The sequence below is a fragment of the Arthrobacter sp. 05N428_2 genome (assembly GCF_056397065.1).
Genome location: NZ_JBFTMR010000004.1, coordinates 344,600 through 400,773, shown reverse-complemented (window position 1 = coordinate 400,773; position 56,174 = coordinate 344,600). Strand labels below are relative to the sequence as shown.

Sequence of the window (56,174 nt, the reverse complement as noted above, 5' to 3'; positions counted from 1 at the left end):
CCGGGCAGGACGTCCCTGCCGCCGACCTCCAGCCGGTACAGCCAGCCGAGATGGTTGAGCCCGTAGTAGCCCACGCCGTCGAGTCGGCCTTCCGGGAGCACGACGCCGGCGGCCCGGGCGGCGCGCTGCACCAGCCCCCCGGCGGAATCGCAAATACCCACCACCTTGGGGCCGAGCACCGGGACCAGCGCCTCGGTCACCATGCCGGCCGGATTCGTGAAGTTGACCAGCCAGGCGGCGGGGCACAGGCGCCGCATGGCGTGCGCGAGCTCCAGCATCGGCGGGACGGTGCGCAGCGCGTAGGAGATGCCGCCGGCGCCGGTGGTTTCCTGGCCCAGCAGCCCCAACTCCTGCGCCACGTGCTCGTCGGCCATCCGCCCGGCCGTGCCGCCCGGACGGATGGCGGCGAACACGAGGTCCGCTCCGGCCAAGGCGTCGGGGAGCGACGTGGTGGTACGGACCCGGGGGCCGGGCGGTGAGTGCCCGGGCTGCGGCGAAGTCCGTGGCATGGCTTTCAGTACGGCGTCGACGGCGGCGAGCCGGCCGGCGTCGACGTCGTAAAGCACCAGGTCGCTGACCAGCCCCGCGAAGGTGCCGGCCAAAAGTGCCCGGTAGATCAGAGGCACCCGGAATCCGCCGCCGCCGGCGATCATGAGCCGCATGCCAGCAGTCTATGCGGGGCCCACGCGACGGCGCCGGTGCCGCCCCCAGCCTTTCCGGGGCCTGAGCGACGGCGTAGGGTGCCGGTATGGACGCCACCCCAGCCCAGCGTTTCGACCCGCTCGCCGCCGTCCGGCCCGCATCGGCGGAGGGTTTCGACTTGCTCCTGACCGGGACCGTGTTCCAGGACATCATTTTCACCGGGTTGCCGCACGCGCCGCGGCCCGGGACGGAAGTCTGGAGCGAGGGGATGGGCAGTTGCCCTGGCGGGGTGGCGAACCAGGCCATCGCCGCAGCCCGGCTGGGGCTGCGGACCGGGCTGGCTGCAGCGTTCGGCGATGACGGCTACGGCGACTACAACTGGAAGATCCTGGAGCGGCAGGAGCACGTGGACCTCTCGCTTTCCCGGCGCTTCCCGGGCTGGCACTCACCGGTCACCGTGTCGCTGAGCGTCGAAACGGACCGTTCCATGGTGACCCACGGGCACCCGGCACCGGCCACCTCGACGGAACTGATTGGATCCCCGCCACCCACGCTCGCAGCCGTCGCCGAACTCCACGAAGAGCTGGAACCCTGGGCCATCGACGCGCACCGGGCAGGCGTCCCGCTTTTTGGCGACGTCGGCTGGGACCCGACCGGCACGTGGGCGCCGACGCGGCTGGACAGCCTGCAGTATTTCCATGCCTTCATGCCCAACCAGCAAGAAGCGATGGCCTTCACCGGCAAGGACAACCCCTGGGCTGCGCTCTATGCGCTCGCGGACAAGGTTCCGGTGGCCGTGGTGACCTTGGGACCGCAGGGGTCGATGGCGGTGGATTCCCAGACCGGCGAAGAGGAGTGGGTCCCGTCGCTGCCGGTCGCCGCTCTCGATGCCACCGGCGCCGGAGACTGCTTCGGGGCAGCCTTCATTGTCGGCTGCCTGGCTGGCTGGCCGCTGGGGGACCGGCTCCGTTTCGCCAATCTCTGCGCCGCCCTGGCAGTGCAACAGGTCGGCGGCTCCCTCGCCGCGCCCGGCTGGGGAGACCTGGCTGACTGGTGGCAGCGGGCCAACGCCCGAAAGGAACGCCAAGGCAGTCAATGGCTGCGCCGCTACCACTTCCTCGAAGAGATCCTGTGCGACGTACCCCCGTCGGCGCAACGGCGCGCGACGGCGACCATCGCGCACCTCTCCGACGCGTAGGGTGGCCGCCGTCGGCCCGGCACCGCCGCCGCCGGGGGACATGCCCTCCGTCCGCGCTCGGGAGTGGACATAGTCCCTATAGGCCCACTCGTGGCCGCGAAGAATGGGCATCTCCGGCGGGGTTGCCTTGGGCCAGGGGTGTTACGGATGGGCATGCTCTGAGCCGGGGCTGGGGAGTGGACATAGTCCCYWTAKGCCCACTCGTGGCCGCGAAGAATGGGCATGTCCCAAAGGCGCGGGCGCGGGCGGAATTCAGCAGCGTCTGCCGTCACCCGTAGAATCGTAAAGTGATGTACCCAGCAGCTACAGGTGATTTCAGGCCCTCGGTGGAAGCAGGTCCGGTCCATGTCGAGGAGCGCTCGGCCGTCATCGACCTTGACGCCATCCGGCACAACGTCCGGCACTTGGCCGCGGTGGCGTCGCCGGCCAGGGTGATGGCCGTTGTCAAGGCAGACGCCTACGGCCACGGCGCCATCCCTGTTGCCCGCGCGGCGCTCAGCGCCGGAGCCAGCTGGCTGGGCGTGGCCCACATCTCCGAAGCACTGGCCCTGCGCGCTGCCGGGATCGAAGCGCCCGTGCTGGCCTGGCTGCACACGCCGGAGAGCAACTTCGCGGCCGCCGTCGCTGCCGGAATCGACATTGGCTGCTCCGGCTGGGAGCTCGGCCGGATCGTCGCCGCCGCGCGTGAGCAGGAACGCCCGGCCCGGATCCATCTGAAGGTCGACACCGGGCTGGGCCGCAACGGGGTCACCCTGGATTCCTGGGACACGCTGCTCGGCGAGGCCATGGAATACCAGGATCAGGGGTTGTTGCGCGTGGTGGGGATTTTCTCCCACCTTGCCGTCGCCGACGAACCCGACCGCCCCGAAACGGACCAGCAACTGGAAGCCTTCCGCGAGGTCCTGGCGATAGCCCAGGACGCCGGCGTCGATCCCGAAGTCCGCCACCTCGCCAATACCCCCGCCACGCTCTCCCGCCCGGACACGCACTTCGACCTGGTCCGGGTGGGCCTGGGCATCTACGGGCTCTCACCGTTCGAAGGACAGAGTTCCGCGGAAGTTGGGCTGCGCCCGGCCATGAGCGTGCGCGCCGTCATCGCGCACTGCAAGGACGTGCCCGCCGGCCAGGGCGTCTCCTACGGGCTGCACTACCGCACACAAGGGCCCAGCACCCTGGGGCTCGTCCCGCTGGGCTACGCCGACGGCGTGCCGCGGATCGCCACCGGCGGTCCCGTCCGGGTGGGCGGGGTGAATTACCCCGTGGTGGGCCGCATTGCCATGGACCAGATGGTGATCGACCTCGGCCCGCTCCAGGTCTCCGCCGGCGGCCGCAGCCTGCTGGGCGCCGAAGCCGTGCTGTTCGGCGACGGCGCCGACGGCGGCCCCACCGCCGAGGACTGGGCGACGGCGGCCGGCACCAACAACTACGAAATTGTCACCCGCATCAGCCCGCGGGTACCGCGCCGCTATATCAACGAAGAGTCGTCATCCGACGGCGTGGCCGGGCAGTGAGCGAACCGGCCTGGCAGCGGACCCTCGACGTCGGGACCGCGGAGCAAACGCACGCCCTCGCGGCCGACCTTGGGGCCGGCCTTCAGGCGGGCGACCTGCTGGTGCTCAGCGGCGAATTGGGCGCCGGCAAAACCACCTTCACCCAGGGGCTTGGCGAAGGCCTCGGCGTCCGCGCCGGCATCATCTCGCCCACCTTCGTGCTGGTCCGGATTCACCCCAACCTGCCGGACGGACCCCGTCCGGGCGGTCCGGATCTGGTCCACGTCGACGCCTACCGGCTGGGGTCCACCTCCGAGATCGATGACATCGACCTGGAAAACACCATGGATACTGCGGTGACCGTGGTGGAGTGGGGCCGCGGCCGCGTGGAGCACCTCAGCGAAAGCCGGCTCGAAATCGAGCTGCACCGCCGGCTGGGCGGCGCCCAGCCGCTGCCCGGCACCCAGCCCGAGCCCGAGGGCGCCAGCCTGGATTTCGACACCGACGACGTCGATGAGCCCAGGACCGTGGTGTTCCGCGGCTTCGGTCCGCGCTGGGCCGAGCCCCCGACTGCTCTTGTGGGTATCCCCAACCTGCCCGCGACACCAGGAAAGGACTGACCGTGCTGATCCTTGCCATCGACACCTCGGCGGTCGCCAGCGCAGCGCTCGTTTCCGATGACTCGCTCGAATCCGTCGTCGGCAGCTTCGCCACCGAGGACACCCGCAGCCACGCCGAAGTGCTGGCCCCTGGCATCGCAAAGCTACTCACCGGCGCGGGCCTCAGCGGCGCCGACGTCGACGTCATTGTCGTCGGAGTGGGACCGGGCCCCTTCACCGGCCTCCGCTCCGGCATCGTCACCGCCCGCAGCCTGGCCTTTGTCTGGCAAAAGCCCCTCTACGGGCTGATGAGCCTGGACGCGATTGCCCTGGAAGTGGCCGAGTCCACGGAGGCTGCGGCCGAGTTCGTCGTGGCCACCGACGCGCGGCGCAAGGAGGTCTACTGGGCCCGCTACGCCCTGGCCGGCGGCCAGCTGCCTCAGCTGCTGGACGGGCCGCACGTGGGATTCGCCGCCGGGCTGCCGGACCTTCCCGTCTACGGCGCAGGCGCCGGCCTGTACCCGGAGGTCCTGCAGGCGGTGCCCGAATTCGCGGCCCGCCAGCCGGAAGCGCTCTCGCTGGGCCAGTTCGCGCTCGCTCGCCTTACCGCGGGAGAGCAACTCCTGGACACCACCCCGCTGTACCTGCGCGAATCCGACGCCCAAGTCCCCGGCCCGCGGAAGCGCGCCTTGTGACCGCTCCGGAAACACCACAGGTAACACCCCCTGAACCGTCCCCGTCGGGGGTGGTGCTGAGGCCTATGGTTGCGGCGGACATCCCTGCCGTGCACGCGCTGGAGTGCAGGCTGTTCCCCGTGGACGCCTGGCCGCTGCAGATGTTTGTCGACGAACTGGCGCAGGCCGGGACGCGGCACTACCTCGTCGCGGAGGCGTCCGGTGCCATAGTCGGGTACGCCGGGCTGATGTGCATCGAACCCATCGCGGACGTCCAAACCATCGCCGTCGTGCCTGCGCAGGAGGGCCGCGGGATCGGTTCGGCCCTGCTTACCGAGCTCATCCGGGAGAGCCGGCGACGCGGTGCCGCCGACGTGCTGTTGGAGGTGCGGGCCGACAACCCCCGCGCCCAGCAGCTCTACCGCCGCTTCGGCTTCGAGCAGATCCATGTCCGCCGCCGCTATTACCGCGACGGTGTCGACGCGCTGATCATGCGGCTCCAGCTCCACGCGGCGGACGGCGCAGCAGCAGCGGCCGACAAGCCGACGGAGAACCACCCGGCGGACAAACATCCCGCGACCACACAGCATCCACCACTGCCGAGGGAAACAGGCCAAGCATGAACCATCACCCGCAGAGCTTCCAGCCCCTGGTGCTGGGGATCGAGTCCTCCTGCGACGAGACCGGCGTTGGCATTGTCCGCGGCACCCGGTTGCTGGCCAACACCGTCTCCTCGTCCATGGAGGAGCACGTCCGCTTCGGCGGCGTCATCCCCGAGATCGCCTCGCGCGCGCACCTCGACGCCTTTGTTCCCACCCTCCGCGAAGCCCTGGCTGCCGCGGACGTGGCACTGGACGACGTCGATGCCATCGCCGTAACCTCAGGCCCGGGCCTCGCCGGGGCGCTCATGGTGGGGGTTTGCGCGGCCAAGGCGCTCGCCGTCGCTACCGGCAAGCCGCTGTACGCGATCAACCATCTGGTGGCGCACGTCGGCGTCGGCCTGCTCGAGCCGGACTCAGGCGCCGCGGGCGCCTTCGCCGAGAACATCCCCTCGGGAGACGCTGCCCCGGCGAACGCCTTGCCCGAGAACCTGGGCGCGCTCCTGGTCTCCGGCGGCCACACGGAAATCCTTCGGATCCGCAGCATCACGGACGACGTCGAGCTGCTCGGCTCGACCATCGACGACGCCGCCGGCGAGGCGTACGACAAGGTGGCGCGGCTGCTGGGGCTCGGCTACCCGGGCGGCCCGGCGATCGACAAGCTCGCGCGCACCGGCAACGCGAAGGCGATCCGCTTCCCGCGCGGGCTCACCCAGCCGAAGTACATGGGTACGGCCGAGGAACCCGGCCCGCACCGTTACGACTGGTCCTTCAGCGGGCTCAAGACCGCCGTCGCCCGGTGCGTGGAACAGTTCGAGGCCCGCGGCGAACCGGTGCCGGTGGCGGACATTGCGGCGGCCTTCCAGGAGGCCGTGGTGGACGTGATCACCGCCAAAGCGGTGCTCGCCTGCCGCGAAAACGGCATCACCGAGCTGATGCTGGGCGGGGGAGTGGCTGCGAACTCGCGGCTGCGCCAGCTGACAGAGCAGCGCTGCAGCGCTGCGGGCATCCGGCTGAGCGTGCCGCCGCTGGCGCTGTGCACGGACAACGGTGCCATGGTGGCTGCCCTCGGTGCGCAGCTGGTGATGGCCGGAATCTCGCCCAGCGGAATCGGTTTCGCGCCGGACTCCTCGATGCCGGTCACCTCCGTAACCGCATAGCCGGAAGGGGCAGGAACTAGGCTTCGGGCCCCTGGCGCATCTGGTCGACCAGGTCCAGGACGACGGCGCGCAGGTCACCGCCGTGCTGTGCCGCCACGCGCCGCTGCCGCTGGTACCCGGCACCGCGCTCGACGATCTTCAGGACGTCGGCCAGCTCGGCGCTGCAGCCCAGTTTCGCCGCAACAGGTTCCAGCCGCGCGACCGTCTCACGGATGTGATCCGTGACGAGCTGCTCGTTGCCCTCGGCATCGAGGATGATGATGGCGTCCAGGCCGTAGCGGGCGGCACGCCACTTGTTTTCCTGGACGTGCCAGGGCGGCATGGTGGGGATGGTGCCGCCGTTGTCCAGGGTGCTGGAGAACTCGTCCACGAGGCACTGCGTCAGGGCTGCGATGGCTCCGACCTCCTCGAGCGTGGCCAGCCCGTCGCAGATGCGCATCTCGATGGTGCCGAAATGCGGGACGGGCCGGATGTCCCACCGGATTTCGGAGAGCGAATCGATCACCCCGGTGGTGAACATGTCCTGGGTGTACGACTCGAAGTCTTCCCAACTGGAGAACTGGAAGGGCAGGCCCGCCGTCGGCAGTTGTTGGAACATCAGCGCGCGCTGGGAGGCGTAGCCGGTGTCCTCGCCGCCCCAGAAGGGGCTGGAAGCAGACAGCGCCTGGAAGTGCGGGAAGTAGTTGACCAGGCCATCCAGGACGGGGAGGACCTTGTCCCGGCTGTCCAGGCCGACATGGACGTGGACCCCATAGATGACCATCTGGCGGCCCCACCACTGGGTGCGGTCGATCAGCTTGGCGTAACGGGCCTTGTCGGTGACGGGCTGCAGCTGCGGGGGGCTGAAGGGGTGGCTGCCGGCGCAGAAGACCTCGACGCCCATCGGGTCGGTGACCTCGCGCAGCGCGGCAAGGGAGCTGCTCAAGTCCGCCTTGGCTTCCGCCACCGTGGTGCAGATGCCGGTGACAAGTTCCACCGTGTTGAGCAACAGCTCCTGTTTGATGTGCGGGTGTTCGTCGTCCTCGTTTAGCTCGGGGTGCCGACGGGCCACGCCGCGGAGTACCTCGCCGGCCACCGAGGCCAGCTCGCCGGTTTCGGCATCGACGAGCGCGAGTTCCCATTCCACACCAAGAGTTGATTGCCTGGATGAAGCGAAATCAATCTTCATGTGGTCCCTTCGCTGCGTTGGTGTCGGCTATAGCTGCCGCCACTCCTGGCCAGCAATTTTGACTGCCGGGCCGGCCTGCTGTGGCACGCCGGCGGCGTTTCCAAGTGTAGTGCAGGGGTAGCATCGAGCTGGTGGCCAAGTTACAGCTGATGCGTGAGAGTTTTCACAGAAGAAGCCTGTTGCCGGCAGCGCTGGCGGTCCTGACCGCGCTGGCGGTGGGAATCGCGGGCTGCTCCGCCCCGGGGGCTCCGGGGGCTCCGGGGCCCGGCCCGGACCCGGAACGCAGCTCCGCGGCTGGACCGCAAGCGGACGACGCCCGGGCCGGCAGGCCGCTGGGCTGGGGTCCGGACCAGCGCGACTCCGATGCTGCCGCCAAGGCGGTAGCCGGGATGAGCCTCGAGCAGAAGGCCGGCCAGGTGTTGTTGCCGTTCTTTACCGGGCTCGACGCCGAGGCCCACGCCGGGACGGTTGAACGCCTGCACCTGGCGGGTTCCATCGTGATGGGCGACAACGTCCCTGCCACCCCGGACGGGCAGGTGGACACCGCCGCCATGCGCACCGCGGTCGAGCGCCTGCAGCGTGCCGCCCAAGCCGACGGCCGCAGCTGGCCCGGGCTGGTCGGCGTGGACCAGGAGGGCGGGGTGGTTTCCCGGCTGCGCGCCCCGCTGACCGAATGGCCGGCCCCGATGAGCTACGGTGCCGCCGGCAGTGAGCCGCTGGCGGCCGCCGCCGGCCGAGCCATGTCCGCGGAGCTGGCCGCTCTCGGCTTCAACGTCGACTTTGCTCCCACCGCGGACGTCACGATGGGCCCCGCCGACCCCACCATCGGCTCGCGCTCCATCTCCGGCAACGCGGACACCGCGGCGGGGGTCGGCACCGCTTACTCCGAAGGCATGCTTGCCTCGGGCGTCCTCCCGGCCGCCAAGCACTTTCCCGGCCACGGCTCCGTGACCGTCAATTCGCACGAGGGGCTGCCGGTCCAGGACGCCAGCCTGGAAGAGCTGCGGGCGAAGGACCTGAAACCCTTCCAGGCGGCCATCGACGCTGGCCTGCCGATGGTGATGACGGGGCACATTGCCGTGCCCGCCCTGCAGCCCGGCGTCCCGGCCTCCGTCGCCAAGCCGGCCTATGCGGAGTTGCGGCGGATGGGCTTCAAGGGGGTCGCCGTGACCGATGCGATGAACATGGGCGCGATCGAGCAGCAGTTCCCAAACGACTCCGCCGTGCCGCTGGCACTTGCCGCCGGCGCGGACCTCGTGCTCATGCCCGCGTCGGTGGAAACGGCGCACGCGGCGATCGTGAGCGCGGTCCGCGGCGGCACGCTGCCCGCCGCGCGGCTGGAGGAGGCGGCACAGCGGGTGGCCACGATGCAGCTCTGGCGGGCCCGTAGCCACCCGCCGCAGGGCCGGCCGCCCGGCAGCGGTGCGGCGTTGTCCCAAAAAGTCTCCCAGGAAGCCATCACCGTGCTGGCGGGCCCCTGCCGCGGGCCGATAGTTCCGGCCAGCGTCAGGGTGAGCGGTGGAACCGAGCAGGACCGCGCGCGCTTCGCCTCCGCGGCGAAGGAGGCCGGAGTCGGCATCGGCGCCGGGCCGCTCGTGACCCTGATCGGTTATGGCGGATCCCCGGCGACGGCGGACGTGGCGGTCGCGCTCGACGCGCCATGGCCGCTGGCAAAGTCCGCGGCGCCCGCCAAGATCGCGCTCTACGGCCGGAGCCAGGAGGCGTTTGACGCGTTGCTGGCGGTGCTGGCCGGAAAGGCCGCCGCCACCGGCAAGCTGCCGGTCGCCGTCGGGCCGCAGCAGGCGGGCTCCGGCTGCGGCTGAGCTGCCCGCGGCGTCTTAGCCGCGGTGTCGTTTAATGGTGCTGTGCCGTTTGCCGCGGTGTCGTTTGTCGCGGTGCCGTTTAATGGTGCTGTGCCCATCCTGAATAAAGACATGACCCTGTGCATCTCGCTCTCGGCCCGGCCGAGCAACAACGGGACCCGCTTCCACAACCATCTCTACGAGCAGCTGGGCCTGAACTGGATCTACAAGGCCTTCGCACCCACCGATCTGGCCCAGGCGATTGCCGGGGTTCGGGGTCTGGGCATCCGCGGTTGTGCGGTCTCGATGCCGTACAAGGAGGAGGTCATCGGCTTGGTGGACGTTCTGGACCCCTCCGCGAAAGCCATCGATTCGGTCAACACCATCGTCAACGACGGCGGCACGCTCACGGCCTACAACACCGACTACACGGCGATCGAGCAGTTGCTCCAGCGCAACGCCGTCCCCACGGACTATTCGGTCTGGCTGCTGGGCGCCGGGGGGATGGCGAAAGCCACCGCGGCCGCGCTGCGTGACGCTGGCTTCCGGGACGTGACCATCATCGCGCGCAACGCGGAGGCCGGGCCGGCGCTCGCGGGGCTTTACGGTTTCGCGTGGTGCGCCGGGATTCCGGCGGTGGAGGCCGGCGAGGGGTCGGCCGACATGCTGATCAACGTGACGCCGATTGGCATGGCCGGCGGACCGGAGGCCGACACGCTGGCCTTCCCGCACGAAGCCGTGGCGGCCGCGAAGGTGGTCTTCGACGTCGTGGCTCTGCCCGCCGAGACGCCACTGATCCAGGCCGCCCGGGCGGCCGGCAAGCAAGTGATCACCGGCGCCGAGGTCGCCACCATCCAAGCCCTTGAGCAGTTCGTGCTGTACACCGGCGTCCGGCCCTCCGACGAACGGGTCCGGGCAGCCGAGGAGTTCATGCGGGCCCAATAGGGCCGCCCGGTCCTAGACCGGCTGCACCGAGATGGCGACCCGTTCTTCGCCGATCCGGGTGAGGACCAGGGTAGCCGTGTCTTTGGCCGCGTTCCTGGCGCTCCTGCCGCCGGGGAGCAACTGCTTGCGCAGTTCCTCCGGCGTGACCGAGATGCCCCGCTTCTTGATGTCCAGGACGCCGATGCCGTTGTCCTTGACCCAGGCCTTGAGTGCCTTGACGTTGAACGGCATGACCTCGAGGACCTTGTACGCCCGGGCAAAGGGAGTATTGCGGAGCTCCGGCGCGCAGATGTAGGCGATGTGCTCGTCCAGCAGATGCCCACCCAGCTGGAGCGCTACGTCGGCGACCAGGCCCGCGCGGATCACGGCGCCGTCGGGCTCGTAGAGGTAGCCTTCCGCCGGGCCCACTGGGGCTGCCGGTCCGGCGTCGAAGTCCTCCGCGCTGGTGAGCTCCGCGGCGCCCTGCGGGCCCAGGATCAGCGCCGCGCGGCGGATTCCGGGCCGGCGGACGGCGTTGAACCAGAGCGCCACCTCGGTGACGTCGCCGCCCACCGAGACCCACTGCGCCTCGCAGCCGGCCGGCACCGAGGAATGCGGGATGCCGGGGCCCAGCTTCACGCCGACGGCGCGACCGGCGGCGGCCAGGGATTCCACGAAGGACAGCGGAGGGGAGAAGTCTTCCGGATCCCACAGGCGTTTGGTTCCGGAGCTGGAGGTGGTGCGGCGCGCCGGGTCGAGCCAAATGCCGTCGATCCCGTCCAGCGGGACGGCGGCGGCATCGGCATGAACCACCGCCGCGTTCCGGAACGGGATCAGGTTCATGGTGGCGCAGGCGGCCGTCGTTTCGTCCAGTTCCACGGCCGTGACTTTGATGTCAAGGGAGGCCAGTGCCATCGCGTCAGCCCCCAGCCCGCAGCCCAGATCCGCAACGTGCGCAATCCCCGCCGCGGCGAACCGCTGCGCGTGCCGCGCGGCGACGTTGAGCCGGGTGGCCTGTTCCAAGCCGGCCCGGGTGAAGATCATCTGCCGGGCGAATTCGCCGAACTTGGCCTCTGCCTTGGTCCGCAGCCGGGATTGTGTGAGGACCGCTGATACCAGCTCGGCGGAATGTCCGGCCTTGCGCAGCGAGGCATTGAGCCGGAAGGCCTCCTCCTCGCGGTATGGCCCCAGTGACGCCAGCAGCTCCCAGCCCTCCGGATTGAGCAGTGGGGCGATCTGGTCCTGCGTAGTCTCAGCCATGCCATCAAGCGTAGTTCAGGCGCGGGACGCCCTGCGTGCCCGTTAGGCTGGACGGCATGGATGACAGGGACACCGATGACATCGGCGCGGCAGGGACCCGGGAACAGCCGGACGAAGATTTTCCGGTCCGCCGGGGACTGACCCGCTTCGCCCGACCGGCGCTGATCGCGGGCACAGTGGTCGCGGTTGTCTGCGTGGCGTTGCTCGTCATCATCTTCTTCCTCGATTCCTTCAACGCGACCGTCTATTCGGTGGGCGGCAAGGACGTAAAAGACGCCACCGACGAGGCGCGGGCCATCCGTGATACCTACGCCGGAGCCCGGGTGGGCGGCATCATCTTCCTGATCCTCGGAGCGGTGGCCGCGCTGGCCGGGGGATTCCTGCTGTACCGCGACCGGAATAAGTCGCCCCAGATCGACGAAGACGACGACGGCCAGGACTGGGACTACGAGGACCTCGCCGGGCAGTAGGCGCTTTCGCTGTGCCTGCTGGTGTACGGCGTGGTGCGGCGTGACGTGGCACTGAATCGGTCCGCCCACTCCGGACATGCCCGTCCTTCGCGGGCAGCACTGGACATATTGCGTATATGTCCATCTCTGGCCACCAGCAATGGGCAGGTCCATCGCTCCCGGACGGCACGTCCATTGCGCCGGACCGGCAAGGAGCATGCCCATCGCTCAACTCCAAAACTGGGGCACAAGCTCCGCGCCTGGGCAACAAGTCCTTCGTTCCAAGCCGCCCGATGGGCATGTCCGTCCTGCAAGCCGCCCGATGGGCATATCCGTCCTGCAGGCTGCCTTATGAGCATGTCCGGAGCCCCGGGCAGCCCGCTGCGCACAACCGGAACGTAACAAACCTGAGTCCACCGGCTGCCTCGCAGAATGAGCATGTCCCGGGCCGCGCCGTCCCGGGCCGGGCCGCGCCGCGCCGCGCCGTGTCCGGTCCCGCCGTCGGACGTTCACGGGCGTTCACCCCGGGATGAACTTCTGGCACTCACCTTGACCGAGTGCTAACTACTTACATAGAGTCGTCATTAGCACTCGCCCTAGGCGGGTGCTAACACCTGAAGCTTTACCGGCCTGGCTACTGCCGGCACCGCGACGACGGTCTGTACGCCACGGCACCACAGCTTTAAAGTCCACGAATTTGCTGACGAAAAGGAGAGGTCCTTGTCGGTCTCTATTAAGCCTCTTGAGGATCGTATTGTTGTCCGCCCGCTCGAAGCCGAGCAGACCACGGCTTCCGGCCTGGTTATCCCGGACTCCGCACAGGAGAAGCCGCAGGAAGGCGAAGTTGTTGCAGTAGGCCCCGGCCGCTTCGAAGACGGCAACCGCGTTCCCGTTGACGTAGCCGTTGGCGACGTCGTCATCTACTCCAAGTACGGCGGAACCGAAGTCAAAACCGGCGGCACTGAGTACCTCGTACTGTCCGCCCGCGACGTTCTGGCGATCGTCGTAAAGTAACTCCCTTGGACCCCCGCGCCGCCGCTCCTTCGCTTTGAACGGACGGCTGCGCGGGGTTCTGTCTTGAAAGGACAAAACCATGGCAAAGCAGCTCGCGTTTAACGACGCTGCCCGCCGGTCGCTCGAAGCCGGCATCGATAAGCTCGCCAACACGGTCAAGGTGACGCTCGGCCCGCGCGGCCGCAACGTCGTGCTGGACAAGAAGTGGGGCGCCCCCACAATCACCAACGACGGTGTCACGATTGCCCGCGAAGTCGAGCTGGACGACCCGTACGAAAACCTTGGAGCGCAGCTTGCCAAGGAGGTCGCCACCAAGACCAACGACGTCGCCGGCGACGGCACCACCACCGCCACCGTGCTCGCCCAGGCCCTGGTCAAGGAAGGCCTGCGCAACGTTGCGGCCGGCGCGGCCCCGGGCCAGATCAAGCGCGGCATCGAGGTCTCGGTTGAGGCCATCGCCGCCCGCCTGCTCGAAAATGCCCGCCCGGTCGAAGGCGACCAGGTCGCCAACGTGGCCGCTATCTCGGCGCAGAGCGACGAGATCGGCGAGCTCCTGGCCGAGGCATTCGGCAAGGTCGGCAAGGATGGTGTGATCACCATCGAGGAATCCTCCACCACGCAGACCGAACTGGTCCTCACCGAGGGCATGCAGTTCGACAAGGGCTACCTGTCCCCGTACTTCGTCACCGACGCGGAACGCCAGGAGGCAGTCCTCGAGGACGCCTTGATCCTGATCAACCAGGGCAAGATCTCCTCGGTCCAGGAATTCCTGCCGCTGCTGGAGAAGGCGCTGCAGAGCTCCAAGCCGCTCTTCATCATCGCTGAAGACGTCGACGGCGAGGCTCTCTCCACGCTGATCGTCAACCGCATCCGCGGCACCCTGAACGTCGTCGCCGTCAAGGCCCCGGGCTTCGGTGACCGCCGCAAGGCCATGCTCCAGGACATCGCGACCCTCACAGGCGCGCAGGTTGTCTCAGCGGAACTGGGCCTCAGCCTGGACACCGTGGGCCTGGAGGTCCTCGGCACCGCCCGCCGGATCACCGTGACGAAGGACAACACCACCATCGTCGACGGCGCCGGTTCGGCCGAGGACGTCGCGGCCCGGGTTGCCCAGCTGCGCGCCGAGCTGACCCGCACCGACTCCGACTGGGACAAGGAAAAGCTGCAGGAACGCCTGGCCAAGCTGGCCGGCGGCATCGGCGTGATCAAGGTCGGCGCCGCCACCGAGGTCGAGCTGAAGGAAAAGAAGCACCGCATCGAGGACGCCGTGTCCTCCACCCGCGCCGCCCTCGAAGAGGGCATCGTGGCCGGCGGCGGCTCCGCCCTCATCCACGCCCTCAAGGCTCTCGATGAGGATCCCGCGGTTGAGGCGCTCGACGGCGACGCGGCAGCTGCCGTGGGCATCGTCCGCCGGGCATTGACCCAGCCGCTGCGCTGGATCGCCCAGAACGCGGGCTTCGACGGCTACGTCGTCGTTGCCAAGGTGGCCGAATCGGCCAACAACCAAGGCTTCAACGCCAAGACCGGCGAGTACGAAGACCTCATCGCTGCCGGGGTCATTGACCCCGTCAAGGTGACGCGTGCGGCCCTCCGCAACGCGGCCTCCATCGCCGCGCTGGTTCTCACCACCGAGACCCTCGTAGTGGAGAAGCCGGCCGACGAGGACGAGCACGCCGGACACCAGCACTAGTCCTCCGCGCGACAAAGGACCGGATCAGCGTCAGCTGGTCCGGTCCTTTTTGTTGTCCTCAGCTTGCCTCGCATCTCCTCGTCCTGTCGGGAAACTCCGCCGGGACACACGGGAAAATCACAACTTGGAATGCGTAAATGGAACGAGACGGCGGCCGGACGAGTAGCCGCGGAAATCAAGTTTGGTTAGTATTGACGTTTTGGTTGACCGTATTAGGGGATTTTTTATGACCCAGCAAAAATCCCTGCCCCGTCCTGCCGCCGCAGGGGGTGCGGCCCGAGCGGGCCGAAAAACCACCTTTAGGCCCGAGATCCAGGGGCTCCGGTCCTTGGCCGTGCTCATGGTGATGACCTACCACATCTGGTTGGACCGGGTCTCCGGCGGGGTGGACGTGTTCCTCCTCGTCTCGGCATTCCTGATGACCCTCCAGTTCGTCGGCCGTTATGAGCAGGGCCGGCCGTCGGGGCTGCTCAAACACTGGTTGCACCTGTTTCGCCGTCTCCTCCCTGCCGCCGTCGTCGTCGTGGTTGCGGTGATTGCCGCCAGTGTCCTCTTTCTGCCACGGACCCGCTGGCTGGAGGTCATTCACCAGGGCTGGGCGTCCCTGTTCTATGCCGAGAACTGGCTTCTGCAGTCGCAAGCCACCGACTACTACGCGTCAAACCGTGGCCTGGCGAGCCCGTTCCAGCACTTCTGGTCGCTGTCGATTCAGGGGCAGGTCTTCATCCTGTGGCCTCTTATCTTCGCGGGGGCGGCGCTGCTCGCGAGACGTTTCGGCCTGCGCTACCGCGCACTGTTGTGCTATGTCTTCGCCCTGGTGTTTATTAGTTCGCTGATTTACTCGATAGTTGTGACCGCCGCCAACCAGACTGAGGCGTATTTCGACATGCCTGCGCGGCTCTGGGAGTTTGCCCTGGGCACTCTGGTGGCCCTGGCACTTCCCTCGCTCCGGTTGCCCCGGTACTGGCGTGTAGCGCTTGGCTGGCTGGGCGTCGTGGCGATGCTTAGTTGCGGCATCTTGCTCAACGTGCAGGCGTCGTTTCCGGGAAGCATCGCACTCTGGCCCACCCTGGCCGCTGCCTGCGTGATCGTGGCGGGCCAGACCGGCAGCAAGCTGGGGGTCGATCGCTTCTTGAGCTCGGGGCCGTTGGTCCGGCTGGGAGACATGTCCTATGCGTTGTACCTGTGGCACTGGCCGCTCCTGGTCATAGCGCTGGACGTCACGGATAAGGACCGTGCGGGGCCGATCACGGGGGCCGTGATTGTGGCCGTTTCGATGATGCTCGCCTACCTGACCACGCGCTTCATCGAGAAGCCGTGGCGGGGATGGCTATGGCCGGAGCTGCGGCGCCGTCGCGCCTTCACTGCAATAGTGGCCGCTCTCGCGGTCGCGACAGTGCCCCTAGCAGGCCTCCAAATCACCCTTTACTTCCAGAACCAGGCGGAGCTGGCGAAGGCGGTTCGGAACAATCCCGGTGCCAAGGCGCTCCTGCCGGACTTCGTCAATCAGGCAGACGCTGACGCCGTGCTGCTGCCGGCCCCGGAAAGGCTGGGGCTGGACTGGGCGAGCTTACCGCAGTCATGCAGCGGGAAGCTGCAGCCGCAAGATCCGCTGCTCCAGAGCGACTGCAACCAAAACGGCCAAACCGATGCCGGGGCAAAGACCGTTCTGGTGCTGGGGGACTCCCACGCCGAGCAGTGGCTGCCCTCAATCACTCCAGTCAGCGACACCAAAGGCTGGCGGCTGTATGCGATGCTCAAGGGCGGCTGCAAGCCGAGCACCAGCGACCAGCACGAGTCGGCAGACTGCGACCACTTCAATGCGGCGGTAACCGCCGAAGTGAAGCGAAACCCGCCGGACGCGATTATCGTGGTGGGCACGGCGGCATCGCCATCCTCGCCGCGGGAGACGCTTATCCCGGGACTGGAATCCTCACTCAAGACCTGGACAGACCAGGGGATCGGGGTGGTGCTCCTGCGGGACAACCCGCGGTTCGGCTTCAACATCGCTAACTGCGTCGCCACCAAGGGGGCGAACGCGCAGGAATGCAGGCCCGCCCGCGACAGCCTCTTCGCAGCCACCAGCCCCTTGGATTCGCTGCAGGCGCCGGGCGTAGCCGCAGTCGACATGACCGACCTGATCTGTACCGCCACCGAATGTCCAGGTGTGGTCGGCAACACCTTCGTGTACATGGACGACAACCATCTGAGCCGCACCTACAGCGCCAGCATGGCGCCGATGTTCCAGGAGAGACTTCTCTCCGCCACCGGATGGGATTAGGCGGATTGGACGTCTTCCACCCCTCCTGCGCGCCCAGCCAGCCCGGCGGCGGTTTCGCTCAGCGCCGCTTCGGCTGCACCTTCCGGCGAAGCCGAAGCGCAGCGTCCCGCGGTAGGCGCTTGGTGATCACGCGGTAGTACAACAACACCCCCACCGCCGAAACCACAATCCCGATCAGGTTCAGAAAGAGCTGGAGCGCGGAGCCTGCGGCCTTTTGATACTCGCCCAGCACCAAGGCCACCGCCACATAGCCCGCCGCGGGGACCGTGGTCACCGAAATGAAGACGCCGATCAGGGCGGCCGACCGCCGGCTGATCACTGACAACATGCCGGCTGTACCGGCCAGCAAGGCGACGATCAGGGAGTACGGCCCCGGATGGTAGATGAACTCCACCGCCGAGCCGCGGTCCAGGGCATCGGGGGGAAAGAGGCCGAGCGGGACGGAAAGCCACGCCGTGAGGGCAGCCGCCAGCATGGCGACCGGAAACCCCACGCCGAGGGCGACGGCGGCGCCGCGTCCCAGCCGCCACTGGCGCCGCACCAAGGCCACGGCGAGGGCGGCGAGCGGCCCGAATTCCGGGCCCACTGCCATGGCCCCGACGATCGCGATGGGGGAGTCGGTGACAATCCCGATCGCGGCGAGCTGAGTGGCCAGGACCAGAAACACCACGTAGCTCCACGTGAGCTTTGAATCTTCCCCGGTCTGGCGCGATACCTCATCCCAGATCATGGCGTCCGCGCCCTCGCCGGGGGCCGCAGCGACCGCCCGGTCCGCCCGGTCGGAGAGCAGCAGCTCCGGGGTCGTGACCGCGATGGATCCGGCTTCCTGGACGTTCAGGGCGTGCAGTTTCTCGATCAGCGTGTCGACGGACTCCCGTGCCATGAACACCAGGATGACGTCGCCCGGCGGGACGACCGAGGCACCGGGGTGCAACGCGACCTCGGCCACACCGGACTCGCCGGAACAGCATTCCAAGACCGCGCGCGAGAGCTCGGCCGGAACACTTATTCGCAACTGCACGATCACTCGCGGCCTCCTACGACTCGTAAACAGACTAGCGGCGCGCGCGGGGCTGGGGCCCCTTGCGAGGCCGGTCCATACCAGCGCTCGACTGGCACGAAAAATTACGACTCGGTAACATGGATGCTTTGGAAGCCGGCCTGAGGGGTCCGAAGTGTCGAACCAGCGAACCGCAGCAAGTCCCGGCCAGGCGGCGGCGGGCCCTGCCGCGAGCCGCGAACCAGGCTACCGTCCCGAGGTGCAGGGCCTGCGCGCGCTGGCCGTCCTCATGGTCGTGACGTATCACGTGTGGCTTGGCCGGGTCTCTGGCGGCGTGGATATCTTCCTGCTCATCTCGGCTTTCCTGATGACCCTAAGTTTTGCCCGGAAGGTGGAAAGTGGGAAGCCGCTCCGCCTCCTGAACCACTGGCTGCACCTGCTCAAACGGTTGCTGCCCGCTGTCGTGGTGGTGGTCCTGGGCGTGCTGGCCGGCACCTGGGCCATCCTGCCGCAGAGCCGGTGGTCGGACATCCTTGACCAGGTCTGGGCTTCGTTGCTGTACCGGCAGAACTGGCTGCTCGCGGATACCGCCGTCGACTATTACGCGCAGGACCATTCGGGTGCCAGCCCGCTTCAGCACTTCTGGTCTCTATCCATCCAAGGGCAGGTCTTCGTGCTCTGGCCGCTGGTTTTCGCGGGCAGCGCCGTGCTGCGCAACGCGCTGCGACGCTGGACCGCCCTGGACCGGCGGCTGCTCGACTACCGGCTGTTCCTGGCCCTGGCGTTCGGCGCGATTTTCGCCGCGTCGCTGGCGTACTCGATTGACCTGACCGCCAGTAACCAGGCCTACGCCTACTTTGACACCCGGGCGCGGCTCTGGGAATTTGCCTTGGGCTCGCTCCTGGCGCTGGCGTTGCCCTACCTCAAGCCGGGCAAGGTGCTGCGCGTGGTACTGGGCTGGGCTGGCCTGGCCGGGATGCTCTCCTGCGGGCTGCTGCTGAGCGTGGACCGTTCCTTTCCCGGCTTCATTGCACTGTGGCCAACCCTGGCTGCGGCGGCCATCATTGTGGCCGGGCGGAGCGGAAGCCGCTTCGGCGTGGACAGCTTCCTGACGTGGCGGCCGCTGGTGGCGCTCGGTGACAACTCCTACGCCCTGTACCTTTGGCACTGGCCGCTGCTGGTGCTGGCCCTCGCCGCGATGGGATTGAGTTCGCCGAACCTGTGGCAGGGCCTCGCCATTGTCGCTGTGTCGGTGCTGCTGGCCGTGCTCACCACACGCTTCGTTGAAAGGCCGCTGCGCGAATGGCACTGGCCGCAGCGCCGGGCCTGGCGCACCGCCGTCGTGATCGCCGCCTGCGGTGCCGTGCTGGCCGGGCCGGTCACGCTCTGGCAAAGCCATATGGTGGCGGACGAGGCCGCTGCCGCGTCCCAGCCCAGGGAGCTGACGCCCGGTGCCGCCGCCCTGGCCCCGGAGAACGCCGGCAAAACGACGCCGGACGCGAAGATCATCCCGGCGCCGGGCGCCATGAAGAACGAATGGGCTGACATCGACGGGCTGTGCACGGACAAAAACATTCCCAGCGACCCGCTGCTGGCGGGCTGCCTGCAGAACAGCCGCCCGGACCCGGTCGTCAAGAGAATCGTTGTGCTCGGTGACTCGCACGCCCAGCAGTACATGGCCGCGCTGGGTCCGATCGCCAAGAGCCACGGCTGGGAAGTCGTCACCCTGCTCAAGGGCAACTGCCGCTTCGGCGGAGAATCCACCGAGCGCGACGCGGACTGCAACGCCTTCAACAAGGCCAGCTCCGACTACGTCCTGGAGCACAAGCCGGACGCCGTCTTCACGGTCGCTTCGCTCACCCTCAAGGACGCCCCGTACGAAACCGAGGTGCCGCAGTACCTCGAAGGCATCAAGCCGTTCACCGACGCCGGGATCGAAGTGGTCGGCATCCGCGACAACCCGCGCTTCAACATGAACATGCCCGAATGCGTCCAGAAGAAGGGCCCCCACGCGGCCGACTGCAACGTCCCGCTGCAGGAGTCCCTGGCCGCGTCCTCGCCGCTGGACGACTATCGCGGCAAGGTCCCCCGGCTCCATCTCATGGACATGAGCGACTTTATCTGCGCAGACCGGACCTGCCCCGCGGTCGTTGGGAATGTCTACGTCTATAAGGACGACAACCACTTGACCAAGACCTACGTGCAAAGCATGATCCCGATGTTCGAGGGGCGGCTGCTCGCCGCCACCGGCTGGAAGTGACGCCCGCGGCGCCTCGGTCGGATGGCGTTGCTCACATCCGTTGCCCGGAATATGGGGATGGCCGCCAAGGTTCTACTATTTACTCAATACTTCTGCACAGGCCATGCCCGTAATGACGGGCTGGTCATCTGCTGCAATCCCTACCCGTGAACCCGGAAACCCAAGGTAAGAGGCGCACTCATGACCCAGCCCGAACACGACCCCTTTGGCTTCGTCGGCCTGACCTACGACGACGTCCTGCTCCTGCCGGGACACACCAACGTGATCCCTTCCGAGGCGGACACTTCGTCCCGGATCTCCAAGCGCATCACCGTCAACACGCCGCTGCTTTCCGCCGCGATGGACACCGTGACCGAATCGCGGATGGCCATCGCGATGGCCCGCCAGGGCGGCCTCGGCGTCGTGCACCGGAACCTCTCGATCGCCGACCAGGCCGACCAGGTGGACCGGGTCAAGCGCAGCGAATCCGGCATGATCACCAACCCGCTCACGATCGGCCCCGAGGCGACGCTCGCCGAACTGGACGAGATCTGCTCGCACTACCGGGTATCCGGCCTGCCGGTCGTGGACGAGGGCATGCGCCTGCTGGGTATCGTTACGAACCGCGACACCCGGTTCGTGCCGGAGGCGGACTTCCCGATCCGGCTGGTCAGCGACGTCATGACCAAGATGCCGCTGGTCACCGGGCACGTGGGCATCAGCCGCGAGGAGGCCTCCCACAAGCTGGCCACCAACAAGATCGAGAAGCTTCCGCTGGTCGACGAGCAGGGCCGACTCAAGGGCCTCATCACCACCAAGGACTTCACCAAGGCCGAGCAGTACCCGCTGGCCACCAAGGACGACGAGGGACGGCTGCGCGTCGGTGCCGCCATCGGGTTCTTCGGCGATGGCTGGGAACGCGCCATGACCCTGGTCGACGCCGGCGTCGACGCCCTCTTCGTGGACACCGCAAACGGCCACTCACAGGGTGTCCTGGACATGATCCGCCGGTTGAAGTCCGATCCGGCCGCCGCGCACGTGGACATCATCGGCGGTCAGGCTGCCACCCGCGAAGGCGCGCAGGCATTGATCGACGCCGGTGCCGACGGCATCAAGGTCGGCGTGGGCCCGGGGTCCATCTGCACCACCCGCGTGGTGGCCGGCGTCGGTGTCCCGCAGATCACTGCTATCTACGAGTCCGCCAAGGCCGCCATCCCCGCCGGTGTGCCGCTGATCGCCGACGGCGGCCTACAGTACTCGGGCGACATCGGCAAGGCCCTGGTGGCCGGCGCCGACACCGTCATGCTCGGCTCCCTGCTGGCTGGCTGCGATGAGTCCCCGGGCGACCTGATCTTCGTCAATGGCAAGCAATTCAAGCTCTACCGCGGGATGGGCTCCCTCGGCGCCATGCAGACCCGAGGGAAGAACACTTCCTACTCCAAGGACCGCTACTTCCAGGCCGACGTCTCCGGCGACGACAAGCTGATCCCCGAAGGCATCGAAGGCCGCGTCGCCTACCGCGGCCCGCTGGCCTCCGTGGCGCACCAACTGGTCGGCGGCCTCCGCCAGACCATGTTCTACACCGGAGCCCCGACAATCCCCGAGCTGAAGGCCCGCGGCAAGTTCGTCCGGATCACCGCCGCGGGCCTGAAGGAATCCCACCCGCACGACATCCAGATGACGGTGGAGGCGCCGAACTACGGCTCGCGCTGAGCGAAAATGTCTGAATTGCGACCGGCCCGGGCGCCCAGCCGAAAGCTCACGCTGAGGCCGTACGCCCGGGCCGTCGCGCAGGTGCTGCGGGTCAGCTTCCGTGCCTCGCCCGCCGCCGTCGTGATGAAAGTATTGGGCTCGCTGATCTCCGCGGTGCTGCCGCTGGTCACCACCTACTTCGCCGCGCTGACCACCACGGCGCTGGCGGCCGCCTATGCGGGCAACGCGGCGGCGGGACCGCAGGCGATCATATATGTGGTCATCACAGCGGCGCTCGGCCTCTTCTGGGGAGCGTTCAGCAGCGTGGACCGTTACATCCAGCAACTCATGAGTTTCCGGGTCGGCGCGGTCGTGGGGGACCAGATGTACGAGCGGTTCCTCGCTCTCGACTTCTGGCGCTATGACGACAAGGAGACGGTGGACCTGTACGACCGGGCCAAGCGTTTCTCCGACTCCTACGCGCGGGTCCTGGACCGAATCGCCGCCATCTTCACCCAGCTGGTCTCCGTGATCTTGGCCATCGGCGCCCTGCTGCTGGTCAGCTGGTGGATCGCCGTGATTGTCCTGATCGCGATCGTGCCCAGCGTCTACCTGCAGTTCAGGCTCTCCCGGGAACAGATCGCGCACTGGAACACCCAGGTCGATTCGCGCCGGCAGCGCCGGATGATCGAAACGAACCTGCTGCGGCCGCAACACATCGCGGAGATGCGGCTCTACGGGATCGTCGGCTACCTGATGGGGCTCCGTTCCCGGCTCCGGGACGCGGATGAGAAACGCCGGCTGGACTTCCAGAAGCGCTACATCCCCAAGCAACTCGCCGCCGACGCGCTGCAGTACGGCGCCGAGGTGGTCTCGTTGATCTGGGTGGTGGGACAGGTCATCGCCCGGGCCGCGCCGGTGGGGCAGTTCCTCTACGTCCAGCAGATTGTCAGCCGTGCCCTGTCCACCGCCAACAACTTGGTCTCCTCGCTCAGTTCCATCGACGAGGACCTCTCGAACCTGACGGACTACGAGTTGTTCATGGCGCTGCCGGCGCACTCCGAGCACGCCCCTGCCCTACTGCCGGCGCCCCGGACGGTGGAACTGCGGGACATCCGCTTTACCTACACCGGCAGCGAGCTGGAAGTCATCAGGGGCATCTCGCTGACCATCCGGCAGGGCCAGCACATCGCCATCGTGGGGGAGAACGGCGCCGGCAAGTCCACCCTGATCCGGATTCTTGCCGGGCTCTACCGGCCGGATTCCGGGCAGGTACTGCTCGACGGCGTCGACCTCGCCGCCGTCGACGTGAACTCCTGGCACCGCCACCTTGCCGTGCTCAGCCAGGAGTTCCTCAAGTACGAGTTCGCCACCGCGGCGGAGAACATCTTCTTCGGCGACGTCGACGCACCCCGGGATGACGCACGGGTCCGCCGGGCCGCGGCCGACGCGGAGGCCCTCGAGTTCATCAACAAACTGCCCAACGGGCTGGACAACCACGTCAGTAACTGGATGGAGGATCCCCGCGGCCGGAAAGGCAGCGGGCTCTCCGGCGGCCAGTGGCAGCGACTGGCGATGGCCAGGAACTTCTACCGCGACGCGTCCTTTATGGTGATGGACGAGCCGACGTCGGCGATCGACGCCCTGGCCGAGCACCGGATCTTCACCCGGCTCTTCGCGGACCGCAGCAGCACGATGATCGCCATCAGCCACCGCCTCGCGACAATCGAGAAGGCGGACATCGTCTACATGCTCGAGGACGGTCGGATCGTCGAGCAGGGCACCCACAAGGAACTCGTGGCCTTGCGCGGCCGCTACTTCCGGATGTTCGAATCACAACTGACGGTGGAGGAACCCGAAGAGGTCTGAGCCGCGTCGGCCGTCCGGCGCCGGGCCCTCGACCGTGGTCCGGACTCGTGCCAGGCTCGGTTGCGCTGGGACGCTGCTGAAGCCGAACGTCACCGGGGGCCGCACGGCTGTCAAAGCGCCCGCACTCCGGCCCTCCCAGGTGACGTCGGCATGGCGGATGCGATGGACGTCGGTGACACCGTAGGACTCGCGTTTTCCATTGCCCGCGGTTCCCGAGGTCCTGGCGCCCGGGCTGAGGAGGCTGGCCAGCGGGCTGACCGCGCGCAGCCACCTGGGATGTACTGCGAGGGGCCGCGGGACGGCGCGGAGGGCGAACCCGAGGGGAGTCCTGCCGCCGGTCCCGGCGGTGACCGTCAAAGGCCCGGCATCCACCACGAGCGTCCCCCACCCCAGCGAAACGTCCACACCGATCACGCGCACCTCGTCGAAGGTGTAGGTCGCGGCGACGAATTCGGCCACTTCCCGCGTGGGTGCGAGCAGGATCCGGTGGCCGGAGGGCAGCTGCACCATGACATCGGCGAACGGACCGAACGGGGAGGCCTGCCAGAACCCGATCACGGCCCTGAGTCCGGACAGCGTTCCGATGCCTGCGATGTGGCCGTCAAAGATCCATCGTTTGCCCATCGAACCACGGTAGCCACGCCAGCACGCGTGTTCCACCTGCCGGTGGCACTGCCGCCCGGGCCGGGGCCCGACTGGGATAACCTAGAGCAGTGACTTACGAGATTGAGATTGGCCGTGGCAAGCGTGGGCGTCGTGCCTACTCCCTGGACGACATTGCGATCGTCCCCAACCGGCGTACGCGCGACCCCAAGGACGTATCCGTCTCGTGGCAGATTGATGCCTACAAGTTCGACATGCCCGTCATCGCCGCGCCGATGGATTCCGCGATGTCGCCGGAAACGGTCATCGCGCTGGGCCGGCTCGGCGGCCTCGGCGTCCTCGACCTGGAAGGCCTGTGGACCCGCTACGAGGACCCGCAGCCTGTGCTGGACCAGATTGCCGCCCTCGAAAACGAAACCAACAGCCCGGCCGTCACCCGGCGGATGCAGGAGCTCTACCAGGCCCCGATCCAGCCCGAACTGATCACCTCCCGGCTGGCGGAGATCCGCGCTGCCGGAGTCACGGTGGCCGGCTCCCTGACACCGCAGCGCACGCAGGAGCACTACAAGACCGTGGTTGCCGCCGGCGTCGACATCTTCGTCATCCGGGGGACCACTGTCTCGGCGGAACATGTCTCCAAGGACCACGAGCCCCTGAACCTCAAGCAGTTCATTTACGAACTCGACGTCCCCGTGATCGTCGGCGGAGCGGCCGGCTACACCCCGGCCCTGCACCTGATGCGCACCGGCGCCGCGGGTGTGCTCGTCGGGTTCGGCGGGGGAGCCACCACCACCACCCGCCGCGCCCTCGGCATCCATTCGCCGATGGCGTCCGCCATCTCCGACGTCGCCGCCGCCCGCCGGGACTACATGGATGAATCCGGCGGACGCTACGCGCACGTGATCGCCGACGGCGGAATGGGCAGCTCCGGTGACATCGTCAAGGCCATCGCCATGGGCGCCGACGCCGTGATGCTGGGCAGTGCCCTCGCGCGCGCCGAGGAAGCACCCGGCAAGGGCTGGCACTGGGGCCAGGAAGCCCACCACCTCGAACTGCCCCGCGGCGACAGGGTCAACGTGGGAACGGTCGGTCCGCTCGAGGAAGTCCTGTTCGGGCCGGGCCACCACACCAACGGCACCTCCAACCTGATCGGTGCGCTGCGCCGTTCGATGGCAACCACCGGCTACTCGGACCTGAAAGAGTTCCAGCGCGTCGACGTCGTCGTCTCGCCGTACGCCGGCAACTGAACCCCGCGCCAGCGCAGCCTGGGGCCCTGCCCATCCGGAGAACTTGGAAGTAGTGTGGTGCACTACGAGGTTTGATCCGGATGGAGGCGTGAGATGAACAGTTTTCCTGGTGGGGCTCCCTTGGCAGGCGGGGCACTGGGGCCAGCGGAGCGTGAAGCGTCCCTCGCTGCCCTCAAAGCCAGCACGGAACCCGGCAAGGAGCTCGACATCCTGATCGTCGGCGGCGGCATCGTCGGCGCCGGAGCCGCCTTGGATGCCGTGACGCGCGGCCTGAGCGTGGGCATTGTCGAGGCAAACGACTGGGCCGCAGGCACATCGTCGCGGTCCTCGAAGCTCATCCATGGCGGCTTGCGCTACCTGGAGATGCTGGACTTTGCGCTGGTCAAGGAAGCGCTGCACGAGCGCGGACTGATTCTCTCCGTCCTGGCCCCGCACCTTGCCAGGCCGGTGCCGTTCCTGTACCCGCTCACCAAGCGCTTCGTGGAGCGGCCCTACGTCGGCTCCGGGATCGCCCTCTATGACGCCATGTCCATTACCGGCGGTCACAGCCGCGGCGTCCCGTTCCACAAGCACCTGTCGCGGCGCGGCACCCTGCGGGCGGCGCCGAGCCTCAAGGACGATGCCTTCGTCGGGTCCATCCGGTACTACGACGGGCAGGTCGACGACGCGAAATACGTCGCCAACCTGGTGCGCACGGCGGCGTACTACGGCGCGCATGCCGTGAACCAGACGGCAGTGGTCGACTTTACCCGGGAGGGCGAACGCGTGGTCGGCGCCAAGGTCGTCAACCACGAGGACGGCTCCAGCTTCAATATCCGGGCCAAGCAGGTCATCAATGCCACGGGCGTCTGGACCGACGAGACCCAGGCCATGGTCACCGACCGGGGCCAACTGAAAGTGCGGGCCTCCAAGGGCATCCATCTGGTGGTGCCGCGGGACCGCTTCCAATCCACGGTGGGCCTGATCTTGCGGACCGAAAAATCCGTGCTTTTCGTCATTCCCTGGGGCCGGCACTGGATCATCGGCACCACCGACACCGACTGGCACCTGGACAAGGCACACCCGGCGGCGTCCAGCAAGGACATCGACTACCTCCTCGAACACGTCAACAAGGTCCTGAAACGGCCGCTGACCCGCGAAGACGTCGAAGGCGTCTACGCCGGCCTGCGCCCGCTGCTGGCGGGGGAGAACGATTCGACCGCCAAGCTGTCACGCGAGCACGTGGTGGCCCATCCGGTTCCGGGCCTCGTCGTCGTGGCCGGCGGCAAATGGACCACCTACCGGGTCATGGCGAAAGACGCCGTCGACGAGGCGACACGCAGCATGGACGAGCGCGTCCCGCCGTCGTGCACCGAGTCCATTCCGCTGCTGGGTGCGAGCGGCTTCAAGGCCGCGTGGAACAGGCGCAACCGGATGGCGGAGGAAACCGGGGTGCACGTGGCGCGGATCGAACACCTGCTCAACCGCTACGGCTCCATGGCGCCGGAGGTGCTGGCGCTCATCAAGGAGAACCCCGATCTCGGTGAGCCGCTGCCCGGCGCCGACGACTACCTCGCCGCCGAAGCGGTGTACGCGGCCAAATTCGAGGGCGCCCGGCATGTCCAGGACGTGCTGACCCGCCGGACCCGGATTTCGATCGAGGCGTGGGACCGCGGCGTGTCAGCCGCGCCGGTGGTCGCTAAACTGATCGGAGAAGTTCTCGGCTGGAGCGACACGCAGCGCGAGAGCGAGATCAAGCACTATCTGGCCCGGGTCGACGCCGAACGGCTGAGCCAGCAGCAGCCGGATGACGAATCCGCAGACGCCGCACGCCTGGGCGTCGAGGACATCGTTCCGCTGCGCTGACCGGGGTGCCGTACGGCGCACCGGCGCCCTGCACCGACGCCACTTCGAAGGGACACCTCTTGGCGGAACCACTGGACCGGTACGATGCCGACCTCACCACGCCGCAGATGGTGATCCTTGAGTTGGATGCGGAGGATAAATTCGACGCCTCCGCGCAGCTGGCCCAGCGGATGTACGAGGCCGGCCGGATCTCCGACCTGGAGGGGTTCCTCGGCCACGTCAACGCCCGCGAACACCAACTGGCGACCGGACTCCCCGGCGGGATCGGCCTGCCCCACGCCCGCAGCGAGTTTGTCTCCCGCACCTCAATCGCGGTGGGCATCACGAAGTACGGCAGGGCCCTGGACTTCGGTGCCGCCGACGGGCCGGCCACCGTCATCCTGCTGATCGCGACGCCGGCGAGCTCGTTCTCAGACCACCTCGAAGTGCTGGCCACCCTGGCGCGCTCGCTGTCCAAGGAGTCGTTCCGGGAGTCGCTCCGGCGCGCCTACGACCCTGAGGTGATCTCGGAACTGATCAATTCCAGCCTGGTGTTCTTCGACCACTGAACACCGGGCGGCCGCTCCTGCGCCGCCGGCCCGTTTCGCTGTTCTACACGCGGACGAAGTACGGTTAAGGGGTGCTGAAAACCGCCCTCCAACCCCGCTGGATCGCAGGCCTCGTGCTTGCGCTCGTGATTTCGGGCGTCTTTGTGCTGCTGAGCCAGTGGCAGTTCGGCCGTTCCACACGGTCCGAGGCGCCGGTCTCCGCCGGTACCGAGGAGCCCCGGCCGCTCACCGCCGTGCTGAAGCCGGGGGTGTTCTTCCCCGGCTCCGCGGCCGATCAGGTTGTCACCGCGTCCGGCCACTATGACCCGCAGAAGCAGGTGCTGGTGCCCGGACGGATCAAGGACGGCGCGAAGGGTTTTTGGATCGTCTCCGCCTTCGCAGTCCAGGGCGCTCCGGCGCTGACCGGCGCCGGAGCCTCGCCGCAAACCTGGATTCCAGTGGCCCGCGGCTGGGTGGCCGACGCCGCAGACGCCCCGGCGCCGCCGCGAGGCACGGTGGAACTCACCGGGCGGCTGATTCCCTCCGAGGCGCCGCTGCCGAACACCGACGACGGCCCCGGGCGCGCCAGCGCCGTCTCCGTCGCGGAACTCATCAACGTCTGGGACGTAAGCAGTTTCCCAGGCTTCGTCGCGGCCAGCGCGGAGCGCTCCGCCGGCACGGACGTGGCCGTCTCCGGCCCGGTCCGGCCGTTGAACATCGGGCCGCAGCCGCCCGCGCAGACGGTCAACTGGCTCAACTTGTTCTACGCCGCGGAGTGGGTCGTTTTTGCCGGCTTCGCGCTGTTCATCTGGTGGCGCCTGGTCAAGGACGACTACCGACGCGGCCTTGAAGACGCCGAAGACGAAGCGGCGGCCCTCCGCGCCGCCGGCGGACCCCAGGACGCCGATTCCACCGAAACCGACCCGTATTCAACCAATCCGAGAGTGCAATCATGATCGAGCCCAAGCCGGCCGTCCAGCCGCAGCAGCCCAACGGAACGGGAAGCCCCAGCGGCAAGAAGCGCCGCTTCGGCGGAACTGAGGCGCAGATCCGCTCCGCACTGAAGTTCTACAAGGTCCTCGCCTACCTCACGGGCTCCATGCTGCTCCTCCTTTGCGCCGAACTGATCGCCCGCTACGGCTTCGGCCACTACTTGTTTGCCGGCGGCACCAACGCTGTCACCGGCAAACCGTTCGGTTTCGGTTTCACCGACGCCGAGCCGCCGGGAGTCATCGGGGGAGTGAACGTATCTGTCGCGGTGCTGATCGTCCACGGCTGGATGTACGTCGTTTACCTGATCTCCAACTTCCGCCTCTGGTCGCTGATGCGGTGGCCGTTCGCCAAGCTCATCATCCTGGCCCTGGGCGGCGTCGTGCCGTTTCTGTCCTTCTTCGTGGAGAAGAAGTTCCACGCCCAGGTGGAGGCGGAACTGGCCGCCAATCCGCAGGCATCGCAGCGCTACTGACCGGCCCTTCTGAACAGCCCGCGCCGGCTTGTGAGTTCGCTTACCCGAGGCTTCTCAAGGTGCGGGCGACCGGCGCCGCAAAGTAGGCTGGGAGCGTGACCACTCCCACTGCATCCCAGACGTCCCACAGGCCCGTGCTGGTTGTTGACTACGGTGCCCAGTACGCGCAGCTGATTGCCCGCCGCGTCCGGGAAGCGAATGTGTATTCGGAAGTCGTTCCGCATACCTACAGCACCGAGCAACTGCTGGCCAAGAACCCGGCCGCCATCATCCTCTCCGGCGGCCCGGCGAGTGTATACGCGGAAGGCGCCCCGAGCGTCAGCGCGGACCTGTTCGAAGCCGGCGTCCCGGTCTTCGGCATCTGCTACGGCTTCCAGGCCATGGCCAACGCCCTCGGCGGGAAGGTGGCCCGGACCGGGCTCCGCGAATACGGAGCCACCGAGACCACTACCCTCGGCGAAGGCCGCTCCATCCTTGAGGGGATGCCCCAGCACCAGAGCACCTGGATGAGTCATGGCGACTCCGTTCATGAGGCCCCGGAGGGCTTCGAGGTCCTCGCCACGACGGCGGGCGCCGACGTTGCCGCGTTCGCCAACGAGGAGAGGGGCCTCTACGGCGTGCAGTGGCACCCCGAAGTGAAGCACTCTGCCTACGGCCAGCAGGTGCTGGAGAACTTCCTGTTCAAGGGCGCCAAGCTGGAACCGAACTGGACCGCGGGCAACATCCTCGACGAACAGATCGAACGGATCCGCGAGCAGATTGGCGGCGCACGGGTGATCTGTGGGCTATCCGGCGGCGTCGACTCCGCCGTGGCGGCCGCCCTTGTCCAGCGCGCTGTCGGCGACCAGCTGACCTGTGTCTTCGTGGACCACGGCCTGCTGCGTGAAGGCGAAGCAGAACAGGTCGAGCGCGACTTCGTGGCCGCCACCGGTGTGAAGCTCTACATCGCCAACGAGCAGGAACGCTTTCAGGCGGCTTTGGCCGGGGTCAGTGATCCCGAAACCAAGCGCAAGATCATCGGCCGGGAGTTCATCCGGGCCTTTGAGGAAGCCGAACACGCCATCATCGCCGAGGCCGCGGCGCACGGCGAAAAGATCAAGTTCCTGGTCCAAGGCACCCTGTACCCCGACGTCGTCGAATCCGGCGGCGGCGAAGGCGCGGCGAACATCAAGAGCCACCACAACGTGGGCGGCCTGCCGGAAGACCTGCAGTTCGAACTCGTGGAACCGCTGCGGGCATTGTTCAAGGACGAGGTCCGTGCCGTCGGCGCCCAGCTGGGCCTGCCGCAGGAGATCGTCGGCCGGCAGCCCTTCCCGGGCCCGGGCCTCGGCATCCGGATCGTCGGCGAGGTCACCAAGGAGCGGCTGGACCTGCTGCGCAAGGCCGACGCGATCGCGCGTGCCGAACTGACGGCGGCCGGCCTTGACAACGAGGTCTGGCAGATGCCCGTGGTGCTGCTGGCGGACGTCCGCAGCGTCGGGGTGCAGGGCGACGGCCGCACCTATGGCCACCCGATTGTGCTGCGGCCGGTGTCCTCCGAGGACGCCATGACGGCCGACTGGTCGCGGCTGCCGTACGACCTGCTGGCCCGGATCTCAAACCGGATCACCAACGAGGTGGACGGCGTCAACCGCGTCGTGCTGGATGTCACCAGCAAGCCGCCGGGAACCATCGAGTGGGAATAGCGTTGTGAATGGCCGGCCTCCTCCGAGGCCGGCCATTCTCTATTTCCTGTGCCGGGCGGCCTGGCGGCAATTCGCCGGACCAATTTGGCGTGCGTCAGTGTTGCGGCCGCTCTCCGACGCCGGATTCGGGCTACCCTCGAAAGCATGCCGGTATGGTCCAGAGCGTCCCGCGCGAGCGCAGAAACCGCGAGAGTAGAAAAGAAGGCAGCAGTGTCAGTTGGTCAAGGCCACCCCGAGGGCTCCGAGGAGTTCAGGAAATGGCTGTCGGGCCTCAAGCCCGTCACCGGAGCAGACACCATGCTGCGCTTCACGAAAACTCCCGAGGGCTCCATTGACCTGACCCACGCCCATCCCTCCGGCCTGGCCCAACTGATGGCCGGCCGCCGCACCCGTCTGTCGACCCTGATCCGGGACCGTCAGCAGTACGTCGTCGCCGCCCGGGCCTCACGCAACCTTCGATCCAAGATCTTCGAACTCGCCAACGACCGCGGCATCGACGCCGGCTATTTCTCCGCCGGCACCGTCGTCTGGACTTCCGCCGTCGGGGGCAAGCCGCAACGCGTGTCCGCGCCGGTCATGCTCACCGCCATTTCCCTGACCATTCGCCCCGGCGAGGACGATTACGAACTGCAGCTCACCGAGCAGGCCCGGATCAACCCGGCCCTGGTCCGGCACCTGAAGTCCATTCACGGCATCGTCTTCGACGTGAACGCTGTGACCCGGATGGCCTACAGCACGGCCCGGTACGATCCGCAGCCTGTCCTGGACCGTCTCGGCACGCTGATCCAGCCGATCCACGGCGCCGAAATCGAGCACAACCTGCTGGTCTCGACCTTCGCAGACCTTTCCGGGAACCTGGATGATCCGTGGATTAACCAGAGCAACCCGCTCGTGGCGGCGCTGGAACGCGCCGCCACCGGTGCGCCGGTGGACGTGCCCGTGCTCCAGGACGGAAGGTTTCCGAGCACGGATCAACGGAGCCCGGCCGAGGAGCTCCTCCTCCTCGACGCCGACACGGACCAGCAATACGTCGTCGACGCCGTCCGCGCGGGCGATTCGCTCGTGGTCAGCAGCCCGCCGGGCACCGGCCAGACCCAGACCGCGATCAACACCATCGGCGCCCTGATCGACGAGGGCAAGAGCGTCCTGGTCGTCGGCGACCGGCGGGCCAGCCTCGGTGAACTCACGGCGCAGTTGGAGACGCTGGGGCTCGAGTCGGTGCTCGTCCAGCTCGCCGGCAACTCCACGCCGCTGCAGCTCAAGGGCCAGCTGGTCCGGGCGATCGTCCGCAACGAAAAGTCGCTCGAACCGCAGCTGAGGAACCTTCACTCCACCCTAACTGCGCACCGGCACGCGCTGATGGACCACGTCGCTTCGCTGCACAACGTACGCCAGCGCTGGGGGTGCTCGCCCTACGAGGCGATGCAGTCCCTCGCGGCACTGACCGCGATACACCCGGCGCCGGCCACCACCGTCCGACTCAAGCGCAGCGTCCTGGACAGCATCCGCGACCGCGAGGAACTCGCGGGACGGCTGCGCCGGGCGGCGGAACTGGGCAGCTTCAGCCGCGCGTCGACCATGAGCCCGTGGCACGGCGCCCGGCTCCTGACGCGTAAGGAAACCGAGGAGGCACAACAGGTAGCCTGCTCGGTCGCCGAAAAACTCCCTCAGTTGCGCGAGCGGATGAACGGCGTCGCCGAGCACGCGGAGATCCGGCTCGGCGAAACCTTTGCCGAGTGGGGCGACCAGATCGACCTGCTGGTCGCGGTCCGCGAAAGCCTGGACAAGTTCACCCCCGACATTTTCGACCGGCCCGTGCATGACCTCATCTCGGCCACGGCCCCGTCGGCGTGGCGCCGGGAACGGAACATCGACATGCCCTCCATGCAACGCTCCCGATTGCGCAGGGTTGCCAAGGAGTACGTGCGCCCCGGCGTGCACATCGCCGACCTCCACAGTTCGCTGCTGCTGGTCCAGGACCAGCGCGCCACGTGGGCGGAGTACGCCACCACCCAGCGGCACCCGGCCGTGCCGTCCGGACTGGCCGAAATCACCGCACTGTTCCGGGAACTGGAAGCCGAGCTGGCTGAGCTGGGCGTCGCCGTCCAGCACACCCGCGCCGGTGGAGGCCTCCACGACACCCCCTACGGCGAGCTGACGGAACGGCTGGACCGCCTCGTCGCGGACACCGGTACGCTTGAAACCCTGCCCGAGCGGACGCTGCTGGTGGAGAACATGCGCGAGCACGGCCTCGGCGAGCTGCTCGCCGATCTGGCCGAGCGGGAGGTGCCGGCCGAATCGGTGGCCGCGGAGCTTGAGCTGGCCTGGTGGCAGTCGGCCCTGGAAGCCATGATCAGCGGCGACGACTATCTCGCCATGTCCGACGGCGACGCCCTCCGCCAGCTCGAAGCAGAATACCGACTCGCGGACAACGCCCACATCGCCAGCGGTGCTGCCCGACTGCGCTGGAAACTGGCCGAACGCTGGCGCGCTGCCCTTACCGAACACCCCCGGCAGTCCGAGCTACTGCGCAGCCTGCTCAAGGACGGCCGGGTAACGCCTGCGGCGTTGACCGCGCAGTCACCCGAGCTCATCCCCATGCTGGTGCCGGTCTGGTCCGTCAGCCCCTATCTTCTGACCAGCCTCTTGCCGGCCGAACAGCGCTTCGACGCGGTCGTGATCCTTGACGCCGAGGCGACGTCACTGCAAGCCGTACTGCCCGCCGTCGCGCGCTCCCGTCAAGTCATTGCCTTCGGCGACGACCAGATCGCCAGCCCGCGCGGCTTCACCGTGGGCGTCGAGCGGCTCGCCGCCGGCGAAAGCTCGCACCAGCGCGTGGACAGCGCGTACCAGGCCCTGGCGGCCGTGCTGCCGGTGCGGAAACTCAGGACCGTCTACCGCGCCGTCGACGAGGACGTCGTGCGACAGCTAAGCAATGGGTTCTATGACGGAGAACTCCGCCGGCTGCCCGAGGGCCAGTCTGCGACCGGCCTGGAGCGCGCGCTGACGGTGGAATACCTGCCGGATGGGACCGGCTTGCCGAGCGCTGACCACGACGGCGTCGAATCGGTGGTAGCCGAAGTGAACCGCGTGGTGGACTTGGTCTTCGAACATGCGAGACTCCGCCCCCGCACCTCGCTGGCGGTCGTGACGGGCAGCCTCCGGCACGCTGCCCGGATCGGCGAGGCCATCCGGCGGCAACTGCCCAACCACCCCCTGCTGGGCAGTTTCTTCACCGCCGGCGACGAGTCGTTCCGGGTGGTCGACCTGGAGCGTGCCCAGGGTCTGGTCCGCGACCGGGTGATCTTCTCGCCCGGCTATGGCCGCACCCCGCACGGGCGTGCGCTGCACAACCTCGGACCGCTGTCTGCCGAAGGCGGCCGCGCCCGGTTCGCCCTCGCGATGACCCGGGCCCGGCGCTCCTTGCACGTGCTGAGCTGTTTCCGCCCCGAAGACCTGGATGTCACCCGCCTGAGCCACGGCGCGGTGGACTTCTACGAACTCCTGGACCGGGAAATCGCGGGCAACTCCGCGTTGGGAAGCCCGGCCTCCCGTGCGGCTGCCAGCGAACAGGCACTCGGCGCCGACCCGTTGGTGGCAGACCTCGGCGACCGGCTCCGCGCCCGCGGGGCCCGGGTCTGGCATCAGTACGACGGTGTCCTGGACATGGTGGCCGCAGCCGACCCGATGCACACCATCGGCCAGGACGACGCCGAGATCCCCAGTCCCGTCGCCATCGAGTCTGACGGCACCGAGCGGTACCGGCGGATGACCGTTCGTGAGCGCAGCCGCCTGCGCCCGCAACTGTTGGAACGCATGGGCTGGCGGTACATGCCATTATGGACGATAGAGGTGTTCACCGATCCCTCGGTCTGCGCGGACCGGATCGGCGGCTACCTCGGCTTGGAGAAGCCCGTCGCGTCGAACCGGCTTCGGACCTCGCCCGGCTTTTCCGACGACATCGAGAACCTGAGCGTAGAAGACGGGCAGGACACGTATGCGTCCGCCGCGGACCGGGGATGACCGGCGGATAATTGCCCACAGGCAAGCTAGAGCTATTCGCAGCAAGGAGGCCGGCGGCATGAACGCAGACGGCGACAAGAGCAACGATACGGGGCGGGACGGCGGCGAACGCCGCGATGCCCAGCGGGGGAGCGTCCCGGCGGCCGCTTCCCCGGCTGTCCCAGCGGCGGACCTGACGGCAGGAGACCCGCGGCACGATCCGCAGCAGCACCGACCCAAGCGTCGGGCCGCGGCACCCGCCACAGGTCCTGGGGGAGTGCTTCCCAACAAGGCCGCGGAGGACGATCCGCGCCGTTGGGGCGACCAGCCCGGGAGCTATGACCACGACGCCTGGCTGCTTGAGCAAAAGCCTCCACACTGGGGCTGACCTCCCGCGGACGGCCCCAGGAGTTCGGCTGTCACCCGGCTAGCCTGGCCGTGCGCCGACCAGGACAAAGAACAACTTGCCTTGGGTTGATGCGCCGGCGAGTCTCCGGGCCTGGTCGGGGTCGGCCGCTACCACCATCAGGCCGTCCGTCTCCCCGCCGTCGAGCCATTGGCCGGCGCGGCCGCCGTGTGCGGAGGTCCACAGCACTGGCACCGCGGTCGCGAGCAGTTGGGACGCAGCGGCCTGCTCGTAGCCGTTGCCGCTGGTCATCACGACATTGACGAGCTGTCCGGGAGAGACCAGCTGGATGGATGCAGGGTCCGCCATGCGGAGCGGAACGGCCGCAGCCCCAGGCGGGCTGCCAGCCAGAAGCCCCGGACCAACGAGTTGGGAATCTGAGAAGAGCTGGCCCTGGCGGAGCCCCACGGCGAGCTGTTGACCCTCCAGCGCGGCGAGATTGAGGGAACCGCCGGGAAGCACGCCCGGCGGGACTTCGATCGCGGCGAGGTCGGCGGCCGCCAGTACTCTCCCGGCCGGAAGGTCCTTGGCGGCTGCCCAGGCGGGAACGGTCGCGTCGGGTGCCGGCGTCAGCTGCTGAACCGTCAGGCCGGTGGCGAGGCACAGCAGGAGGGCAACTGCCAGCCGGCGGTTGCGCCTGATCCATCCCTGGAGGCGACGGCGCCGCGGCGGTTGGCGGGAGCTGCTGCCGGAGCGGAAGACGGTGCCATACGGCCGGGACCTTCCATGCGGGGAGGGCGGGGCCGCCACACGTAGGCGTGCTGGAAAGGAGTCTGACGGGCGGCTGCGATGGGCCATGTCGACACGCTATGGCGGTTCCGCCCAGCGGCGTCAGACCTGGTCGGCGCTATGTGGACAACACCTCGGGCTGATAACGCTGTGCGCCGACAGGATGTTCTGCAGCGAACGCAATCCGGAAATCCGCTCGCGGCCTCGGGAGTCTTAGCTGGCCGCTGCCGATGCCGGTGCGGCGGCAGGTGCTGCCGCGGTGGGAGCGGGCGTCACGGTGCTGCCCTTGGAATCGCGAGAGTCGGTCCGGTAGAAGCCGGAGCCCTTGAACACGACGCCCACGCTGTTGAATTTCTTGCGCAGGGTCCCTTCGCACTCGGGGCAGGACGTCAGTGAGCTGTCCGTAAATGACTGCACGATCTCGAAGGCGTGGCTGCAGTCCTTGCAGGCGTATGCGTACGTGGGCACCGGGTTTCCTCCTCTGGGGCAAACGAGCAGGTCCCTCGGCTGCCGCGGGCGGTTCGCCGTCACCGGCTTCGGTGTATAGCGAAGTGCATTAGCAGTCTCAGGGCCTGAGTGCCAATTCTATCACCCGCCGGGGGGCGCCTCGGCAAGTGGCGCTAGCGGGACGAGCCCTCCGGGGGTCAGTGCGGACGCAACCTTACGGTCGAAAGACTCGGCCGGAATGCTGCCGGCCGGCAACACTTCGGCGTCGTAGACGATCGCCGCCGTCGGAAGCGGGGCGCCAGCGGGGGCGGCGCCGTCCCCGCGAAGTTTCATGAGCTCGGCAAGGAACTTGTCGTAATAACCGCCCCCCTGGCCGATCCGGTTGCCCGAGCGGTCCAGGGCGGTGGCGGGCAGGAAAATCCCGGTCACGTCAAGCATCACGGACGTGCCGAGCCGTTCACCGGCTGGCTCTTGGATGGGCGCGTAGCGGCTGCGGACAAAAACGGAGGCCGGGGTCCAGTACACCCAGCTCAGAGTAAGGCCCGGTTCGCAGACCGGCAGCAGTACCCGGTGCCCGGCGTCGTGCAGTGCCCACAGGAGTGGCAGGGTGGGCGGCTCGGAGCCGACGCCGAGGTAGGCGCCGAACGTGCGCTGTCCGCCGCGGGCCAGTCCGGCTGCCCAAGCCAGGCCGTGACGGGCCAATGCCGAGCCGGCGGCGTCCAGATCCGCTGGCGACAAGGCGGCCCGGTTGCGCCGGTGTCGCGAGCGGATCTCTTCTTTGGTGCTCATGCAGTAGCGTCCTTTCGGCTGTGCAGTGCCGCCTCATCTGGCGGGCGTCGCGGCAGCCATGCCGCGGGAACAATTACCTGTTGTTTGCCCCCTCCGCTAGATTAGTCGAGTGACTACACCCAACGCCCCAGTCCGTAAGGCCGTCATCCCCGCTGCGGGCCTCGGCACCCGCTTCCTTCCCGCCACCAAGGCGATGCCCAAGGAGATGCTGCCCGTCGTTGACAAGCCGGCCATTCAGTACGTGGTCGAGGAAGCCGTCAGTGTCGGCCTGAACGACGTCCTGATGATCACCGGCCGCAGCAAGCGGGCCCTCGAAGACCACTTCGACCGGGTGCCCACCCTGGAAGCGACGCTGGAGGCCAAGGGCGACACGGCCAAGCTGGAGTCCATCCAGGCGGCCAGCAACCTCGGCGACATCCACTACGTCCGCCAGGGCGACCCGATGGGCCTTGGCCACGCAGTGCTGCGCGCCAAGCAGCACGTCGGCTACGAGCCCTTCGCCGTCCTGTTGGGCGATGACCTCATCGATGCCCGCGACGAACTGCTCAGCACCATGATCGAGGTGCAAGCGAAGACCGGCGGCTCCGTCGTAGCGCTGATCGAGGTCGAGCCCTCGCAGATCAGCGCCTACGGCTGCGCCGACGTCGAGATGGTCGAGGGCGAGGAGTACGTCCGCATCAAGCAGCTCGTAGAGAAGCCGGACGCCGACGAAGCTCCATCGAATTTGGCCATCATCGGCCGATATGTCCTGCACCCCGCAGTCTTCGAGGTCCTCGAGCGGACCGAACCGGGCCGTGGCGGCGAAATCCAGCTCACAGATGCCCTGCAGGAGCTTTCCGCCGGCCAAGGCGAAGGGTACGGCGTGTACGGCGTCGTCTTCCGCGGCCGCCGTTACGACACCGGCGACAAGCTGAGCTACCTCAAGGCCTGCGTCCAGCTCGCCTGCGACAGTGAGGACCTCGGCCCCGGACTGCGCGACTGGCTGCCCGGCTTCGCCGCTGGCTTGACGAAGTAGTTCCGTGGGGGGCGGCTTCACGTGGCCGGTGACTTTGGAGTGCGGTGACCTTGTGCTGCGTCCGATCCGGTACCGGGACCGCAAGGAATGGAGCGAGCTGCGGGCGCGTAATGAGCAGTGGCTTGCCCCCTGGGAAGCGTCCAACCCGGTTCCCGGCGGCGGCTTGCCCGACTACCGCCAGATGGTGCGCTCGCTCAAAGCGCAAGCGGCGCAGGCGTCCGCGCTGCCATTCGTCATCACCGCATGGACGCCGGGCTTCAAGGACCCCGTGATCGTGGGCCAGTTGACTGTCTCCTCGATTGTCTGGGGGTCGGCCATGATGGCCACACTTGGTTACTGGGTCGACCGGGACCGGGCGGGGCACGGCATAGCACCGACCGCCGTTGCGATGGCCACCGACTATTGCTTCCGCACGCTGGGGCTGCACCGCATGGAAATCAATATCCGGCCGGAAAACCGCCCGAGCCTGCGGGTGGTGGAGAAGCTTGGGTTCCGTGACGAGGGATACCGGCCTCGCTTCCTGCACATCAACGGGCAGTGGGCGGACCACCGCACCTTCGCGCTGACAGCCGAGGAAGTATCTGAAGGGCTACTGGCCCGGTGGCTGGAAAACCGTCCCGCCTAAGCATCGAAAATGCGTGCCTGACCAGCCCTTTCGGCATATCTCCAGTGAATTGGCAGTTCTCTCGCGACACACCGCAGGCAATGCCGCCCGGGTCGCCGTCTTGCTCATACCGTTTTGATTGTGGACTTCCCTCTTAGCAGCTCAGTGATCCTTGTCATTGCTGTTGCGCTCTGGATCGTGTGGGTGGCTCCCTACATGCTCCGGAATGGCCGTACCCGGCTGCACCCGGCGGGGGAGTTCTTGATGGACGTGGTAGATGCAGGCAAAACAGACCCCCAGGCCGCATACGTGATGAAAATGGCGGCCCCGCAGGAGAAACCGATGACGAGTACGCAGCGGCCCGAGTCCGCCCCGAGTTCCCTTGACCTCGACGGCGATCGGAAGCCCGCGGTGCCCGCCCCGGCATTCCGGATCCGCTATGGCCGCTCGGCGCTCGCCCTGCTGGGCACGCTCGCCCTCCTCACCGGCGTCGTCTCCGGTGTCCTGCGGCTCTTCGGACTGGGGTCCGGGTGGCTTCCCGTCCTGACCCTCCTCGGCGCGGTGGCCGCCGTCGTACTGCTCCGCAGGCTTGCGGTACGGGATCGACGGCGCAAAGTCGATGCCGCGTTCCGCTCAGCCATGGGCTCACCGGTGCGCGGTGCCGCCGCGGCGCCCGCCGCGGGCCGGGCAGCCGCGGTCCCCGAAGCGGGACCCGCGAAAGAGAGCCCACTGTTCGACGCCGAAGCCGGCGCCGCTCCGCTCGCGCCCGCCGCCAAACCCTTGACGGCCGACGAATTGCGGCGGGCCGCTCTGGCCGAAGCTGCTGCGTCGGGCGACACTTACGTCCGCCGCGTCGAGGATCCCACCGCCGCGGCAAGCTGGGAGCCCGTGGAGGTTCCGAAGCCAAGCTACGTCGAGGCCCCCAAAGCCGAACGCCCCGCCCCCGAGCCGCTGGACCTGCCGGAAGCCCCGAAAGCCGTCGGCAAGCCCTCGCTCAAGCAGGCCTCGGTCCGCCAGCCGGAGACGCCCGACGCGGAGTCCAAGCCGCTGGGCAAGGGCCAGAGCGCACTGAGTAACCTCGACGACGTCCTGCAGCGCCGCCGCGCCTGATCCTCCCAGGTCCCGCCCCGAGCAGCCGTCGCATCGGCGGCCCGGGGCCATTTATTGCCCGCGGCCGCTAGTCTGAGGACCATGACGAAAATCTGCATTGCCGGGGGAACCGGACAGGTGGGCCGCGAAGTTGTACGTCAGGCGCTTGCCGGCGGACACCAAGTGGCCGTGCTCAGCCGCAATCCTCCCGCACCGGAGACCGCCGGTCATGAAGGCGGAGCGGAGTATTTCCGTGGTGATGTGACGACGGGGGAGGGGCTGGCCCGCAGCGCTGGCCGGAGCCGACGTCGTCATCGATTGCCTGGAGGGACGGGCAGGCAAGGCACTGAAGAACTTCGCTGACGGCGGCGCGCGGCTGCTGGCCGCCGCACAGGAAGCCGGCGTCAGGACGGCAGTCATGCTCTCGATCGTCAACTGCGACCGCAGCAGCCTGGGCTACTACAAGTCCAAGGCGGCCAAGGAACAGGCCTATGGACGGTCCGGCCTCGAGACACTGGTGGTGCGGGCCACTCAGTTCCATTCTTTGCTGGCACGCGTGTTTGCCGCCGGCGCCAAGGTCCGGCTGATTCCTGTGGTGAAGGGTGCAAGGTTCCAGCCGATCGCGCCTGCCGAGGTGGCCGCGGCGCTGCTCGAGGGAGCGCTGACGGCGCCATCAGGCGAGCGGCACAGGATCCGGACCGTCGGTGGCCCGGAAATCATCGGCATGCGGGAACTCGCCCGCACATGGCAGCAGGCTTCTGGGGCACGCGGACGTCTGGTGGAGCTGCCGCTGCCGGGCGGGATGGGAAAGTACCTGCGGGCTGGCGATAACTTGGCGCCGGCAGAGCGACACGGCACGCAGACTTTCGAGGGCTGGCTGGCAATGCGGGCGGATAGTTTGTAGCCTAAGAACGTTGGAAACGCCGTTCCCCCGGGAACGGCTTTCTTACGGGGCTATAGCTCAGTTGGTAGAGCGCTTCGTTCGCATCGAAGAGGTCAGGAGTTCGAATCTCCTTAGCTCCACATTTGCGGGGGTTTTTGAACCCTTGAGTGGGTGTCTTAGGCGCTCCGTCTGCGCTTCGGGTCTTCGCACATTTTCCAAGCACGAGGACGACAGCCACCCCGCACGGGCCGACCGGGCCCAGGACCGGAATGAGGGCCGCCACGAAGGATCTGGCCGCTAACCAGCCAACACGAGGGGAGGGCCTTGGGGTTCTCCCTTTTGTGCCCGCCGGCCAGTTCCAGCCGGCCAGTACCCGCCGGTTCAAGGACGAACCGGTGGGGACCGGCACGGATCGGTTGCCTGCCGGGCAGCCGTGCCTTCCGAGGTCTGTTCGCGCCGCCGGACACGGACATACACTGGAGCATCCGCGACGCCGGCAACCTGGCGACGCCGGAGCGGGCAACCGAAGTTCAAGTTCATATCGGGAAGGTCTAGCCATGGGCAATGCCTCGCAGAAGGCTAATCGGGCTGTATCCGAGGCGGCGTCGGCGAGCCGAAGCCCCGCCCTGCGAATCCTCGCACGCACCGGATTCGTTTTCATCGGCCTGGTCCACATCGTGATCGGCGGCATTGCCCTGCAGGTAGTCAGGGGGCAGGGCGGTGAGGCTGATCAGTCCGGCGCGATCGGGTCGATCGCCGCGAAGCCGGGTGGAACGTTCTTGCTCTGGGCTGGGTTTGCTGCGTGCGCCGCGCTGGCCCTCTGGATGGTCAGCGAGGCCGTCTTCGCAGCCCGCTCGGAGACCGATTCAAAGAAGAAGCTGAAGGAGTCGGGGGCGGCGGTGGGGAAGGCCGTTGTGTTCGGATTCCTGGCCTTTACTTTCGCCGTCTTCGCCTCGGGCGGCAACAAGAACTCCAGCCAGTCGGCAAGCGACTTCACCGCCAAGCTCATGGGGACGCCTGCCGGGGTGGTGCTGCTCATAGCGATCGGGCTCGCGGTCATCGGAGCGGGCGTCTATTACGTCTACCGCGGAGTCACACGGAAGTACATGGAGGATCTGCAGGACCCGGGCAACGCCCGCACGGCCGTCGAATGGATAGGGACCATTGGTTATTCCGCCAAGGGCGTGGTCCTCGCAGTCGTCGGCATCCTGATGATCGTTGCCGCGGCCACAGCGGATCCGTCGAAATCCTCAGGTCTGGACGGCGGCCTGAAGACCCTCGGCTCCCAGCCGTACGGCGTGTTCCTGCTCGCCGCAATCGCGGCGGGGCTGGTCTGCTTTGGCGTGTACTCGATGGCCCGCGCGCGCTATGGAAGGTTTTAGCGGCCGGACCAGCCAGGGACCCGGATTGCCGGGCAGAACGAAGGGCGCACCACTTAACTAGTGATGCGCCCTTCCCCTGCGTTCGGGTCAGTCCTTCTTGAAGGCGTCCTTGACCTTCTCGCCGGCCTGCTTCAAATCGCCTTTGGTCTGGTCAGCCTTGCCTTCAGCCCGCAGGCTCTCGTCGCCCGTCGCGGTTCCGGCAGCTTCCTTGCCCTTACCGCCGGCCTTCTCGGCTGCGTTCTGAATCTTGTCGCCTAGTCCCATGGTGTTTCCTCCTCTGGTTGGCGGCCGTTCAATCCGGCCATAACCCATCCTAAGCCTACTTAGCATCAGGACCGCAAGTGGGAATTTGTCAAGGGTGGGGGAGTCAGGCCTTCTCGCGGGCCGTAGAGAGCAGGGGCCGGCCGCGGTTACCGTGCTGAGGACAGGACCCCGGAGAGCGGCCCGTTCCGGACGGGCGCGGGAACAGGCGTCGCAGGTCCCTGCCGGCGATGCCGCCGGGTGGCACTGCCGACTATTTCCAACCGGTGGGATCGCCGGTAACGTGACACTCACTCCGAGCTACAGCGGCTGGCGGCATGGTTGGAGCGATAGCAGACCCGCGATGCCGCCCGTCCCGGCCATTCGAAGGGATTAACAATGAGACTCAGCCACATCCCGCTGCGCGTCGTCACGGGCGCGTTCATCCTCAATTCCGGACTGGGCAAGCGCAGCCTGGACCGGGAGAGCGCAGCCGGTCTGCAGGCGATGGCCGTCCGGGTTGTTCCACAGTTGGGGCGATTCGAACCGGAACAATTCGGCAAGTTCATCAGCTACGCCGAGACTGCACTGGGCGCAGCCCTTCTGACGCCGTTCCTCCCGAGCCGCCTGGTGGGGCTGGGGCTGGGAGTTTTTTCGGGATCGCTGCTCACGATGTACCTTAAGACCCCTGGCATGACTCTCGACGACGGGATCCGGCCGAGCCGGCAGGGAACGGTGCTGGCCAAAGACATCTGGATGTTTGGCATCGCGGTGGCCCTGGTCCTGGACCCGAAGCCAAAGCCACGAGGCACCTGAGGCTTCCTCGGATCCGTCGGCAGCGTACTCTTGGCGGCCTTATGCCCCGCTACCGCGGCCGGTCTTCCGCGCGTGGTCGAGGGCGGCCAGGGCGACGGCGCTGGCCGTGAGCCGGAAGGCATGGATCCTGTACCACTTCTTCAACAGGGGCTTGCGCCTCATCTCGCTTAGCGGCTGCGGACTGAAGAAGAGCCTCGGGTTGATGAAACGGAGCAAGTAAACGGTGGCCGCCGCGCCCGCCGTAGAGCTTCCGGCCGCCACCGCCAGCCAGGTCCTGCTGCCGGGGCGGTTCCAGCCGGCCACCAGGGCGGCGATGGCGGCGGGGGCGCTGAGCGGCGCGATCGGGGCGTAGTAGCGTCCGGGGCTTCCTGATCCAAAGGGGGACCGGGGCAGGCCAGGGCTGCCTTCCGCCGCCGCAACCCGGTCCGGGATCTTAGCGACCGCCTCGTAGAGATTGCCGAAAAACCAGTGCGCGTGAGTGAACTCTGCAACGCCCAGGAGGCGGTCAACGAGCGCTCCCCGGCGGTCTGATGTCTGTGCCATGACCACAATCTACGCCGGACGCCCGGCGTCGGGCGAGCAGAAGGGCCGCTCTCGTCTTGCCGCCGGCCGCCGAGGGTGTGGCCCCGCGGACAGCTGGCATGTAAGAATCTATATATGTATGCAGACAAGCAAATATGTGGTCGAGAACCCGACAGCCAGTATGTGGAACTGGCCGTTGAAGTATTTGGCATGCTGGCCGACGCCACCCGGGTCCGGATCATCCTTGCACTGCGCGACGGCGAACTGCCGGTCGGCCAGCTGGCCGAGATCGTCCAGAAATCCCCGGCGGCTGTGTCCCAGCACCTGGCAAAAATGCGCCTCGGGCGGCTCGTGACCACCAGGCAGGACGGGACACGCGTGTTCTACCGTCTGGAGAACGAGCATGCGAGCCAGCTCGTCACCGACGCCATCTTCCAGGCCGAACACTCTCTCGGGGGAACCCCCCGCCACCACCACTCCGAAAGCACGGACATCTCATGAGCCCGGACCACGATCGCCGCCGTTTCGGACCGGCGGCCGCTGCCGTCCACGAGCACCCCGCCGACGGCGCACACGCCCACGGCGGCCACGGGCATGACCATGACCATGACCATAGCGGCCACGGCCACGACCACGGTCACGGCCACGACCACGGTCACGGCCACGACCACGGTCACGGCCATTCCCATGAGCATCCGACCGGGATCAAGGGATTCTTCTACGGGTTGTTTGTTCCGCATACACACGACGCCGCAGACTCCATTGACGACGCGCTCGAGGCCAGCGTTCAAGGCGTCCGTGCCGTCAAAATCAGTCTCTTCATGTTGCTCGGCACCACGGTCCTGCAATTCATTGTGGTGCTCATCAGCGGATCCGTGGCCCTGCTGGCGGACACCATCCACAATTTCTCGGACGCCCTGACCGCGGTGCCGCTGTGGATCGCGTTCATTCTGGCCCGCCGTCCGGCGAGTCGGCGGTACACCTACGGCTTTGGCCGGGCCGAAGACCTGGCCGGCCTCTTCATCGTCGTCGTCGTCGCGCTCTCCGCCGTCGTTGCCGGCTGGCAGTCGATCGACCGGCTCATCCACCCCCAACCGCTGCACAACCTGGGGTGGGTGGCAGCGGCGGGGCTGGTGGGCTTCGCCGGCAATGAGGCGGTGGCCATCTACCGGATCCGCATAGGCCGGAAGATCGGCTCGGCGGCGCTGGTCGCCGACGGCGTTCACGCCCGGATGGACGGCTTCACCTCCCTGGCCGTCGTGCTCGGTGCTCTCGGGGTGTGGGCCGGTTTCCCGCTGGCCGACCCGATCGTCGGGTTGCTGATCGCCGCGGCCATTGTGGTCCTGCTATGGGGAACCGTCCGGAGCATCGGCCGTCGCCTGATGGACGGCATCGAACCCGAACTGGTGGACAGGGCCCGGTCGGCGCTCGCCGGCACGCCCGGGGTTGAGGCCGTCCCGGCGCTGCAGCTGCGCTGGATCGGACACCGCCTGCAAGGCAACGCCACCATCCAGGTCGCGGACATGCCGATTTCGGCCGGCCAGCAGATCGTCCGGGACGCCGAGCGCCGGCTCGGGCAGGCCCTGCCCAACCTTGACGGCATCTCCGTCCGGGCCGCCACGGTGCCCGCCGACGTCGACGCCGAGGCCGACGTCGTTGCCGACGCCGAGGTGCTATCCGCCGGAACGAAGGGCCACGGACACTAGCCCAGGATCTTCAGCGCAGTGCCCCAGTTGAAGTTCTCGTACGCCGGGTTGGCCTGCAGTGCCATCAGGAGCAGCTGGAAGCCTTCCAGTTCGCGGGCGTGGTGCAGGCCGCCGACCTGGAGCGGGCGGAGCCCGGCGGCGGTGACGAAGTCGGCGACCTCATTGCGAGCGTCCTCGGAATCCGAGGCGATGAAAACGTCCAACGGCTGGCCGGCCACCTCGCCGGCGATCAGGGTGCCGGCGAACGTGGTGTTGAATGCCTTCACGACGCTGGCCCCCGACGGGGCCAGCTTGGCAATTTCCTCCGCCGCGGAGGTGCCCGGGTCCACGACAAGGGAGTCGAAGGTTTCAAAGTTGATCGGATTGGTGATGTCGATGATGATGCGGCCGTCGAGGGCATCACCGTAGCCGCTGACAACCTCCTTGGCGGCGTCGAACGGCAGGGCGAGTACCACGATGCGGCCGGCGGGAGCCTCGGTGGAAGCTGCACCGGTGGCGCCGGATCCGAGTTCGGCTGCGAGCTTCTGTGCCTCTCCGGCGCTCTTGTCGAGGACCTGGATGGAGCGTCCGGCCGCGACCGCACGGGTTCCGATGCCGCGTCCCATGTTGCCGGAACCGATGATGGTGATGTCAGTCATGGTGCTCTCCCTAAAGAAACGGATCAGGTGAAGATACGGATCATTCGGTGGGACCAGGCCGTTGATCGGGTAACCAAATTGGCGATCGAATCTAGTCCGGCCCCGCTGAAAGTCAACCACTCCGGTGCAAGCCAAGACCACCCCTTATTCACTGTGAAGTTGTTGCACCTGCAGGGGAGCGCCCGTCGTTACGCGGCGGAATTCGCCGATCACCACGCGGTCGGCGGCGGTGGCCTGGCGGACGGCGGAGTGGGCCAATTGGATGCGCCACACCAGAGGCGTGTGGATGGCCCTGATCCCTGCCCCTTGGCCGCGCTGTAGCGCCGACTCGGGCAGGAAAGCGACGCCCAGGCCCTCCCGGACCAGGTCCGTGGCCATGGTGAAGGTCACCACTTCGGTGTGGACCGTGCGGTGCAGCCCCGACGTGGCGAAAGCTGCGTCCACCGTGGTGCGGTTTCCCCAGCCTTCGGGAAAGTCAATGAACGGCTCGTCTGCGATCTCGGCCAGGCTCACGCGCTTCCGGCCGGCCAGATGGTGGGAGTCGGGACAGGCAAAGACGATGGCCTCGGCATGCAGCGGGTACAGCTCGACGTCGGGCGCGGCCTCTTCGGGCACGGACACCAACGCCAGATCCAGGGCACCGGAACGGACATCCGCCAGGCTGGTGCGGGTTCCCTGGACCGTCTGGCGCAGCTTGATGACGATTCCCGGGTAGTGGCGCCGGACTGTCCCCAGGATCTGCAGCACATCGACGGACCCGGCGTAGGCCAGCGTACCCAGGGCCACCGTCCCGCGGACCGTCCCGCGGACGGCGTCGACGGCGTCCCGTGCGGCCTGCACATCGGCGAGGATGGTGCGGGCACGCGGGAGCATGGCCTCTCCCGCAGGGGTGAGGCGGATGCTTCGGCCTTGGCGGATGAACAGTTCCGAGCCGAGTTCGTGTTCGAGCTGGCGGATGGCTGCCGAGACGGCAGACTGGACGATGTTGACCCGCCGGGCAGCCTGGGTGAAGCTCAGCGCTTCGGCCACCGCGACGAAGTATTCGATCTGAAACAGCTGCATGGATTCATTATCGCCGATGACGATGGATATCAGCGCCAATAAGCGTTGGACGCGATTACTTGGGGGCCCAATACTGGAGGAATGACTCACACTCTCACCTCTCCCGCCCTTCGGGCCGACGCATCCCAGCAGGAGCACCGGCGCAGGCACGGACGCGGGTTCTGGATTGTCACCTTCGTCTTCATGGTCACGATGGCGTTTGCCGCCGCGCCGGCCCCGCTGTACGTGCTGTACCAGCAGCGGGGCGGGTTCAGCGCGTTCACCATCACCATCATCTTCGCCGCCTACGCTGCCGGTGTGGTGGCGAGCCTGTTTCTGGCAGGTCACATCTCCGACAGGTTCGGCCGCCGCAGGGTAATTGCGCCCGCTGTCCTGCTCAACGTCGTCGCGGCGCTGATCTTCCTCGTTTGGCCGGACCTTCCAGGACTGCTGCTTGCCCGGTTCGTCTGCGGCCTCGGCATCGGCATGCTCACCGCCACGGCCACCGCGCACATGACCGAACTGCACAGTGCGGCCCGCCCCGGCACCGGGTCACGGCGCGCCGAGGTCATCTCCACCGCAGCCAACATCGGCGGCCTGGGCCTGGGCCCGCTCATCACCGGCTTCCTCGCCGAGTATGTGCCGATGCCGCTCTACACCCCGTACGTGGTGTTCGCGTTTCTCCTGCTGGCCGGGCTGCTGCTGATCGTGACCGTCCCGGAAACCGTCAACAACGTCGACGACACGTGGGTCTACCGGCCGCAGCGGGTCGTCGTTCCCCGCGCCGCCCGCGGACAGTACGTGGCCGCGGCCATGATGGCCTTCGTCGGGTTCGCCATGTTCGGCTTCTTCACCTCCTTGGCGCCGTCCTTTTTGGCACGGCAACTGGGCATCACCTCGCACGTAGTGGCGGGCGCAGTGGCCTTCGTCGTCTTCGCCTCCTCGGCAGCGTTCCAGGTGCTCTCCTCCCGCTGGGAGCGCAGCAGGCAGTTCGTCGTCGGCCTGATCCTGTTGGGCGCAGGGCTCGGTCTTGTCACCGTGTCGATCGCTGCTTCTTCACTTCCGCTGCTGATCGCCGGCGGCCTGGTCGCGGGGTCCGGGGTAGGCGTGACCTTCAAGTCCGCGATCGGCACGGTCATCGCCATCTCCGCTCCGGAGACCCGCGGTGAAGCGCTGGCCGGGCTGTTCCTGGTCGGGTATGTCGGCATGGCAGTGCCGGTGGTGCTGCTGGGGCTGATCCTTCAGACGACCGCACTGGTTCCGGCCGTTGTGATGTTTGGCGCGGTTATGCTGGCACTGATAGTCATCACCGCTGTCACCCTGTCCCGCGCCTACGGCCGGGGCCGCCCCCTGCCCGCCGGTTCGCCCGTATCCTCGAAGTAGCCGATCCAAAGGAGAACTAATCATGGCTGGCTGGCAGGATACCCTTCCCCTCTGGGCCGCCGCCTGGGCGGCCGTCCGCGGGCAGTCCTCGGCCCCGGAGGGATCCGGAGTGGTCACCGCGGGTACACATTCCCAACCGGAGTACATCCTCGCGTGGCCCGGAACCGGCGCGGACCGTGCGGCGGAGACCGTCCGTCAGCGGCCCGGGGCCGTCCTGACCCTCGTTACCACCGACCCCGGAGCTGCGCTGGGCTACGCCGCGACCCTGGGGTTGGCCCCGGTGGGGGAGGCCGTGCTGCTCACCGCCCCAACCGAGGACCTGAACGCCGCGCCGGCTCTGCCCGAGAACGCCGAGCTTGCCCAGGCACCCCTGGAGCTGTATGACCTTGTGGAAATTTCCGTTTTCGACCACCCGGTCGCCAGCGGACGCGTCAGCATCGAGGACAGCCTGGCCGTCATCGGCAGCCTGCAGGCGGAGGCGACGGAAACCGGGAAGGGCTTTGAAGCGGCGGTTCTGGCGGCCTTGGCGGACGAGGCGTACGTGCACGGCGCGGACATCCTCTATACGGTCGTCAGCCAGGACCAGGTGGCGGCCTACACCGGCTGGGGTTGGACTGCGGCCGCCCACCTCATCAGTCTCGGCGCAGGCGCGTAAACCGAGAAACCCGATTGCTCATCACGGCGGCTCCGGACGCCGTGGCCATGGGGGAATGGAGCGCTTTAGCGGACCTGAGCCGGGTTCAGCTTTATGCGCCGCAGCAACTGCGCGTTCAGGGCGACCACAACCGTGGAGATGGACATCAGGACTGCGCCGGCGGCGGGGGAGAGCACCACCCCGGCGAAGGCCAGCACGCCGGCGGCCAGCGGCACCGAAATGACGTTGTAGCCGGTGGCCCACACCAGGTTTTGCCACATCTTCCGGTAGGCGGCCCGGGACAGGTCCACCATCGACAGGACAGCGCGGGGATCATTGCCGGCCAGCACCACTCCGGCCGATTCCATGGCGACGTCGGTGCCGGCGCCGATGGCGATGCCCACTTCGGCCCTCGCGAGTGCCGGGGAATCGTTGACGCCGTCACCGACCATCGCCACCTTCAGGCCGCGCCCCTGCAGCTCGGCAACCTTCTTGTCCTTATCTGCCGGGAGGACTTCGGCGAAGATCTCGTCGATCTTCAGTTCCGACCCTACGGCCGCGGCGACCTGCCGCGCGTCCCCGGTAATCATGGCGACCCTGATGCCGCGGTTCTGCAGGGCGGCAACCGCCTGGCGCGACTCTTCACGCACGGCGTCTTCCAGGCTGACGGCGCCGAGGACCCGGTTCCCGTCAAGGACGTGCAGCACGGCCGCACCGCGGTCCATCCACGCCTTGGTGGTGGCAGCAAGGACTGCCGGTTCGACGACGCCGAGTTCCCGGAGCAGTGCGGGCCCGCCCACGGCGACGTCCCGGCCGTCGACCGTGGCGCGGACGCCGCGTCCCGTCATGGAGCTAAAGCCGGTGGCCAGCGGAACGTCCAGCCCCTGGTCCCGGGCGGCCCCGACGATGGCGCGCGCCACAGGGTGTTCGCTGTCTGCTTCCACCGCGGAGGCAAGGGCGAGCAGCTCTTCCCGGCTGACGCCGTCGGCCGCGGCTACGTCCTTGAGTTCGGGTTCGCCCTTGGTCAGGGTTCCGGTCTTGTCGAACAGGACGACGTCGATGGTCCGCATGCGTTCCAGCGCCATCCTGTTCTTGATCAGCACGCCGGCCCGGGCCGCCTGCTCGGTGGAAATGGCGATCACCAGCGGAATGGCCAGGCCCAGGGCGTGCGGGCAGGCGATCACCAGGACGGTCACGGTCCGTGTGACGGCCTCGGGGACGCTGCCCAGCAGCGACCAGACGATGAAGGTAATGACGCCGGCCCCCGCGGCGAAGTAGAAAAGGAACGCGGCGGCCCGGTCGGCCAGGGCCTGCGCCTTGGAGGATGACGCCTGCGCCTCGGCGACCAGGCGTTGGATGCCGGCCAGGGCCGTGTCATCCCCGATCGCGGTGACCCGCACCCTGATTGTGTTGTCGGTGGCGACCGTTCCGGCCACCACCGGGTCGCCGGCCGAGCGGAGCACGGTCTTGGATTCGCCGGTGATCATCGATTCATCAAACTCAGCCTGGCCGTCAACCACGACGCCGTCGGCCGGCATCCGGGCCCCCGACCGGACCAGGAGGGTGTCCCCGGTCCGGAGTTCAGAGACGCCCACCGTCTCGGTTCCAGCGTCCGTGATGCGTTCGGCCTCGTCGGGAAGCAGCGCGGCCAGGGCGTCGAGGGCGCCCTGGGCCGAGCCGAGGGCGCGCATCTCAATCCAGTGGCCCAGCAGCATGATGGCCACCAGCAGGGCCAGCTCCCACCAGAAGTCCAGCTCGAAGCCGCCGATGCCCAGGCTGGTGACCCAGGAAGCAACGAATGCGACGCTGATGGCCATGCCGATCAGCAGCATCATCCCCGGCTGCCGGCTCTTCAGCTCGTTGAGGCCGCCCTTCAGGAACGGCATGCCACCGTAGAAGAAGATCATGGTGCCCAGCAGCGGCGGGATCCAGGCCGCGCCGGGGAAGTCCGGGGGCAGGTAGCCGAGCAGATGCCCGAACATCGGGCTGAAGTAAACGACCGGAACGGACAAGGCCAGCGTCAGCCAGAACCGGTCCTTGAACATCGCAGTGCTATGCCCGGCGTGCTGGCCGTGGCTGTGGACTACGTGATCGTCGTCCGTGCCGTGGCCGGGCCCGTGTGAGCCGCGGGCGTGGTGGTCGTGATGCTGAGTGTGGTCTTCCAAAGGTTTTCCTCGAGACGATCGGCAGGCCGCTTACCAGCGGTCCGCATGTCGCACCTGTCAGTGTCCATTTTTCTTGCAGAACGAGGTGATGGGAGCTGTGGTTGAACGGCTGTGATGGCCGGGGGCGTCGGCCGGGACATACCAGTTCACTGACAACGATTCAAAGATACCCCCAGGGGGTATAAAGTACAAGGGCCGGGCCGCTCCCGCATGCTTCCGGTGCGGCATGATGAAGGGCATGACCATCGCAAAGTCCGTGCTGCTGTTCATTCTGGCCGCAGTCGCTGAGATCGGCGGGGCCTGGCTGGTGTGGCAGGCCGTGCGGGAAGGACGCGCCTGGTGGTGGGCCGGGCTCGGAATCATTGCCCTGGGTCTCTACGGATTCGTTGCGACCCTTCAGCCCGACGCGCATTTCGGCAGGATTCTGGCCGCGTATGGCGGCGTCTTCGTCGCCGGGTCGCTGGCCTGGGGAATGGCATTCGACGGGTTTCGGCCTGACCGCTGGGACGTCATCGGATCACTGATCTGCGTCGCGGGGGTGGCCGTGATCATGTTCGCTCCCCGCGGCCCCGTTTCCTAGGGCCCGGCCAGGGGAGTCGACGCGTCAGGCCGTCCCGCCCGTTCGGGATAGTCTGAAGCGGCACCCCACCCCCTGAGAGGACAGCATTAATGAGCCCGATCCGGCTGCATGACGTCAGCGTCCGCTTCGACAACACCCAGATCCTCCGTGAGGTGTTCTTCCGGCTGGAACCGGGCGACCGGGTGGGTCTGATCGGCAAGAACGGATCCGGAAAGACCACCATCCTGAAGCTCATCCTCGACCAAGTGGCTCCGGACACCGGCACGGTCAGCGTGGAGCTCGGGACCCGGGTGGGCTACTTCTCCCAGTTCTCCGAGCTGAATGGCGAGTCGACCATCACCGAGGTCCTGGACGGGCTGTTCGGCGAGATCAAGGCCGTCGAGGCCGAGCTGGCCGCCATTGACGCCGCCATCGCCGCGGAGCCCGCACCCGACGAACTGGACCGGCTGATCGGACGGCAGGCGGCACTGTTCGAGGACATGGACCGGCTCGATGGCTGGGACTACCCCCGCCGCATCGATACGGTGCTGACCACCCTGGGATTCGACGACGCACACCGTCACTGCCCGATCGACGCGCTGTCCGGCGGCTGGCGCAACCGCGCCGCGCTGGCCAAGATCCTGCTCGAGGGCCCGGACGTCCTGCTGCTCGACGAGCCCACCAACTTCCTGGACGTGGCCGGCGTCGAATGGCTGGAGGGCTGGTTCCGTGACTTCAAGGGCGCCGCGGTGATCGTTTCGCACGACCGGAAGTTCCTTGACGCCGTCGTCACCCGGATCGTCGAGGTCGAAAACTTCCACCTGCACGAATACCCGGGGAACTTCGGCGAATACGTGGTCCAGAAGCAGTTCCGGCTCAAGACCCTCGAGCAGCAGTTCGTGCACGAAGCCGAACTCCTCGCGTTTGAAGCCGAGGGAATCGCAGACCGCCGCGAGGCCGCCAAGGCCGCCGGCCGCGGGCTGGGCAACCAGCTCGCCAAGATCAAGAAATCCCGCACGCCCCGGCCGGTGGACCAGATCGTCACCGAGATCTACGGCGGACTCCACGTGAAGGACGTCCTGTGCCGGGTGCAGGGGCTGGGGAAGTCCTACGGCGAGAAGCAACTGTTCGACGACCTGAGTTTCGAAATCCGCAAGGGAAACCGGATCGCGGTGCTCGGCGCCAACGGCAGCGGGAAGTCCACCCTGCTGAAAGTGCTCACCGGTGAGGAGAGCGCCGATGCCGGCGAGGTGGCCTGGGCCAAGGGCCCCGGCTTTGTTTCGTACAACCGGATGCTTGAGGACCTCGACGACGGCGACACCGTGTCCCACGCGGTTAACGCCCTGCCGGACAGTCTGGCCTTCAGCGCCACAAAGAAGTCAGTCAACGGTTTCCTTGCCATGTTCCAGTTCTCCGAGGCGGACCTCAAGCAGAAGATCGGCAACCTCTCGGGCGGCCAAAAAGCCCGCGTGGCGATGGCGCAGTGCCTGCTCTCCGGCGCCTCGGTACTGCTGCTCGACGAACCCACTAACCACCTGGACCTCAGCAGCACCCAGGTGATGGAGCGGGCGCTGCTGCATTTCCCGGGCGCCGTCGTCGTGGTCAGCCACGACCGTTTCTTCACCGAAAAAATCGCCACCCGCCGGCTCATCTTCGGAGCGGACGGCGCCGGTCGCGGCAAAATCGCGCAGCAAGCCGCCTGAGCGGAGGCTTGCGGTAACGGGGGATAATAGGGCTATGGCCGAACAGCGTCGGGAACCCGAGCGTGATCCGTGGGAGGAATTCGACCGGCTCCAGCCGGCTCCGCGGGACCGCGTCAGCGGATTCCCGGGTGGCGAGCCGCACGGTTTCGGTTTCCGCACGGGCGTGCGCAGCGCGCGCGTTGCCGTCGGCTTCGCCGTGTACGCCCTCGCCCTCGGCACCGTACTGGTCTCCCTCGGGGCGGTCTACTTCATCGGCCACGGGCAGTGGCTGTTGCTGGCTCTGATGGGATTGATCGAGACCGGGTTCGTGCTCGCCTTCGTCCGGCTCGTGGCCCAAGCCCGCAACCGGCGCCCGACGCCCTAGCTCAGCGCCTTAATCTGCACTGCCGCCGGGCTGTTAGAGCCAGCCCTTCCGCTTGAAGATGACATACATGATCGTCGCAGTGCCGGCCATCATGCCGATCGCCATCGGGTAGCCGTAGGTCCACTGCAGCTCCGGCATCCGTACAAAGTTCATGCCGTAGACGCCGGCCACGAATGAGGGCGCGAAGAAGATGGCGGCCCAGGACGAGATCTTCTTGACCTGTTCGTTTTGTTCCGCGCTGGCCTCGTTCTGACGGTTGGCGGTCAGCGTGCCGTCCAGGGTGAGCGCGTTCTGCAGCAGTTCACGGAAGGAATCGGCGCGGGAGATCAACCGCTCCACGTGGTCCTCGACGTCCCGCAGGCTGTGCCGCAGTTCCGAGTCCACCTCGTACTTCTCGAAGCCCCCCCGAAGGTGTTGCATCATGGCCGGCAGCGGGTGGATGGCCCGCTGGAAATGGATGACTTCCCGCGCGAGGTCGTAGATGCGCCGGGAAACCAGCGGGTCCCCGCTGAAGAGTTGGTCCTCGATCTCGTCGATGTCGTTCTCCAGCCCAGCCACCACCGGGAGATAGTCATCCACCACCTGGTCCAGGAGGGCGTAGAGGACGGCTTCCGGGCCGAGGCGCAGCAGGTCCGGGCGGCCCTCCAGCCGGTGCCGGACCTGCCCCACGACGCGGGTTTCGGCATGCCGGACGGTCACGACGAAGTTCCGGCCGGTGAAGACGTGAAGTTCGCCGAATTCCACGGTCTCCGATTCTTCCAAGTACCGGGCCGGACGGAGCACCGTGAACAGGTTGTCGTCGTAACGCTCCAGCTTGGGGCGCTGGTGCGCGGAAATCGCGTCCTCGACCGCCAGGCGGTGCAACCCGAACTCTGCCGAAACCGCGGCCATTTCCTCCTCGGTCGGCCGGTACAGGCCGATCCAGGCCATCCCGCCGAGCTCGGTCATGGTCTCGAAGGTCTGTTCAAGGCTGGTCGGGTCGGCCCTGCGGACGCCGTCAACGTACACGGCGTTGTCAATGATAGTCACCGGGACATTATCCAGTGTTTGGCCGGCGTTCCCCGGATGCAGTGCGGCGCGGGGTGGCCCTGCCGGGGGCGACCGCGCTGCCCTGGGCCAGCCGGCTGATGAGCGGTTCGGTGCGGTACTGGATGTGGGTGTGCAGGGCGAGCACGGTTTCGGTCCGGATCACACCCTTGATCCGCAGGATGGACCGCAGCGCGGCCTGGAGGTTGTGCGTGTCGGTTGCCACCACCCGGCACCAGACATCACCGCGGCCGGAAATCTCGTGCACCTCCAGGACCTGCGGGATCAGGCGCAGTGCGCCCACCACGCCGTCGAGTTCGCGGTGGTTCACCTCGATCGTCACGAAGGCGACGACGTCGTAGCCCACCGCCTCCAGATCAATCTCGCGGCCGCCCTCGTGCAGCAGGCCGGAGCGCAGCATGCGGCGGACGCGGGACTGGGCGGTGTTCCGGGCGATCCCTAGGGCGTCGCTAAGTTCGCCGATCTGGATCCGCGGGTCCTTGATGAGTTCGAGCAGGATCCTGAGGTCGGTGGGGTCAAGGCTATTCAAATCATCACTCCGGTTCATGCAGGCGAATGTTGATTGATGGTTTTGCTCAATTTTGGCACAAAATCTAGTCCGAAAGTTCATCTGTGCCGCATCCTGTAGGTATCCATCGTCACCCGGGTTGGCGGCTCCCCACCGGGAACCAGTGCGCCCGGCTTCACTGCAGGGGCGCCGCCATGACAGTCTTCAGCGAACTTCGCATGCGCCCGGCTACAGCAGAACACTGGGGCTGGGACGCTTCCGTCACCGCGCGGCTGGTCATGGCCGGCGTCGTGATTTTCACGCTGCTGGTCGGCGCCAACCTTGCGACCCCGCTATATCCGTTGCTGCAGGCCAAACTGGGCATCACCGCCCTGGACGTC

At 67.5% G+C, this 56,174-nt stretch carries 53 protein-coding genes and 1 tRNA gene (2 of these 54 running past the window's edge); 39 read left to right on the top strand and 15 right to left on the bottom strand.

Features of this window, described 5'->3' with window-relative positions; genetic code table 11:
• Positions 1–662, bottom strand: partial view of a family 4 glycosyl hydrolase gene (locus AC1DGI_RS06665; RefSeq protein ID WP_476898198.1) — the start only. Its footprint begins 805 nt before the window's first position; only the first 662 of its 1,467 coding nucleotides appear in the window; its start codon is at positions 660–662; its stop codon lies beyond the left edge, outside the window.
• A gap of 86 nt (positions 663–748) precedes the next feature.
• Between AC1DGI_RS06665 and AC1DGI_RS06660 the strand changes: the two genes are divergently transcribed.
• The 6 genes from AC1DGI_RS06660 to tsaD all read left to right on the top strand — a co-directional run bounded on the left by AC1DGI_RS06660 (position 749) and on the right by tsaD (position 6,362).
• Complete coding sequence (locus AC1DGI_RS06660; RefSeq protein ID WP_476898197.1) at positions 749–1,840, top strand: carbohydrate kinase family protein; 1,092 nt, start codon at positions 749–751, stop codon at positions 1,838–1,840.
• A 287-nt stretch (positions 1,841–2,127) separates the two neighbouring features.
• On the top strand, positions 2,128–3,351 hold the full coding sequence (alr, locus tag AC1DGI_RS06655; RefSeq protein ID WP_476898196.1) for an alanine racemase: 1,224 nt from the start codon (positions 2,128–2,130) through the stop codon (positions 3,349–3,351).
• Positions 3,348–3,950: a tRNA (adenosine(37)-N6)-threonylcarbamoyltransferase complex ATPase subunit type 1 TsaE gene (gene tsaE / locus AC1DGI_RS06650; protein ID WP_476898195.1), complete on the top strand. Its 603-nt coding sequence runs from the start codon at positions 3,348–3,350 to the stop codon at positions 3,948–3,950. Before alr ends, tsaE begins: the two co-directional genes overlap by 4 nt.
• Positions 3,951–3,952: 2 nt before the next feature.
• Complete coding sequence (tsaB, locus tag AC1DGI_RS06645) at positions 3,953–4,624, top strand: tRNA (adenosine(37)-N6)-threonylcarbamoyltransferase complex dimerization subunit type 1 TsaB (protein ID WP_476898194.1); 672 nt, start codon at positions 3,953–3,955, stop codon at positions 4,622–4,624.
• 65 nt (positions 4,625–4,689) lie between these two features.
• Complete coding sequence (gene rimI / locus AC1DGI_RS06640; protein WP_441402651.1) at positions 4,690–5,226, top strand: ribosomal protein S18-alanine N-acetyltransferase; 537 nt, start codon at positions 4,690–4,692, stop codon at positions 5,224–5,226.
• Positions 5,223–6,362 (top strand): tRNA (adenosine(37)-N6)-threonylcarbamoyltransferase complex transferase subunit TsaD, encoded by a 1,140-nt coding sequence (gene tsaD / locus AC1DGI_RS06635; RefSeq protein ID WP_476898193.1) that lies wholly within the window; start codon positions 5,223–5,225, stop codon positions 6,360–6,362. Before rimI ends, tsaD begins: the two co-directional genes overlap by 4 nt.
• A gap of 16 nt (positions 6,363–6,378) precedes the next feature.
• On the opposite strand, the gene AC1DGI_RS06630 is transcribed toward tsaD, so the two are convergent.
• Positions 6,379–7,530 carry a glutamate--cysteine ligase gene (locus AC1DGI_RS06630; RefSeq protein WP_476898192.1) on the bottom strand — a complete coding sequence of 384 codons (1,152 nt, stop codon included), beginning with the start codon at positions 7,528–7,530 and terminating at the stop codon, positions 6,379–6,381.
• Positions 7,531–7,709: 179 nt separating this feature from the next.
• Here AC1DGI_RS06630 and AC1DGI_RS06625 point away from each other — a divergent pair, with 179 nt between their 5' ends.
• Together AC1DGI_RS06625 and AC1DGI_RS06620 are read left to right on the top strand one after the other, a co-directional pair.
• A complete protein-coding gene (locus AC1DGI_RS06625) occupies positions 7,710–9,353 on the top strand; it encodes a glycoside hydrolase family 3 protein (protein WP_476898191.1) in 1,644 nt (547 codons plus the stop codon).
• Between the two features lie 90 nt (positions 9,354–9,443).
• Complete coding sequence (locus AC1DGI_RS06620; RefSeq protein WP_476898190.1) at positions 9,444–10,277, top strand: shikimate 5-dehydrogenase; 834 nt, start codon at positions 9,444–9,446, stop codon at positions 10,275–10,277.
• A gap of 12 nt (positions 10,278–10,289) precedes the next feature.
• Here the strand turns inward: AC1DGI_RS06620 and AC1DGI_RS06615 are convergent, their stop codons facing one another.
• Positions 10,290–11,516 (bottom strand): THUMP-like domain-containing protein, encoded by a 1,227-nt coding sequence (locus tag AC1DGI_RS06615; protein WP_476898189.1) that lies wholly within the window; start codon positions 11,514–11,516, stop codon positions 10,290–10,292.
• A gap of 56 nt (positions 11,517–11,572) precedes the next feature.
• Here AC1DGI_RS06615 and AC1DGI_RS06610 point away from each other — a divergent pair, with 56 nt between their 5' ends.
• From AC1DGI_RS06610 to AC1DGI_RS06595, 4 genes are all read left to right on the top strand, one after another.
• On the top strand, positions 11,573–11,986 hold the full coding sequence (locus AC1DGI_RS06610) for a hypothetical protein (RefSeq protein ID WP_441402753.1): 414 nt from the start codon (positions 11,573–11,575) through the stop codon (positions 11,984–11,986).
• 699 nt (positions 11,987–12,685) lie between these two features.
• Positions 12,686–12,979 carry a co-chaperone GroES gene (groES, locus tag AC1DGI_RS06605; RefSeq protein ID WP_003805290.1) on the top strand — a complete coding sequence of 98 codons (294 nt, stop codon included), beginning with the start codon at positions 12,686–12,688 and terminating at the stop codon, positions 12,977–12,979.
• A gap of 79 nt (positions 12,980–13,058) precedes the next feature.
• Positions 13,059–14,669, top strand: coding sequence for a chaperonin GroEL (groL, locus tag AC1DGI_RS06600; protein WP_476898188.1), 1,611 nt, complete (start codon positions 13,059–13,061; stop codon positions 14,667–14,669).
• 226 nt (positions 14,670–14,895) lie between these two features.
• Positions 14,896–16,950, top strand: coding sequence for an acyltransferase family protein (locus AC1DGI_RS06595; RefSeq protein WP_476898187.1), 2,055 nt, complete (start codon positions 14,896–14,898; stop codon positions 16,948–16,950).
• A gap of 58 nt (positions 16,951–17,008) precedes the next feature.
• On the opposite strand, the gene AC1DGI_RS06590 is transcribed toward AC1DGI_RS06595, so the two are convergent.
• Positions 17,009–17,977 (bottom strand): DUF389 domain-containing protein, encoded by a 969-nt coding sequence (locus AC1DGI_RS06590; protein ID WP_476898186.1) that lies wholly within the window; start codon positions 17,975–17,977, stop codon positions 17,009–17,011.
• Between the two features lie 148 nt (positions 17,978–18,125).
• Between AC1DGI_RS06590 and AC1DGI_RS06585 the strand changes: the two genes are divergently transcribed.
• The 3 genes from AC1DGI_RS06585 to AC1DGI_RS06575 all read left to right on the top strand — a co-directional run bounded on the left by AC1DGI_RS06585 (position 18,126) and on the right by AC1DGI_RS06575 (position 23,750).
• A complete protein-coding gene (locus tag AC1DGI_RS06585) occupies positions 18,126–20,210 on the top strand; it encodes an acyltransferase family protein (RefSeq protein ID WP_476898185.1) in 2,085 nt (694 codons plus the stop codon).
• A 180-nt stretch (positions 20,211–20,390) separates the two neighbouring features.
• On the top strand, positions 20,391–21,902 hold the full coding sequence (gene guaB / locus AC1DGI_RS06580) for an IMP dehydrogenase (protein ID WP_476898184.1): 1,512 nt from the start codon (positions 20,391–20,393) through the stop codon (positions 21,900–21,902).
• A 6-nt stretch (positions 21,903–21,908) separates the two neighbouring features.
• The gene (locus AC1DGI_RS06575; RefSeq protein WP_476898183.1) at positions 21,909–23,750 is read left to right on the top strand and encodes an ABC transporter ATP-binding protein; all 1,842 of its coding nucleotides are present in this window, start codon (positions 21,909–21,911) and stop codon (positions 23,748–23,750) included.
• Here the strand turns inward: AC1DGI_RS06575 and AC1DGI_RS06570 are convergent.
• On the bottom strand, positions 23,715–24,374 hold the full coding sequence (locus AC1DGI_RS06570; protein ID WP_476898182.1) for a hypothetical protein: 660 nt from the start codon (positions 24,372–24,374) through the stop codon (positions 23,715–23,717). The genes AC1DGI_RS06575 and AC1DGI_RS06570 overlap by 36 nt on opposite strands.
• 89 nt (positions 24,375–24,463) lie before the next feature.
• On the opposite strand from AC1DGI_RS06570, the gene AC1DGI_RS06565 reads away from it, so the two are divergent.
• The 8 genes from AC1DGI_RS06565 (at position 24,464) to AC1DGI_RS06530 (ending at position 35,512) form a co-directional block, all read left to right on the top strand.
• Positions 24,464–25,600 carry a GuaB3 family IMP dehydrogenase-related protein gene (locus tag AC1DGI_RS06565; RefSeq protein WP_476898181.1) on the top strand — a complete coding sequence of 379 codons (1,137 nt, stop codon included), beginning with the start codon at positions 24,464–24,466 and terminating at the stop codon, positions 25,598–25,600.
• 93 nt (positions 25,601–25,693) lie between these two features.
• The gene (locus AC1DGI_RS06560) at positions 25,694–27,445 is read left to right on the top strand and encodes a glycerol-3-phosphate dehydrogenase/oxidase (protein ID WP_476898180.1); all 1,752 of its coding nucleotides are present in this window, start codon (positions 25,694–25,696) and stop codon (positions 27,443–27,445) included.
• Between the two features lie 59 nt (positions 27,446–27,504).
• The gene (locus AC1DGI_RS06555; RefSeq protein WP_441399909.1) at positions 27,505–27,993 is read left to right on the top strand and encodes a PTS sugar transporter subunit IIA; all 489 of its coding nucleotides are present in this window, start codon (positions 27,505–27,507) and stop codon (positions 27,991–27,993) included.
• 71 nt (positions 27,994–28,064) lie between these two features.
• Positions 28,065–28,928 carry an SURF1 family protein gene (locus tag AC1DGI_RS06550; RefSeq protein WP_476898179.1) on the top strand — a complete coding sequence of 288 codons (864 nt, stop codon included), beginning with the start codon at positions 28,065–28,067 and terminating at the stop codon, positions 28,926–28,928.
• Positions 28,925–29,437, top strand: a complete 513-nt coding sequence (locus tag AC1DGI_RS06545; RefSeq protein ID WP_441399907.1) for a DUF3817 domain-containing protein — start codon at positions 28,925–28,927, stop codon at positions 29,435–29,437. The genes AC1DGI_RS06550 and AC1DGI_RS06545 overlap by 4 nt, the downstream gene beginning before the upstream one ends.
• A gap of 95 nt (positions 29,438–29,532) precedes the next feature.
• Positions 29,533–31,122: a glutamine-hydrolyzing GMP synthase gene (gene guaA / locus AC1DGI_RS06540; RefSeq protein WP_476898178.1), complete on the top strand. Its 1,590-nt coding sequence runs from the start codon at positions 29,533–29,535 to the stop codon at positions 31,120–31,122.
• A 210-nt stretch (positions 31,123–31,332) separates the two neighbouring features.
• Positions 31,333–35,145: an AAA family ATPase gene (locus AC1DGI_RS06535; protein WP_476898177.1), complete on the top strand. Its 3,813-nt coding sequence runs from the start codon at positions 31,333–31,335 to the stop codon at positions 35,143–35,145.
• A 58-nt stretch (positions 35,146–35,203) separates the two neighbouring features.
• Positions 35,204–35,512 carry a hypothetical protein gene (locus tag AC1DGI_RS06530; RefSeq protein WP_476898214.1) on the top strand — a complete coding sequence of 103 codons (309 nt, stop codon included), beginning with the start codon at positions 35,204–35,206 and terminating at the stop codon, positions 35,510–35,512.
• 39 nt (positions 35,513–35,551) lie between these two features.
• Here the strand turns inward: AC1DGI_RS06530 and AC1DGI_RS06525 are convergent, their stop codons facing one another.
• The 3 genes from AC1DGI_RS06525 to AC1DGI_RS06515 form a co-directional block, all read right to left on the bottom strand.
• On the bottom strand, positions 35,552–36,328 hold the full coding sequence (locus AC1DGI_RS06525; RefSeq protein WP_476898176.1) for an RcpC/CpaB family pilus assembly protein: 777 nt from the start codon (positions 36,326–36,328) through the stop codon (positions 35,552–35,554).
• 144 nt (positions 36,329–36,472) lie between these two features.
• Positions 36,473–36,727 carry an FmdB family zinc ribbon protein gene (locus tag AC1DGI_RS06520; protein WP_441399902.1) on the bottom strand — a complete coding sequence of 85 codons (255 nt, stop codon included), beginning with the start codon at positions 36,725–36,727 and terminating at the stop codon, positions 36,473–36,475.
• Between the two features lie 120 nt (positions 36,728–36,847).
• Positions 36,848–37,495: a 5-formyltetrahydrofolate cyclo-ligase gene (locus AC1DGI_RS06515; protein ID WP_476898175.1), complete on the bottom strand. Its 648-nt coding sequence runs from the start codon at positions 37,493–37,495 to the stop codon at positions 36,848–36,850.
• A 109-nt stretch (positions 37,496–37,604) separates the two neighbouring features.
• Here AC1DGI_RS06515 and galU point away from each other — a divergent pair, with 109 nt between their 5' ends.
• From galU to AC1DGI_RS06480, 7 genes are all read left to right on the top strand, one after another.
• The gene (gene galU, locus AC1DGI_RS06510; protein ID WP_441401254.1) at positions 37,605–38,510 is read left to right on the top strand and encodes a UTP--glucose-1-phosphate uridylyltransferase GalU; all 906 of its coding nucleotides are present in this window, start codon (positions 37,605–37,607) and stop codon (positions 38,508–38,510) included.
• 4 nt (positions 38,511–38,514) lie between these two features.
• Positions 38,515–39,135, top strand: coding sequence for a GNAT family N-acetyltransferase (locus AC1DGI_RS06505; protein ID WP_441401252.1), 621 nt, complete (start codon positions 38,515–38,517; stop codon positions 39,133–39,135).
• Between the two features lie 144 nt (positions 39,136–39,279).
• Positions 39,280–40,224 (top strand): hypothetical protein, encoded by a 945-nt coding sequence (locus tag AC1DGI_RS06500; RefSeq protein ID WP_476898174.1) that lies wholly within the window; start codon positions 39,280–39,282, stop codon positions 40,222–40,224.
• Positions 40,225–40,305: 81 nt separating this feature from the next.
• The gene (locus AC1DGI_RS06495) at positions 40,306–40,566 is read left to right on the top strand and encodes an NAD(P)H-binding protein (RefSeq protein WP_476898173.1); all 261 of its coding nucleotides are present in this window, start codon (positions 40,306–40,308) and stop codon (positions 40,564–40,566) included.
• Positions 40,496–41,107, top strand: a complete 612-nt coding sequence (locus AC1DGI_RS06490) for an SDR family oxidoreductase (protein WP_476898213.1) — start codon at positions 40,496–40,498, stop codon at positions 41,105–41,107. Before AC1DGI_RS06495 ends, AC1DGI_RS06490 begins: the two co-directional genes overlap by 71 nt.
• 46 nt (positions 41,108–41,153) lie before the next feature.
• Positions 41,154–41,226: transfer RNA gene (locus AC1DGI_RS06485), tRNA-Ala, on the top strand.
• Between the two features lie 417 nt (positions 41,227–41,643).
• The gene (locus AC1DGI_RS06480) at positions 41,644–42,468 is read left to right on the top strand and encodes a DUF1206 domain-containing protein (RefSeq protein WP_476898172.1); all 825 of its coding nucleotides are present in this window, start codon (positions 41,644–41,646) and stop codon (positions 42,466–42,468) included.
• 87 nt (positions 42,469–42,555) lie between these two features.
• Here the strand turns inward: AC1DGI_RS06480 and AC1DGI_RS06475 are convergent, their stop codons facing one another.
• Complete coding sequence (locus tag AC1DGI_RS06475; RefSeq protein ID WP_441401244.1) at positions 42,556–42,732, bottom strand: CsbD family protein; 177 nt, start codon at positions 42,730–42,732, stop codon at positions 42,556–42,558.
• A gap of 375 nt (positions 42,733–43,107) precedes the next feature.
• Here AC1DGI_RS06475 and AC1DGI_RS06470 point away from each other — a divergent pair, with 375 nt between their 5' ends.
• Complete coding sequence (locus tag AC1DGI_RS06470) at positions 43,108–43,524, top strand: hypothetical protein (protein ID WP_441401242.1); 417 nt, start codon at positions 43,108–43,110, stop codon at positions 43,522–43,524.
• Between the two features lie 39 nt (positions 43,525–43,563).
• Here AC1DGI_RS06470 and AC1DGI_RS06465 read toward each other — a convergent pair whose 3' ends face one another.
• On the bottom strand, positions 43,564–44,067 hold the full coding sequence (locus AC1DGI_RS06465; protein ID WP_476898171.1) for a hypothetical protein: 504 nt from the start codon (positions 44,065–44,067) through the stop codon (positions 43,564–43,566).
• Between the two features lie 114 nt (positions 44,068–44,181).
• On the opposite strand from AC1DGI_RS06465, the gene AC1DGI_RS06460 reads away from it, so the two are divergent.
• A complete protein-coding gene (locus tag AC1DGI_RS06460) occupies positions 44,182–44,547 on the top strand; it encodes an ArsR/SmtB family transcription factor (protein WP_441401238.1) in 366 nt (121 codons plus the stop codon).
• Positions 44,544–45,752, top strand: a complete 1,209-nt coding sequence (locus tag AC1DGI_RS06455) for a cation diffusion facilitator family transporter (RefSeq protein ID WP_476898170.1) — start codon at positions 44,544–44,546, stop codon at positions 45,750–45,752. Before AC1DGI_RS06460 ends, AC1DGI_RS06455 begins: the two co-directional genes overlap by 4 nt.
• On the opposite strand, the gene AC1DGI_RS06450 is transcribed toward AC1DGI_RS06455, so the two are convergent.
• Positions 45,749–46,390 (bottom strand): NADPH-dependent F420 reductase, encoded by a 642-nt coding sequence (locus AC1DGI_RS06450; protein WP_476898169.1) that lies wholly within the window; start codon positions 46,388–46,390, stop codon positions 45,749–45,751. The genes AC1DGI_RS06455 and AC1DGI_RS06450 overlap by 4 nt on opposite strands.
• Before the next feature lie 144 nt (positions 46,391–46,534).
• On the bottom strand, positions 46,535–47,452 hold the full coding sequence (locus AC1DGI_RS06445) for a LysR family transcriptional regulator (RefSeq protein WP_476898168.1): 918 nt from the start codon (positions 47,450–47,452) through the stop codon (positions 46,535–46,537).
• A gap of 81 nt (positions 47,453–47,533) precedes the next feature.
• Here AC1DGI_RS06445 and AC1DGI_RS06440 point away from each other — a divergent pair, with 81 nt between their 5' ends.
• Positions 47,534–48,814, top strand: a complete 1,281-nt coding sequence (locus AC1DGI_RS06440; RefSeq protein WP_476898167.1) for an MFS transporter — start codon at positions 47,534–47,536, stop codon at positions 48,812–48,814.
• A 22-nt stretch (positions 48,815–48,836) separates the two neighbouring features.
• On the top strand, positions 48,837–49,469 hold the full coding sequence (locus AC1DGI_RS06435; RefSeq protein WP_441400170.1) for a hypothetical protein: 633 nt from the start codon (positions 48,837–48,839) through the stop codon (positions 49,467–49,469).
• Positions 49,470–49,534: 65 nt separating this feature from the next.
• Here the strand turns inward: AC1DGI_RS06435 and AC1DGI_RS06430 are convergent, their stop codons facing one another.
• Positions 49,535–51,613: a copper-translocating P-type ATPase gene (locus AC1DGI_RS06430; RefSeq protein WP_476898166.1), complete on the bottom strand. Its 2,079-nt coding sequence runs from the start codon at positions 51,611–51,613 to the stop codon at positions 49,535–49,537.
• Between the two features lie 238 nt (positions 51,614–51,851).
• Between AC1DGI_RS06430 and AC1DGI_RS06425 the strand changes: the two genes are divergently transcribed.
• From AC1DGI_RS06425 to AC1DGI_RS06415, 3 genes are all read left to right on the top strand, one after another.
• Positions 51,852–52,193 (top strand): YnfA family protein, encoded by a 342-nt coding sequence (locus tag AC1DGI_RS06425; RefSeq protein ID WP_441400174.1) that lies wholly within the window; start codon positions 51,852–51,854, stop codon positions 52,191–52,193.
• 89 nt (positions 52,194–52,282) lie between these two features.
• Positions 52,283–53,875, top strand: coding sequence for an ABC-F family ATP-binding cassette domain-containing protein (locus tag AC1DGI_RS06420; protein WP_476898165.1), 1,593 nt, complete (start codon positions 52,283–52,285; stop codon positions 53,873–53,875).
• 34 nt (positions 53,876–53,909) lie between these two features.
• A complete protein-coding gene (locus AC1DGI_RS06415) occupies positions 53,910–54,239 on the top strand; it encodes a hypothetical protein (protein ID WP_441400178.1) in 330 nt (109 codons plus the stop codon).
• Between the two features lie 33 nt (positions 54,240–54,272).
• Here AC1DGI_RS06415 and corA read toward each other — a convergent pair whose 3' ends face one another.
• Positions 54,273–55,268 carry a magnesium/cobalt transporter CorA gene (gene corA / locus AC1DGI_RS06410; RefSeq protein ID WP_441400180.1) on the bottom strand — a complete coding sequence of 332 codons (996 nt, stop codon included), beginning with the start codon at positions 55,266–55,268 and terminating at the stop codon, positions 54,273–54,275.
• A gap of 7 nt (positions 55,269–55,275) precedes the next feature.
• Positions 55,276–55,833, bottom strand: coding sequence for an Lrp/AsnC family transcriptional regulator (locus tag AC1DGI_RS06405; protein WP_476898164.1), 558 nt, complete (start codon positions 55,831–55,833; stop codon positions 55,276–55,278).
• Positions 55,834–55,988: 155 nt separating this feature from the next.
• Here AC1DGI_RS06405 and AC1DGI_RS06400 point away from each other — a divergent pair, with 155 nt between their 5' ends.
• On the top strand, positions 55,989–56,174 hold the 5' end (the start) of the coding sequence (locus AC1DGI_RS06400) for an MFS transporter (RefSeq protein ID WP_476898163.1). 1,047 nt of this gene lie beyond the right edge of the window; the window shows 186 of its 1,233 coding nt (coding positions 1–186); its start codon is at positions 55,989–55,991; its stop codon lies beyond the right edge, outside the window.

Excerpts from the sequence above, each read along its gene's own strand:
- AC1DGI_RS06405 (WP_476898164.1), bottom strand. The coding sequence starts at position 55,833 with ATGAACCGGAGTGATGATTTGAATAGCCTTGACCCCACCGACCTCAGG.
- guaB (WP_476898184.1), top strand. The coding sequence starts at position 20,391 with ATGACCCAGCCCGAACACGACCCCTTTGGCTTCGTCGGCCTGACCTAC.
- AC1DGI_RS06495 (WP_476898173.1), top strand. The coding sequence starts at position 40,306 with ATGACGAAAATCTGCATTGCCGGGGGAACCGGACAGGTGGGCCGCGAA.
- AC1DGI_RS06435 (WP_441400170.1), top strand. The coding sequence starts at position 48,837 with ATGGCTGGCTGGCAGGATACCCTTCCCCTCTGGGCCGCCGCCTGGGCG.
- AC1DGI_RS06415 (WP_441400178.1), top strand. The coding sequence starts at position 53,910 with ATGGCCGAACAGCGTCGGGAACCCGAGCGTGATCCGTGGGAGGAATTC.
- AC1DGI_RS06575 (WP_476898183.1), top strand. The coding sequence starts at position 21,909 with ATGTCTGAATTGCGACCGGCCCGGGCGCCCAGCCGAAAGCTCACGCTG.
- AC1DGI_RS06515 (WP_476898175.1), bottom strand. The coding sequence starts at position 37,495 with ATGAGCACCAAAGAAGAGATCCGCTCGCGACACCGGCGCAACCGGGCC.
- AC1DGI_RS06660 (WP_476898197.1), top strand. The coding sequence starts at position 749 with ATGGACGCCACCCCAGCCCAGCGTTTCGACCCGCTCGCCGCCGTCCGG.
- AC1DGI_RS06465 (WP_476898171.1), bottom strand. The coding sequence starts at position 44,067 with ATGGCACAGACATCAGACCGCCGGGGAGCGCTCGTTGACCGCCTCCTG.
- AC1DGI_RS06530 (WP_476898214.1), top strand. The coding sequence starts at position 35,204 with ATGAACGCAGACGGCGACAAGAGCAACGATACGGGGCGGGACGGCGGC.
- AC1DGI_RS06470 (WP_441401242.1), top strand. The coding sequence starts at position 43,108 with ATGAGACTCAGCCACATCCCGCTGCGCGTCGTCACGGGCGCGTTCATC.
- AC1DGI_RS06450 (WP_476898169.1), bottom strand. The coding sequence starts at position 46,390 with ATGACTGACATCACCATCATCGGTTCCGGCAACATGGGACGCGGCATC.
- AC1DGI_RS06615 (WP_476898189.1), bottom strand. The coding sequence starts at position 11,516 with ATGGCTGAGACTACGCAGGACCAGATCGCCCCACTGCTCAATCCGGAG.
- AC1DGI_RS06610 (WP_441402753.1), top strand. The coding sequence starts at position 11,573 with ATGGATGACAGGGACACCGATGACATCGGCGCGGCAGGGACCCGGGAA.
- tsaD (WP_476898193.1), top strand. The coding sequence starts at position 5,223 with ATGAACCATCACCCGCAGAGCTTCCAGCCCCTGGTGCTGGGGATCGAG.
- groL (WP_476898188.1), top strand. The coding sequence starts at position 13,059 with ATGGCAAAGCAGCTCGCGTTTAACGACGCTGCCCGCCGGTCGCTCGAA.
- AC1DGI_RS06455 (WP_476898170.1), top strand. The coding sequence starts at position 44,544 with ATGAGCCCGGACCACGATCGCCGCCGTTTCGGACCGGCGGCCGCTGCC.
- AC1DGI_RS06440 (WP_476898167.1), top strand. The coding sequence starts at position 47,534 with ATGACTCACACTCTCACCTCTCCCGCCCTTCGGGCCGACGCATCCCAG.
- AC1DGI_RS06560 (WP_476898180.1), top strand. The coding sequence starts at position 25,694 with ATGAACAGTTTTCCTGGTGGGGCTCCCTTGGCAGGCGGGGCACTGGGG.
- AC1DGI_RS06545 (WP_441399907.1), top strand. The coding sequence starts at position 28,925 with ATGATCGAGCCCAAGCCGGCCGTCCAGCCGCAGCAGCCCAACGGAACG.
- AC1DGI_RS06525 (WP_476898176.1), bottom strand. The coding sequence starts at position 36,328 with ATGGCCCATCGCAGCCGCCCGTCAGACTCCTTTCCAGCACGCCTACGT.
- AC1DGI_RS06475 (WP_441401244.1), bottom strand. The coding sequence starts at position 42,732 with ATGGGACTAGGCGACAAGATTCAGAACGCAGCCGAGAAGGCCGGCGGT.
- rimI (WP_441402651.1), top strand. The coding sequence starts at position 4,690 with ATGGTTGCGGCGGACATCCCTGCCGTGCACGCGCTGGAGTGCAGGCTG.
- AC1DGI_RS06630 (WP_476898192.1), bottom strand. The coding sequence starts at position 7,530 with ATGAAGATTGATTTCGCTTCATCCAGGCAATCAACTCTTGGTGTGGAA.
- AC1DGI_RS06425 (WP_441400174.1), top strand. The coding sequence starts at position 51,852 with ATGACCATCGCAAAGTCCGTGCTGCTGTTCATTCTGGCCGCAGTCGCT.
- AC1DGI_RS06460 (WP_441401238.1), top strand. The coding sequence starts at position 44,182 with ATGTATGCAGACAAGCAAATATGTGGTCGAGAACCCGACAGCCAGTAT.
- AC1DGI_RS06480 (WP_476898172.1), top strand. The coding sequence starts at position 41,644 with ATGGGCAATGCCTCGCAGAAGGCTAATCGGGCTGTATCCGAGGCGGCG.
- AC1DGI_RS06595 (WP_476898187.1), top strand. The coding sequence starts at position 14,896 with ATGACCCAGCAAAAATCCCTGCCCCGTCCTGCCGCCGCAGGGGGTGCG.
- AC1DGI_RS06445 (WP_476898168.1), bottom strand. The coding sequence starts at position 47,452 with ATGCAGCTGTTTCAGATCGAATACTTCGTCGCGGTGGCCGAAGCGCTG.
- AC1DGI_RS06420 (WP_476898165.1), top strand. The coding sequence starts at position 52,283 with ATGAGCCCGATCCGGCTGCATGACGTCAGCGTCCGCTTCGACAACACC.
- AC1DGI_RS06570 (WP_476898182.1), bottom strand. The coding sequence starts at position 24,374 with ATGGGCAAACGATGGATCTTTGACGGCCACATCGCAGGCATCGGAACG.